Here is a 55,732-nt window from a genome sequence, read left to right on the forward strand (position 1 = left end):
AAACGCCGGGCGGACAAAGGAGTCACCACCATGACCCTGGGAGTATTCGAACGAGGAACGGGCCACGAGCAGGTCGTGTTCTGCCACGACCCGGACAGCGGGCTCGAGGCGATCGTCGGGCTCTACTCGACGGCGCTGGGCCCCGGCCTCGGCGGCACGCGCTTCTACCCCTACGGCACCGAGGACGCGGCGATCACCGACGTGCTCAACCTGTCCAAGGGGATGGCTTACAAGAACGCGCTCGCCGGCATCCCGCACGGCGGCGGGAAGGCCGTGATCATCGGCGACCCGAGCACCGACAAGTCCGATGCGCTGCTGCGCGCGTACGGGCACTTCGTCGACTCGCTCGGTGGTCGCTACATCACCGCGTGCGACATGGGCACCGCCGTGCCGGACATGGACATCATCGCCGGTGTCACCCGGCACGTGACCAGCAAGTCGCCCGCGCTCGGCGGTGGGGGTGACCCGTCGGTGTTGACCGCGTACGGCGTGTTCCGTGGCATGCTTGCCTGTGCCGAGCACCGCTGGGGCAGTGCCTCGTTGGCCGGTAAGCGGGTCGGGATCGCCGGTGTCGGCAAGGTCGGCCACCTGCTGCTGGAACACGTCCTGGACAGCGGCGGTTCGGTGGTGGTGACGGATGTGCGGCAGGAGGCGATCGACAAGGTCCGCACGGCGCACCCCGAGGTCGACGTCGTCGCCGACACCGATGCCCTGATCGGTGCGGACCTCGACGTGTTCGCGCCGTGCGCGCTGGGTGGGGTGCTCAACGACGTCACCGTGCCGGTGCTGCGCGCGCCGGTGGTGTGTGGCGCGGCGAACAACCAGCTCGACCACGACGGGCTGGACGCCGAGCTGGCCGCCCGCGGCATCCTTTACGCGCCGGATTACCTCGTCAACGCCGGTGGGGTCATCAACGTCGCCGACGAGCTGCACGGATACAGCTTCGAACGTGCCAGGGCTCGCGCCGACCGGATCTTCGGCACCACCAAGCAGGTACTCGAACACGCCGCGAGCGAGGGGATCCCGCCTGCCTCAGCAGCCGACCGCATCGCCGAGCAGCGCATGCGCGATGCCGCGAGCCGGAAGGGCTCCGCAGCCGAGCCGGCAGGCTGACCCAGCCGGCTGACCCGGCGCGCGGGTGCGGTGACGGGCTGCTGCCCCCTACCCCGCGTGAGGGCGAGCCGAGGGAACCCCTCGATACAGATTGTGTACCCAAGGGGCCCTTCGGCTCGCCCCTGCCGACTCTGTCGGTGCCCGCTGGTAGAGCTTCCGGGTATGGCGACATGGGCAGAGATCGAGAGGGAGGTACCCGAGTTCGCGTCGCGGGTGCGGCAGCGGTTCGACTCGGGTACGCACAAGACCCTGGCCACCGTGCGTCCGGACGGGTCGCCGCGCATCAGCGCGATCGAGGCGGCGTTCGTCGACGGCGAGCTGACCCTGGGCATGATGCCGGGCTCGGTGAAGCTCCGGGACGTGCAGCGCGATCCACGGATCGCGCTGCACTGCCCCACGGTGGACGCTCCGGACGAGGAGAACCCGGGCGAGTGGTCGGGGGACGCCAAGCTCGCAGGGGTGCTCGTCGAGAACGGCGAGTCATCCGGTGCCGAGCCGTCCGAGGGCAGCCACTTCGCGATCGACATCCGCGAGCTGGTCCTGATCTATATCGGCGGCGACCCCGCCGACCGCATGGTGATCGAGAGCTGGCACGCGGGAACCGGCTGGCGCAGGCGCGAGCGGAAGTGAGTGGAGTGGTTCGCCCTGGTGCGGCGCGGTACTGCAGACTGGTCGAGTGACTCGGTTGCGGCCTGCGGGCGTACGCGCGGTGACGCTGGTGGCAGGCGTCGCGCTCGCGGCCGGATGCTCGGGTAGCGCGTTGTCCGGTCAGCAGGAGGCGGGGCAGGCGCGAGATGCCATGTCGAGCGCTCCGGCCGGTGCGCAGGCGCCACCGCGACGCGATGCCGGACCTGCCCCGTCAACCGGTGCGGACACGCAACCGCCGAACAGCTACTCCGACTGGCAGGTCGGTGAGAAGCCGTTGCCGGTGCGCTCCGACGGGTTCGGCGAGGTACTCCCGACCCCGCCCGAGCTGCGGCAACGCAGGCTGCCGACACCCGAGTCGCTAGCCACGCAGCCCGATGACCGGTTCCGGTCGTCCGTGCATCGCATCGGCCCCGAGGTTCGGGAGCGGATGGGCGAGTCCTGGCGGCCCGGGTGTCCCATGGACCTCGACGACCTTCGCTACGTGCGACTGAGCTTCTGGGGATTCGACGACCGGGCGCATGTCGGCGAACTCATCGTTCATCACCGGGCAGCGCAGGACATCACCCGGGTGTTCGAGAAGCTGTTCCGCGCGGAGTTCCCCATCGAGCGGATGCGCATCGTCACGTCGCCGGAGCTGCCCGCCGAGCCCACCGGAGACGGGAACAACACGGCCGCGTTCGTGTGCCGCCAGGCACGGCAGCAGGCCGACTGGTCGGCCCACGCGTACGGCCTCGCGGTCGACATCAACCCGTTCCAGAATCCCTACCATCGCGATGACCTCGTGTTGCCCGAACGCGCGAGCGCGTACCTCGACCGGAGCCGGGAGCGGCCGGGGATGATCCATCCCGACGGCGTCGTGACCCGCGCGTTCGCCGAAGTCGACTGGACGTGGGGTGGGTCGTGGCACGAGCCACGCGACTACATGCACTTCTCGGCTACCGGTCACTGACTGTCCGGGGCGTGTCGAACGCGGGACTTCGGCGCGCATCGGGGTGCGAGCACCGCTTTGTGCGCGGGTGATCGAGTGCCCCTCGACAGCGCAATGCTGCCCTGAACCCGGCTAGTTTGCGCGATCCGGGCAAGTAGGTCTCGCAACGTAGTGGGTAGAGGACGCCGGCGTCATAGAGGACGATGAACCCCACCGGCTACGACAACCCCATTTCCTGATTGAGCGTGGTGCCGAGTTGGGCGGCTGGTCGTCCCCGGGAGCCGGACCGGGAGCCGGCCCAGGGTGCGACACTCCTGATCCATCACTTACGGGTGCGATGACGAGCCCGGACACGAGGGAAGCCAATTCGTCCGGCGGCAGGGCCAGCTCGGCCCCGTTATGGTTGGCAGGGCGGATCGCGCAGTATGGCCGTGTGTTGTTCGATGACGATCCGCGCGCCCGTGTGGCGTGGCAGGCCGATGCACGGGTGCGCTACCTCGACGAGATGCCCGTGGTCCGCGCACGCTACGCCGAACGTCTCAGCCGGCCGGCCCACTGGGCAGACCGGTAGTCACACCTCGGGGCAGCGCTGGCATCTCGTCCCACGTGTGCCCGTCCAGGACGCGCCCACCCGCATTGCGTGTCCTTCCTCCCCACTGCTTGAACAGGAACGGGACACCCGCCGTTCGGCAACGGTCCCGCACGTCGCGCGCCCAGTCCGCGTGCATCGGGCGGGCCCGGTTGCCCGACTCGCCGCCGACGTAGACCCAGTCCAGCCCGGTGACGTCGAGACTGGGCACCGGCCCCAGCAGCGGTTGCAGCGACAGGAATCGCACGGCCGCGGGTGCCTCGCGTAACCTGCGGGCGCGCCACACGTACTGGTCGCTTTCCACCGTGACTCCCCACCACACGTTTTCAAGGGGTTCGGGCTGGACCCGTCGTAGCAGCCCGGTCATTCTGGCCGGTCGTTTGGTGAGCACGAAGAAGACGTGCCAGTGGGCGCGACGCATGGTGTGGACGATCTCGCGCACGAATGAGTCCGGAACCTGCGGATGGAAGATGTCGCTCATCGACCCGACGAAGATCAGCCGCGGTCTGCGCCAGTGCAGCGGGGTGTCGAGCTTGTCGGGGTGCAGGGTCAGCGCGAAGCCGGGACCGCTGGTGCGCGCATCGCCGTCGCGCTGGTAACGGACGTTGCCCATCGCCTTGAGACGCGCCGCGAAGGAGAGCGCGTAGCAGTGGTCGCAGCCCGGGCTGACGGTGTCACATCCCGTGGTCGGGTTCCAGGTCGCCGACTCGATCTGACCGTTGCGGGTGCGCTCGTTCTCGGCTCGAGTGGGCACGAGATCACCGTCCTGGACGTCCACGTCAGGTCGTGGGTGTTACCAGGACCGTGGCGCCACCCGTGCCCGCTGTCAACCGCGGCGGAACAGCCAGTCCAGGCGCGGCTCGACGAGCGGCCGGAAGAGGGAACGCACCGGTCCGCTCGCGAGCACGACGGTGAGCACCAGCCCGAGCAGGACCGTCACGGCGACTCCCGACGGCGTGTGGAGCCACTCCACGCGGTCGTACAGGCCGGTGTACTCGGGGCCCTTGATCACGTAGCGGTGCAGGAGGTACACGTACAGGCTGCCCGCCCCGAGCGAGGTGAACCACACGCTGCGGCGGGGTACGAGCGCGAAGAAGGCGGTGAGCAGGCCGAACGCCCCCACGAGGATGACCGACCGGGCCAGCATGCCTTTCACGTCGCCGACGCCCAGCGACGCGTAGCCGTAGGTGAAGTACAGCCAGTCCAGCGAGTAGGAACGCAGGAGCAGGTACGCCACAGCGACCGCACCCGCGAACGCCAGCACCGCCGCGGCCCGGACGGCGACCGTGTGCAGGAGCGCGACATACCGTTCGACCGGCAGCACCAAGCCGATCACGAAGAACGGCAGGAACCCGAGGGTGCGGTACATGTCCAGCGTCTCGGGCAGCGCCAAGACCCCGGACGACACGGAGATCGCGACAGCGACGACGACCGCGGTCGCGGGCTTCATCGCGCGCCACAGCGGCGCGGACAGCCGCCAGATGAACAGGGTACAGAGGAACCACATCGCGTAGCTCGGGTCGGCCACGTTGATCTCGTTCGACGCGCCGTCCAGGAAGTACGCCTTGAACAGCTCGAAGGTCACCTCGAAGACGAGGTACGGGACGACGATCGTGGTGATGACGCGCCGCGACTGTCGTGGTGTGGCGGTGAAGCCGCGGGACAGGTACCCGGCCATGAGGACGAACGCAGGCATGTGGAACGCGTAGATGCTGATGAACAGCACTGTCGCCATGGACGAGCCCTCGGTGAGCGGCTCGACCGCGTGCCCGATCACCACCAGCGCGATGGCCAGGAATTTCGCATTGTCGACGAAACTGTCACGAGAACGACTTTCCCGAGAAATTTCCCCCTGTTCGTTCCGTCGTTCCGGGACGGCGATACCTGCTCCCGTGCGAGATCGTTCCGCCATGCGACCGAGTGTCGCAGGTCGATAATTCTTCTGGTCGGGCAGACCGCTGTCTCGGCACCCGGATTCGGGCATTCGGAAATCAATGAACATGCTCTCCGCGTGGTGCTCGATACGCGCATTCTGCTTATCGGACGATGTCGGCGGACCGTCGGGACGTTCCGCTCCCCGGGCCCGTTTGCTGCTGTGGCCGCGTCGTTGACCAGTAAAGGGGAGCTCCGGCGACCTTCTTCCTGCGATTCCGGAACGGCCTGGCCGGAGAGAGGGGTGCTGCCCGTGACATATTCGAAGCTGCGGAAATGCGGATATGAACAGATATGGATCAATCGAACCGGTGGGGAGTGCGGAATCTCTCGAGGAATCGGGGAGTCGCGCGATGGTTTTTCGTCGAGTTAATGTACTCGTCGGCCTCGTGTGTGGATTGTTCGCCGCGGTGATCGCTGTTCACATCGTGCTTTTCGTTGCGGAAACGAACCTCGGCAACCCGTTCGCGCATCTCGTTTCGCACTGGGCCGATGGTGTGTCTTTCGGCCTCGGTGACCTGTTCCTGACCGGCAACGAGAAGCTGCAGCTCGCGCTCAACCAGGGGGCGGCCGCCGCCTGCCGGCCCCTGGCGGCGGCCGCCCACACAGTGCTGAAGCCGGGTAGGTGCGCCACGGATCCGGGTGGATCATCCCTTCCCCGCCCGCCCCGAGTTCGTTAGCGTTGCGAACCATGACGACAGCGATTACTGGTGGATACGTGGTCCCGGTCGACGGTGACCCCATCGACGGCGGGACGGTGCTGATCGACGGCAACACGATCGTCGCGGTCGGCACGGCGACCGATGTGCACATCCCGGACGGTGCCGAGCGTGTGGACGCCTGCGGGCAGTGGGTACTGCCCGGCTTCCTGGACGTGCACGCTCACCTCGGGGTGCACGAGGACGGTGAGGGCTGGTCGGGCGAGGACACCAACGAGGCGACAGACCCGAACGGCGCGCGGTTCCGCGCGGTCGACGGCATCGACCCGCACGAGGTCGGTTTCGACGACGCGCTGGCAGGCGGGGTCACCAGTGCGGTGATCAAGCCTGGCTCGGCCAACCCCATCGGCGGCCAGACGGTGGCGGTCAAGACCTGGGGTCGTACCGCGTTCGACATGGTCTTCCGCGACCGGGTCAGCGTGAAGAGCGCGCTCGGGGAGAACCCGAAGCGCGTGTACGGGGAGAAGGACAAGACCCCTGCGACCCGTCTCGGGGTGGCCGCGACCATCCGGGAGGCCTTCACCTCGGCTCGCAACTACATGGCCCAGCGTGAGCACGCGCGCAACGAGGGAAAGCCGTTCGACACCGACCTGACCAACGAGACACTGTGCGCCGTGCTGGACGGGACACTGCCCTGGGACCAGCACACCCACCGGGCCGACGACATCGTCACCGCCATCCGGCTGGCCGAGGAGTTCGGCTACCGCCTCATCGTCAACCACGGCACGGAAGGGCACCGCATCGCCGACCTGCTCGCCGAACGGGACGTCCCGGTCATCCTCGGGCCGATCTTCACGACCCGGGCCAAGGTCGAGCTGCGCAACCGCTCGCTGCGCGCACCGGGCATTCTGGACCGTGCAGGGGTACGGCTCGCGATCACGACCGACCATCCCGTCGTGCCGATCGACTTCCTCGTCTACCAGGCCATCGTCGCCGTCAAGGAGGGCCTCGACCCGGCGTCGGCGCTGCGCGCGCTGACCGTCAACCCGGCGAGCATGCTCGGGCTGGCTGACAGGGTCGGCGCGCTCGCACCGGGCATGGACGCGGATGTGGTGATCTGGTCCGGCGACCCGCTGGAGATCACCAGCCGCGCGCTGCGGGTTTACGTATCCGGCCGCGACGTGTACCGATTCGACCATGACACCGGTGAGGGTGTCGTGGCCGATCGCGTCTACAGGGAGCGCTGACTCGCGAGTCCACTACGGCCGGTCCGCGGACGGTGCGCGCGGCTTCGGTTTGGCCATGTCCACGGCCTTGGCGAAGTCGTCGCGCACCGTCTGCGACGGCGTCGGCCCTGCGAAGTTGACGATCGCGGCCAGCAGGAACGATACGATCACCGCGGGAACCATCTCGTAGAGTCCGATGTCGAACAGGCCCCCCTCGGTGTCGATGCGCGGCCAGATCAGCACGGTCAGCGCACCGCCGAGCAGGCCGGCGAGCGCGCCCGCCCAGTTGAACCTGCGCCAGTACAGTGCCAGCAGGATGACCGGACCGAACGACGCGCCGAATCCCGCCCAGGCGTTGGCGACCAGTTCGAGTACCGTGCCGCCCTGCAGCGCGAGCAGGTAGGCCACCACGGCCACGCCGATGACCGTCACGCGCCCGATCCACACCAGACGCATCGGTGGCGCGTCCTTGTCGATCCGCGCGCGGTAGATGTCCTCGGTCAGCGACGAGGATGCCACCAGCAGCTGCGAGTCCGCGGTACTCATGATCGCCGCCAGGATCGCGGCCAGCAGGATCCCGGCGAGCCAGGAGGGCAGCAGGTCCTGGACGAGCGCGATGAATACCGTCTCCTGCTCGCCGTCCCCGCCGAGCGGGGAATCGGCATAGTAGGCGATACCCACAAGGCCGACCGCCACGGCGAAGGCCATCGCGGTCGCCGACCAGGTCACGCTGATGCGGCGTGCCAACGGCACGGCCGCAGCCGAGCGGATGCCCATGAACCGGGCGAGGATGTGCGGCTGGCCGAAGTAGCCGAAGCCCCACGCCAGGCTGGAAATGATGGCGACGGCGCCCAGCGTGCCGACCGAGCTCCAGCTCCCGTCCGAGAAGGACACCTCGGTGGCCGCGCCGAGCAGGCCTGCTGCCTGGTCGCTGATCTGCTCGATCGTCGAGCCCGCCCCTCCGAGGCTGACCATGGCTGTCACCGGGACGACGAGCAGCGCGAACCACATCAGGATGCCCTGCAGCACATCGGTGTAGCTGACGGCGAGGAAACCTCCGAGGAAGGTGTAGCTGACGATGGCGAGCACGCCGATGGTCATGGCCGTCGGCGCGGCGATCCCGAAGAGCTGGTCGAACAGCACCCCGGTGGCCACAAGCATCGACGAGACGTAGACGCAGTAGAAGACGATGATGACCGCGGCCGATGCGGTGCGCAGCACGGCCGTGCGGTCCTCGAAGCGGTGCTCGAAGAATGCCGAGATGGTCAGCGCGTCCGCGGGCCTGCCGGTACCGACGTCCGTGGTGATCTCCGTGTAGGTGCGCAACCGCGCCGCCACGATCAGCCAGCTCAGGTACAGGCCCACCGCGAGGCCCACGCCGATCCATCCGGCTGCCAGCCCGCTGAGGTAGGCGGCGCCGGGCAACCCCATCAGCAGCCACGAGCTCATGTCGGAGGCGTTCGCCGACAGCGCAGCGGTCGGGCTGTTCAGCTTGCGCCCGCCGAGCACGAAGTCGGACAGCGTGGCGGTATGCCGGTAGACCCATACGCCGATCGCGAGCATGATCGCGAGATAGACGATGAAGGTGACTACGGTGCCTGTCTGGTCTTCCATCGGAACCACCTCGTGGGTGAGCTCGGGAGCAGGGGGCACGGTCGGTGCGCCGCCACTCTGCCAGGCGGGTGTAACCCACGAAAGTCCCAGTAGGACACGGATCCGTTGCGATACGCCTCAGCCGCGGCGCAGCTCCCGGGCGATGACCATGCGCTGGATCTGGTTGGTGCCCTCGAAGATCTGCGGCACCTTGGCCTCGCGCATGTAGCGTTCCACCGGGAAGTCTCGCGTGTAGCCTGCGCCGCCGAGCACCTGCACCGCGTCGGTGGTGACCTTCATCGCGGAGTCGGTGGCGACCAGCTTGGCGATCGAGGCCTGCCTGCCGAACGGCAACCCCCGGTCCTTGCGGCGCGCGGCCTCCAGGTACGTCGCCCGGGACGACTCGACCGCGGCTGCCATGTCGGCCAGCAGGAACTCGATGCCCTGGAAGTCGATGATCGGGGTGCCGAACTGCGTGCGCTGGGTGGCGTAGGCGACCGCCTCGTCCAGCGCGGCCTGTGCCAGCCCGACCGAGCAGGCCGCGATGCCGAGCCTGCCGGATGCCAGCGAGTCGAGTGCGATGCGCAGGCCGCTGCCCTCGTCGCCGATCAGCCGCTCCCGCTCCACGCGGGCATCGCTGAAGACCAGCTGCGCCGTCGTGGAGGCGGTCATGCCCATCTTCTGCTCGGGCGGGGCCGCGGACAGGCCGTCGGTTCCTGCGTCGACAAGCAGGCAGCTGATGCCCTTGGAGCCGTCCGGGTCGGTGCGCACCATCGTGGTGTAGTAGTCGGCCTCGCCGCCGTGCGTGATCCAGGCCTTGGTGCCGTTGACGACGTAGTGCTCGCCGTCGGGCTCGGCGCGGGTGGTCAGCGCGGCCGCGTCGGACCCGGCGTGCGGCTCGGACAGCGCGTAGGCGCCGAGCAGCTGCCCGGAGAGCATGTCCGGCAGCCACCGGTCACGCTGCTGCTCGGTGCCGTAGTAGGCCAGTGCGAAACAGGACATGGTGTGTACGGACATGCCGACGCCCACCGACATCCACGCGCTCGCGATCTCCTCGAGCGCCTGCAGGTACACCTCGTAGGGAACATCCCCGCCACCCCAGCGCTCGGGGTAGGGCAGCCCGAGCAGGCCGCTCTTGCCGAGCAGGCGGAACTGCTCGCGCGGGAAGCGATGGGCCTGTTCGAACTCGCCTGCGACGGGGGCCAGCTCCTCACGCGCGATCTCCCTCGCCAGCGCGATCAGGTCCTCGGCTTCCGTGTTTGGCAGCGTGCGTTCGGCAGGCATGGCTCCTCCAGGGCGCGTTGTCACACCGGATGATACCGAAAGCGGTACTATAGATCCATTGTTAGTACTATTCTACCGTGGAGGCATGGCCGGCTACGGATCCGCGGGCGCGGAGTCAGCTCCGGGGACGCGCGTCGCAGCACGCGCCCCCGCGCAACGGGCGCTGACCAGGCGTCAACAAGCCCTGCTCGGTGACCTGGAGGAGCTGTTCCTGGCCAAGGGCTTCCTTCAGTTCACGCTCGACGATCTGACCGCCCAGCTGAGCTGTTCGAAATCGACGCTGTACGCGCTGGCAGCCAGCAAGGAACAGCTCGCCGTGCGGGTAGTGCGGCGGTTCTTCGCCGGAGCGGCCGAGGAGATCGAGCGGCGCGTCGCCGGTATCGACGACGCGCGCGTGGTGATCGACACCTACCTTGCCGGTGTCTCCGAGCACCTGGGCAGGGCCTCGGACGTCTTCATGCGGGATGTGGCCGCGTTCGAGCCCGCGCGAGCGGAGTACGAGCGCAACAGCCGCGCGGCCGCTGCGCGCATCCGCACGTTCATCGCCTCCGGCGTCGCCGAGGGGGTGTTCCGCGAGGTCCACGCCGACCTGCTCGCCGAGATGGTGGGAGTGCTCATCGAGGCCATCCAGACCGGCGTGATCGGTGAGCGCACGCGGGTCAGCGACGCCGAGTCGTTCGAGGCCCTCGCCGAGCTGCTGCTCGGTGGCCTGCAGATGCCACGCCGGTGAGCGTTGCGCGCGCCACAAGGGTGACCTCGTTCAACTGTGAGTATCGTCCCACCGGTTTATCGAGGTCAGGTGTAGTGCTGCGCGGAGCCCCTCTGGTCGACTAGCGTAGAGCTGAACTGACACCCCAGCGGGGCGGTGCGTGGTGCGGGTCCGCGTCAGGCGCGCCGGCGCAACTCGTCGGCGGCCTTGGCGCGGCACCACCGTCTCGTACGACCTGAGAGGGACGTGCATGTCCGACGCAGCCACGCCTGCCGGTGCCAAGGGCAACGAAGCCGCAGACACCGTCGCGCTCCGATTGCCAAGCGGCGAGCACGAATTGCAGGTAGTACCCGCGGTCGAGGGGGCCCCTGGTATCCAGCTGGGGAACCTGCTCGCCAAGACGGGCTACATCACCTACGACCCCGGCTTCGTCAATACCGGCTCGGCATCTTCGGCAATCACCTACATCGACGGCGACGCGGGTGTGTTGCGTTACCGCGGCTACCCGATCGAGCAGCTGGCGCAGCGGTCGAGCTTCCTGGAGGTCAGCTACCTGCTGATCTACGGCGACCTGCCCTCCAAGGAGCAGCTGTCTGCCTTCGTCGAGCGGATCCAGCGGCACACGCTGCTGCACGAGGACCTCAAGCGCTTCTTCGACGGGTTCCCGCGCGACGCGCACCCGATGCCCGTGCTCTCCAGCGCGGTCTCCGCGCTGTCCACCTTCTACCAGGACTCGCTGAACCCCTTCGACCAGACCAGCGTCGAGCTGTCCACCATCCGGTTGCTGGCCAAGGTCCCCACGATCGCGGCGTACGCGTACAAGAAGTCCATCGGCCAGCCGTTCCTCTACCCGGACAACTCGCTCGGCCTTGTGGAGAACTACCTGCGCATGACCTTCGGCCTGCCCGCCGAGCCGTACGAGGTCGACCCGGACATCGCGCGGGCGCTCGACCAGCTGTTCATCCTGCATGCCGATCACGAGCAGAACTGCTCCACCTCCACGGTGCGCATGGTGGGGTCCTCGGAGGCGAACCTGTTCGCCAGTGTCTCCGCGGGGATCAACGCGCTGTTCGGCCCGCTGCACGGTGGGGCGAACGCAGCCGTGCTGGACATGCTCGCCGACATCAAGGCCGACGGCGGCGACGTCGGCAAGTTCGTCGAGCGGGTCAAGAACAAGGAAGCCGGTGTGCGGCTGATGGGCTTCGGGCACAGGGTGTACAAGAACTACGACCCGCGCGCGAAGATCATCAAGAAGACGGCAGACGACATCCTGAGCAAGCTCGGCAAGAACGACGAGCTGCTGGACATCGCCAAGAAGCTGGAAGAGACCGCGCTGTCCGACGACTACTTCATCCAGCGCAACCTCTACCCGAACGTCGACTTCTACACCGGCCTCATCTACCGCGCGCTCGGTTTCCCCACCGAGTACTTCACCGTGCTGTTCGCCCTCGGCAGGCTGCCGGGCTGGATCGCGCACTGGCGGGAGATGATGACCGACCCGGCCCGCAAGATCGGCAGGCCGCGCCAGGTCTACACCGGCGCCCCGCAGCGCGAGTACACGCCGCTCGACCAGCGCTGAATCCCGTGCGTGGCCGGGCAGGGAACGCCCGGCCACGCACGGGGCTCAGCCTGCCCGGCCCGTCCGGTCCCGCCCCGTTCGGGGCACCGGCTGGTGCTGCGGCAGGTCACCGCGCGCTCACACCTTCGACGGGCGCAGCGCCTCGGCGAGCTTGAGCCTGCTGCCCATGTGCAGCACGGCGTTGCGGTAGATCTTGCCGCCGAGCCAGGTCAGCACCAGGATCATGAGCACGGTCAGGCCGGCGGCCAGCGCGATCTCCCATCCCGTTACGTCGCTCGCCGCGATCCGGCCCGGCATCAGCATCGGCGCGAAGAAAGGCACCAGCGACATCACCGCTGCCGTCGTGCCGCCCGGGTCGGCCATGGTCACGTTGATGCCGACGACGAACCCGAGGACCAGGATCATCGTCACGGGAGTCACCACCGACTGCATGTCCTCCTGCCGGGAGACCAGCGAGCCGGCACCGGCGAACACGGACGCGTAGAGGAAGAAGCCGAGCACATACCACACCACGCCCCAGGCAAAGGTGGCGTAGGCGACGTCGGAGACGGTGAGCACGCCGGATGCCGTGGCCATCACGAGACCGAGGCCTGCGATGATGACCAGCTGGATCAGCCCGACCAGGCCGAGGCCTGCGACCTTGCCGAGCAGGAGCTGCCACGGTCGCACCGCGGCCAGCAGGATCTCCACGACGCGGCTGGACTTCTCCTCGACGACCCCCTGCGCGACGTAGGCGCCGTAGGTGCTGATGCCGAAGAACAGCAGGAACGCCATGATCGCGCCGACCGCCAGGCGCTGCCCCTCCTCGGGATCGGCGGGTTCCAGCGTGGTCACGTCGAGCTCGGCGGCGTTCGCCTCGCCGAGCACCGCGTCGGGATCGTCCACACCAGCCTGTGCCAGAGCGGCCCTGAGTACCTGCTGCTGGGTGATCCCGGTCAGGGCCGCGTGCAACCGCTCGTCCAACTCGGACTCGGCGACCACCTCGAGGTCGGACGCCGCGCCCGACACGGCGGCGTCGAGCTCGCCGCTGTCCACTTGGGAGCGGCCCTGCTCGGCACTCGCCAGCGTCGTGACGTCCGCCTCGAGACCGAGCTCGTTCGCCGATGCCTCCAGCTGGCTCGCGATGTGCGTGGCCTGCCCGGATACGCCGATCGCGGTCGTCTCCGAGTCGGAGAACAGCGCGTTGATGAGCAGGACGTAGATCGCGATACCGGCGACGATCGCGAGGGTGCCGAAGGCGAACGCCTTGGTGCGCAGCCGGGTGGTGATCTCGCGCCGTGCGACGAGCGCGACGATGCGTACGGGGCCCTGCCCTGCGGTGTCGGGACCGGTCGCGCTCACTGCTGGCTCCCTTCGGTGACGACGTTGCGGAACAACTCGGTCAGCGAGGGGCGCTGCTTGCTGAACTCCGTGACCCGGCCGGTCTCCAGCGCCGCCCGCAGCACCGCCTGCTCATCCGTGCTGGGTTCCAGCTGCAGCACGGTCTGGGAGTCCACCTCCTCGAGGACCCGGACTCCGGTGAGGTGACTCGCCCAGCCGGACGGGGCCTCTGGTGCCACGACCCGCAACGTGCTGGACGCGGCCGAGGTCAGCTCATCGACGGCTCCCTGGGCGACCATCTGCCCGTCGCGGATGATGCCGACGCGGTCGCAGAGGCGCTCGACGAGGTCGAGCTGGTGGCTGGAGAACACGACGGGCACCCCCGCCGCGGCCTTCTCCCGGAGCACCGCACTCATCACGTCCACGGCGACCGGGTCGAGGCCGGAGAACGGTTCGTCCAGTACCAGTACGTCGGGGTCGTGGACCAGCGCGGCAGCCAGCTGGACGCGCTGCTGGTTGCCGAGGCTGAGCTTCTGCACCTCGTCATGGCGCCGCTCCCGCAGATCCATGCGGGCCAGCCACCGCTCCGTCCTGGTGTGCGCGTCGTCGGCGGAGCACCCGTGCAGCTGAGCGAGGTACACGAGCTGGTCGAGCACCGCCATCTTCGGGTACAGGCCGCGTTCCTCCGGCATGTACCCGATCCTGGCGCGCATGCCCGGGGTGATCGGTGCGTGGCCGACACGTACCTCACCGGAGTCGGCGGCCAGTACGCCGAGGATGATCCGCATGGCGGTGGTCTTGCCGGCCCCGTTGCTGCCGACGAACCCGAACAGCTCGCCCGGCCGCACGGCGAAGCTGACGCGGTCCAGCGCGGTTACGTCCCCGTAGCGCTTGCAGAGTTCGACGACGTTCAGGGTGTTCGTGTCCACAGCCTCCCCCGTGCTCGCCCAGTGGTCCCAGTGGCATCGGCGCCGCCGATGCCACTGGGGCACATCATGACGCAAGCATCGTGGCCTCCCCCGAACGGGGGTTGTTACGGGGCCGGTTCGCCCGTCACTCCGTCCTGCTGACGTGCAGCTCCCCGGCCGCGAAAGCCGTCCGCAACCGCTTCTTGTCCGCCTTGCCGACGCTGGTCTTGGGTACCTCGTCGATCACGGCCCAGTTCTCCGGCAGCTGCCAGCGAGCGACCTTGCCGGAGAGGAAGTCCCGCAGCTGTTCCGGAGTCGCGTGCTGCTGGTCCTTGAACGACACCGCCACCAACGGCCGCTCGTCCCACTTCTCGTCCGGCACCCCGATCACGGCGGCCTCGGCGACCGACTCGTGGGCCATCACGTGGTTCTCCAGCTCCACAGAGGAGATCCACTCGCCACCGGACTTGATGACGTCCTTGGCGCGGTCGGTCAGTGTCAGGTAGCCGTCCGGGGTGATGTGCCCGACGTCGCCGGTGCGCAGCCACCCGTCGTGGAACTTCTCGTCGTCGTCCACGCCGTAGTACTTCGCGGCGATCCAGGGGCCTGTGACCTCCAGCTCGCCGACACTGCGCCCGTCCCAGGGCAGCTCGGCACCGGAGTCGTCGACCAGCCGGGCACGCACCGACGCGGGGAAGCGACCCTGTGTGTACCGGTACGCCCACGCCTGCTCGCCGGTCGCGCCCGCGGGCGAGCGTGCCACGCTGCCCAGCGGGGACGTCTCGGTCATCCCCCAGGCATGCAGCACGGGAACGCCGTAGTTCTCCTCGAAGGCATGCATCAGCGACGGCGGGGCCGCCGAGCCGCCCACCACGACCTCCCGCAGGTGGGAGATGTCTTGCGGGTTCGACTCCAGGTGCAGCAGCAGGCCCTGCCAGATGGTGGGCACCGCGCCTGCGAAGGTGGGCCGCTCCGCCGCGAGGATCTCCGCGATCGCGTCGGGCTGCAGGAACCGGTCCGGCATGATCAGCGAGGCGCCCACCATGAAGGCGGCATAGGGCAGGCCCCACGACATGGCGTGGAACTGCGGGACGATCGCCAGCGTGGAGTCGGCTTGGGACAGTGCCATGCTGTCGCTCATGCAGACCTGCATCGAGTGCAGCCAGATGGACCGGTGCGAGTAGGCCACTCCCTTGGGGTCACCCGTGGTGCCGGAGGTGTAACACATCGCGGCTGCCGCCCGCTCGTCCACCTGGGGCCACGAGAACTCGGTGGGCTGGTCGGCGAGCAGCTGCTCGTAGGAGTGCGCCTGGATCCCCTCCGGGACCTCGATGTCTCCAGCCTCGCCACCGTTGACGATCACGTGCCGCACGGTGCTCATCTGCGGTAGGTACTTGGACAGCAGCGGGGCCAGCGTGCTGTCCACGATGATGACGTGGTCCTCGGCGTGGTCGGCGATGAACGTGAGCTGCTCCGCCGAGAGCCGGATGTTGAGCGTGTGCAGGACCGCGCCCATCGCGGGGATCGCCAGGTACGCCTCGAGGTGCTCGTTGTTGTTCCACATGAACGTGGCCACACGCTGGTCGGACGTGACCCCGAGGCCACGCAACGCGTGTGCGAGCTGGGCCGCGCGCCTGCCGACCTCGGCGTAGCTGCGTCGCCTGCAGCCCTGGCCGGTCCAGGTGGCTACCTCACTGGTGCCGTGTACTTGCGATCCGTAGCGGAGCAGCTGGGCGATCGAGAGCTCTCCGTCCTGCATTGTGCTGTACATGCTGCGAGGCTAACGCGCTCCCGCCCGGTGTGACTCCCCAAGACGGAGGAGGTAACCGGTCGGTTGTGACTGGATCGGGTCAATGACCAGTGGGATATTCGCTGGTGACTGCGTGTCGGTGCTGCCGAAGTCGCCGTTGTGGCGTTTACTGGTGGCATAGCACCGCACGCGGATGCCGCGTGTGGCGTGGCAGCGAAACCGCCGGGAAGGTTCTCATTGCCCAGCGTCGTGCTGGTGACCGTGGTGCCCGGCGGGACGGAAAGCGGAACAGGAAGGATGACGTACGTTGGCTCTGCCTACGTTGACTCCGGAGCAGCGCGCGGAAGCGCTCGCCAAGGCCGCCGAGGCCCGCAAGGCTCGGTCGGAGCTGCTCGCGTCGATCAAGTCCGGCGAGCAGAGCATCGAGAAGGTGCTCGAGCGCGCCAAGGAGAACAAGACCATCGGCAAGACGAAGGTGTCTGCGCTGCTCAAGGCCGTTCCCGGTCTTGGCGCCGTCAAGGTCGCGAACCTGATGGAGCAGATCGGTATCGACCCGGACCGCCGCGCGGCCGGGCTCGGAGACCGCCAGCGCCGGGCATTGGTCGAAGCGCTGAAGTAGACCCGTGTCCGGGGTCCGTGGGTCCTGGCAGGCGCCGTACAGCTGCGCCTGCCAGGACGACGAGGCCCCCGGAGGGCGGGTTGTTCACAAGCCGACGGTCGGGGCTGCCTGTCGAGCGGCCCGCGGGCGTCGGGCGGTTACGCGTGTGCTGACCACCGGGTCCCTGGCTGCGAACGCTACCGCCGAGTAGTGCGACAATCGATCGTGTGACGATCTTTTCGGCGCACCGTGCCGCGCAGCTCGCGAGGTGGGCGCGATGACGGTCGCAGGTAGGGGTGCGGGCGCGCGTGCGGATCAGCGAGCTGATCCTGCCGAGTTGCTCGCCGCGTACCGCCGCGGGGACTTCTTCCTGTCCACCGCGGAACGGTCGATCCTCGCGCGCGGTGCCGACACCGTGCTCGACGGGGACGATATCGACGGGCTGGACACGCGGCTGTCTCAGGCACTGACCGGTGCGGCCCATCCGGTCGCGGTAGGCGTGCTCCCTTTCGCCACCGGTGCCACCGGTGCCACCGGTGCCGCCGGTGGTGAGCCGGGGGAGGAGCGGGCCGTCGCGCGGTTCGTCCTGCCTCGTGAGCTGTGGACGGCGGAGCCTGCGCACGGCGCGGCCGCGCAGCGGGCCACCCGAGGGGTTCCGGTGCCTGCCGAGGTCACACCGTTTCCGGCGCCGGAGGGGCACCGCGCTGCCGTGCAGCGCGCCCTCGCCGCCCTCGACGAGAGTGACCTGCGCAAGGTGGTGCTGGCGCGTGCCCTCGACATCTCCTTCACCGCAGAGGTCGACCCCGCCTGCCTGCTGCACAACCTGGTGCGGGACAACACTGGCGGCTACACCTACGCCGTCGAGCTGCCGCGAGCGGCAGCGGGGTCGCCGGGACCGCCGGGACAGCGCAGCCTGGTGGGCGCGAGCCCCGAGTTGCTCGTCCGGCGCAGTGGCACGCTGGTCAGCGCGCACCCGCATGCCGGCTCGGCGCCCCGGTCGTCCGACGCCGACGTCGACCGGCGCAACGCGGAGGCGCTGCTGGGCTCGGCCAAGGACCACGCCGAGCACGCCATGGTCACCGAGGCCGTTGTGGCCGCGCTGCGCCCGTTGTGCCGCCGTATCGACGTGCCGCCCGAGCCGTCGCTGATGTCGACATCGACGATGTGGCACCTGGGTACCGCGATCACCGGCGAGCTCCGCGACGAGGGCATCAGCGCGCTGCGTCTGGCCGCGGCGTTGCATCCGACCCCCGCGGTGTGCGGTACACCGACCCCGGCCGCCCGGTTGCTGGTCGGCGAGCTCGAACCGTTCGAGCGGGACTACTACGCAGGCGCCGTCGGATGGGTGGACACCACAGGCGACGGGGAGTGGGCCGTGGCGATCCGGTGCGCGCAGGTCGCCGAGCGTTCGCTGCGCCTGTACTCCGGTGGGGGGATCGTGGCCGGATCCGACCCGGATGCCGAGCTGGCCGAGACCTCGGCGAAGTTCCAGACCTTGCTGCGTGCCATGGGACTCGACCTAAATTTGTGACCTTGACCACAGTGCCGGTGGCGCGAGAACGTGGACGTGCCCGGCATGCGAGTCCGGGTGGCACGGCACCGGCGCCGCCGCGGGTGCGGCGGCGCAGCGGGAGGAGGGATGGGCCGCAGTGAACCGCGCGCCGTTGGGATCCGTACTGACCGCGATGGTCACGCCCTTCGACTCCGACATGCGCGCGGACGAGTCCGCGTTCGTCTCGTTGTTCCATCACCTCGTGCGGCACGGCTCTGACGGCATCGTGGCCTGCGCGACCACCGGGGAGGCTGCCACGCTGACCGATGAGGAGCACCTGCGGCTCATCGGGCTGGCCTGCTCCGAGCGGCCGTCCGGCGCCACCGTGGTCGCCTCCACCGGGTCGAACAACACCGCCCAGGCCTGCGCGATGACCGAACGGGCGACCGAGCTCGGTGCCGACGCCATCCTGTCGGTCACGCCGTACTACAACCGCCCGAACCGGCGCGGGCTGCTGCGGCACTACTCGGAGATCTCGCGGGCGACGGACAAGCCCATCTTCCTGTACAACATCCCCTCCCGCACCGGCATCGACATTCCCAACGACCTGCTCGCCGAGCTGGCCACGATCGAGCGGGTCGACTACGTCAAGCAGGCCAACAGCGCCAACCTGGCGCCGGTGGAGGGCCTCGGCGTCTACGCGGGCAACGACGACATATTCGCGCGCACGCTCGACCTCGGCGAGTGCGGTGGTGTGCTGGTCATCAGCCACATCGCCGGGGAACGGATCCGCAGGATGGTCGACGAACCCGAGCGGCGGGCGGAGATCGATGCCTCGCTCAAGCCGCTGTACCAGGCGCTCGGGGTGACGACCAATCCGATCCCGATCAAGGCCGCGCTGAACATGCTGGGCATCCGGGTGGGTCCGCCGCGCCTGCCACTGGTGGAGGTCGACGAGGCGGAGAGCGAGGTCGTCCGCAAGGCGCTGGTGGAGTGCGGGCTGCTGGAGTAGTCGCGCTCACGCCGACGCGCGCACGACGAGGTGGGTGTGCCCGCCCATCTCGCTCAACTCGCGGCTGACCCGTGCCGGTTACCCGGTTTCCAGTGCCGCTCGGTGACGAGCGGCTGCCCTGCGGTGAGCAGTGCCAGGCTGGCCGGGTAATCCCCGCTGCCCGCCAGGTCCGTCAGGAAGGTGCGCTGCGGGGTCATCGCCTGCTCGGGCGCGGCGTGCAGCCGCGCGGGCTCCCAGGGCGCTGAGACGATCATGTCCTGCAGGCCGAGCCGTAGCCCCTGGCCGGTCGCCTTCATGAGCGCCTCCTTGCGCGCCCAGTAGCGCAGGAACGCTCGTTCCCTCTCGGCCGGGTCGAGCGTGGCGATGGTGGCGCGCTCGCTGTCGGCGAGCGTGTAGCCGACCAGTCCGTCGACTGACTCGGCCGAGCGTCCGGCGGGCGACTCCACGTCCAGCCCGACCGGGACCCCCTGGGCCAGCGCGACGCCGACCCAGTCGCCGGAATGCGTGATGGACAGCTCGAGCGGCTCGCCGGGCGAGGTAGCCGCGGGCACGGTGGGCTTGCCGTGCGGCTTGCCGCAGCTGGAACAGGTGGCGTCCAGAGTGATCGTTTCCGGTGGCACGCCCAGCCGTTCGCCCACCGCGTGCTTGGCGAGTACCCGGCCGGTCAGGAAGCGGCGCCGGTCCGCGTCGAGCCGGTAGGAGTGGTACCTCCCGAGCTCGATCTCGTCGAGGTGCCGGAGCAGCTCGCCGCCTGGCGTGAGCGGCCCGGACCACAGCACCGCGCATTCCACGGTGGCAGCCTACGCGAAGTCGGCAGAGCCGACGGCTCCCCACGTCGTCAGCACGATCTCCCTGCAGACGTCCACATCGGGAGCCGCCGGCTCGGTAGCGCCGAGCGCCCGCAGCGCCAGCAGGGCGTACTCGCGGGCGAGCTCGTCGAGTGGCATCGGGCCGGTCGACGAGTACCAGCGCGCGACGCCGCTGCACATCTCGAGCAGGCCGCGCCTGGCTACGCCGTCTGGGTCGGCACGGAACGCGCCGGAGTGCTGACCGTCGGCGATGGCATCCGCCCACAGCCGCTCGTAGCTGTCCCGCGCGGCCACGACGGACCGGCGCAGCGCTGGGGACAGCGAGTTGACCTCGTTGTCCACGACCGCGGTCTCCTGGGCCCGCTCGGCGTGCGCGAGCACGTGCAACGCGACGAGCCTGCCGAGCCGTTCGGCGGGGTCGTCGACCGATGCGACCGCCTCGCGCCCCGCGGACACCAGGCGCCGCAGGCAGTCGTGCATGATCTCGGCGAGCAGTGCCTCCTTGGTGCCCATGTAGTGATAGAGGCTGGCCGAGGACAGCTGCGCGTGCTGTGCCAGCTCACGGATGCCGACCCCGTGAAACCCCTTGCTCGCGAACAGCTCCACCGCCACCCGGTGGATGCGCTCACCGGTGGTGTTCACCACCATCGTTGTCGCCCCCTGTCGTAAGAGCCTACCCACGGTTCGTCGCCTCCGGCGAGCTGTCCCTTGGCGACCCGCTCGGACGGCGTCATGGGTAGCTTATCGGCAAAACGCCAATAGCGTGGCACCTTGAAGTAAGCGAGCTTCTCCGCGCAGAACCGGGCGAGGGCCTCGGGGTCCGGGCCCGCGGCTCCCTCGGCGAGCACGATGTGGGCCTGGATCTCCTCGCCGCGCAAGTCGTCGGGCACCGCCGTCACCGCGGCGATGTCCACGTCCGCGTGCAGCGTCAGCGCGTGCTCCACCTCGTCCGCGGAGATGTTCTCGCCGCTGCGGCGGATCATGTCCTTGGTGCGGCCCACGTAGTACACGCGCCCCGCCTCGTCCATTCGCGCCAGATCTCCGGTGTGGAACCAGCCGTCGCGGAAGGCGTGCGCGGTGGCCTCGGGTCGGTCGTGGTAGCCGAGCATCAGGCCGGTGCCGCGGATGGCGAGCTCCCCGGTCCGGCCGCGGGGTGCCGCACCACCGTGCGAGCCGAGGATCATCACCTCGCGGTCCCGGATCGGTGTGCCCACGCAACCGGTGCCGACCAGCTCGTCGTGGTCGTGCTCGCGTACCCGCAGGTCCGCGCCGGTCTCGGTCATGCCGAACGCCTCGAACCACTGGACGCCCCAGCGACGCTCCAGCTCGGCGTGCAGCTCGGGGGGAATGGCCGAGGCGTGGATGGCGCGGACCGAGTGGTCGCGGTCGTTCTCGGCGACCGGCTGGCGTAGCAGCGCGGTCGGCATCAAGCCCAGGCAGTAGAACCACGTCACGCCGTGCTGCCGGACCTTCTGCCAGAACGTCGACGGGTGGAACCGATCCAGCACCACGAGCCGTGCGCCGGACGCGAGCCCTGTCACGACATTCCATTGTGGATCGACGTAGTGGAACGGCTGGGCGGTGAGGGTGATGTCGGCCGGTGCGATGTGCGGCGACTCCTCGACCATGCTCCTGGCGATCGTCGTCCAGTACCGGTGTGGCAGCACGCAGCCCTTCGGCGATCCCGTCGTGCCGGAGGTGTACTGGATGTTGACCGGCTGCTCGGGTGTGGGACCGGCGGGCAGCCCGTCCTGTCTGGTGGTGCGGAGGTCTCGCGGGGAGATCACCCCGGGTGCGTGGCGCAGGCCGGTGATCCCGCGGAGCAGCCCGGCGAACTCGTCGGCTGCCACCGCCAGGCGTGCCCCCGAGTCGTCAAGCACGTGCGCCGCGTCCAGCTCGCGGTAGTTGGTGTTCACCGGAACCAGCACGGCGCCGAGCCTCGCCAGCGCGAGCCACAGCAGCGGGAAGTCCGGCTCGTTGCGCAGCATCGCGGCGACCCGGTCACCCGGCGCGACCCCGTACGCGGTCAGCCCGGCCGCGAGCTCGGTGCTGCGCCGGTGGATGTCGGCGAAGCTGTACCGCTGCCCGGTGCCGTCGAAGACCCACGCGGTGCGGTCCGGCCACCGTTCGGCAGCGCGGGAGGTCAGGGTGGCGAGGTCCTCGACGTGCTCGATCGCGACGCTCACGGCTGGTGCCCTCCCTTGTCGTGGTTCGACGCGGCCGGCAGCGCCGCCTCACCGGAGGCCTCGGTGATCATCGCGTGGCTCACCTCCAGCTCGAGAGCGGCGTCCACGGTACCGTCCGTGCCCGCGTCAAGGGCGCGCTTCGCCAGCGCGGCGGCGACGGGGTTGCGGGCGATCTCGCTCGCGTGCCGCAGGGCCGTAGGCAGCAGCTCCGCTTCCTCGACCACGGTGCTGACCATGCCGAGCCGTGCCGCGGCCGGTGCGTCCAGGTCGCCACCGAGCAGCACGAGCTCCTTGGCCTTGAGCGGGCCGAGGAGCGCGGGCAGCAGCCGGGATGCCGCTCCCGTGACGCTGAGCCCGAGCCCGACCTCGGGGAAGCGGAACACCGCGTCGCGGGCGGCGAGCAGGAGGTCGCAGCCGATCGCGAACTCGGCCCCAGCACCGATCGCGTAGCCGTGCACCGCGGCCAGCACCGGCTGGCGCAGGTTCCGGATGCGCCGCGTGACGGCCTGCAGCCGCTCCAGCCGCGCGCGCGAGTCACCCTCCGGCAGCGGCTCCTTGAGGTCGTGCCCGGCACAGAACGCGCGCCCGCGGCCGGCGAGGACCACCGCACCCGGTGTGGGGTCGGCGGCATCGACGGCGTCGAGCGCGGCGAGGAGGTCGTCGACCAGTTCGGGGACGACGGCGTTCCGGCGATCCGGCCGGTTCAGCCGGATCGTGGCCACCCCGTCGGATATGTCGACATCCACGGTGCGCGGTCGTTGCGGTTGCGGCATGAGTGCCAGTCTAGACGAACCGATCGACCGATCGATAGGCTTCCGGTATGTGCGAGCGGGTACGAGTGATGGGCGAGCGCTCCGGATGACACGCACCGGCACACGCCGGTGCGCCCCTGGGGCGACGAGGCACAGGAAGCGGAGGACGGCGATGCCCGTTCGGGACGCGTGGCCGTCGGATCTCGACGAGATCTGCGCGATGATCGAGGAGCATGCCGAGTACGAGGGCAACGCGAGCCTGCGGCTGGACCGTGCGGCGATGGAGGGGTACCTGTTCGGTGCGCATCCCAAGGCCTGGGTGGTGCTGGCGCATCCCGGGGGCGCGCCGGAGTCCGTGGCGGGGTTCGCGTTCTGCTGCTGGAACTTCTCCACATGGGAGGGCAGGCCCGGGATCTGGATGGACGACCTGTTCGTCCGGCCCCGTTACCGCCGCGACGGGTTCGGCTCCCAACTGCTCACCGAGCTGCGATCCCGTACCGACGGCCGCGTCGAGTGGGAGATGCAGGACGGCAACAGCAAGGCGGCGGCCTTCTACGAACGGCTCGGCGCCTACCCGGTGACCGGCTGGACCCGGTACCGCTGGAAACCCCGGTAGCGGGCCGGGTCGTATCGTGGGGACATGGCTGAGGAGTTGGACCGGCGGTCCTCGTCGATAGAGGACTACGTCAGGGTCATCTACGGGCTCGCGGAGCGCGGCGAGGAGGTCACCAACACCTCCCTGGCCGCACGGCTGCAGGTCAGCCCGTCCTCGGCGTCCGGAATGGTGACGAAGCTGTCCCAGCAGGGGCTGGTCGCGCACGTGCCGTACCGAGGGATCGGGCTGACCTCGCAGGGGTACGCGCTGGCCCGCTCCGTGCTGCGCAGGCACCGCCTCATCGAGACGTTCCTGGTCTCGGAGCTGGGCTACACCTGGGACGAGGTGCACGCCGAGGCCGACGCGCTCGAGCACGCCGTGTCCGACCTGCTGGTCAACCGCATCTCGGCCAAGCTCGGCAACCCCCAGCGGGACCCGCACGGCGACCCGATCCCTGCGCACGACGGCACGGTCGAGGAGCTGGAGACCCGCCAGCTGCACGAGCTCGAGCCGGGCGTGGTCGGTGAGATCGTGCGGGTCTGGGACACCGACCCCGAGCTGCTGCGGTTCCTCGCCGACCGGGCGATCGGGCTGGGCGCGCGCATCGAGGTGCTCGAGCGGCAACCCTTCGGTGGACCCCTTGTCGTCAAGGTCGGCGCACCCCCTTCGGAGGCCACCCACGCCCTCGGCACCGAGGCCGCCCAGGCCCTCTCGGTAGCCGTGCTCTAGCACCCCGCCGTGCCTGCCGGCCCGGCATGCCGTGTCGAGTACTCCGGCACCCTGTGCCGGCCGGTCGGACACGCCATACCGGCGTGCACGGAGCGGTCACCTGCCGTTCGTGCACGTCCCGGATGTCCGGAGAGTGTCTTTACGCGAGGATGATCCGGCCGGTGGCATCGTGAAGTTCGGTACCGCCGAGGACACGGGAGGTCGGCATGCGAACGATCGGGCTGCTGGGTGGCATGAGCTGGGTGAGCAGCGCCGAGTACTACCGTCTGCTGAACGAGCGCACGAGCGACGTGCTCGGCACGCCCCATTCTGCACGGTGCGTGCTGTACTCAGTGGACTTCGCCGACATCGAACGGATGCAGGCCGACGGGCGGTGGGACGAGGCAGCCGCCGTCCTCGGCGACGCCGCCCGTGCGGTCCAGTCGGCAGGCGCGGAGCTGCTGGTGCTGTGCACCAACACCATGCACAAGGTCGCGGACGAGATCCAGGCGGCGATCGACATCCCGCTGCTGCATCTCGCCGACGTGACGGCCCGTGCCGTGCTCGACGCCGGTATCACCAGGGTGGGGCTGCTCGGGACCGCCTACACCATGGAACAGGACTACTACCGCACCCGCGTCGAGCGGCACGGCCTGGACGTGCTCGTGCCCGGCGCGGATGATCGGGCAACCGTGCACCGGAGCATTTTCGACGAGTTGGTGAACGGCACCATCTCGGATGCCTCCCGGCGGAGCTACCAGCAGATCATCGCCGGGCTCGCCGAAGCCGGCGCGGAAGGAGTGATCCTCGGCTGCACCGAGATCGAGCTGTTGATCGGCCGTTCAGACAGCCCGCTGCCGACCTTCCCCACCACCCGGTTGCACGTCGACGCCGCGGTCGCGGCCGCACTCGACGAGCACGTGGGTACCGGGCAGTCCTGAGCCCTACGGAGCACCGCGAGCCGCTGGCGCGAACCCGGTAGCTCGGCGCCGGGTGTGCGGACGACGAGTTCCACCGGTTTCCGACCCAGATTGTGCAACAACTAGGTTGCACATCATTCGTCGATGTGCAACTGTATAGTTGCACATATTGCGCCGAGTGAAGGAGTAGCTGTGAACGCAGATCGGATCGAACGCGACATACTGATCGCGGCCCCGGTGGAGCGGGTCTGGTCGCTGGTGGCCGAACCCGGGTTCTGGGCGGCCGACGAGGCGAACCTGTCCGGCGCGATCGCCGAGGAAGGCGAATTGACGGTCGTCAAGCACGCCCAGCACGGCGAATTTCCGGTGCGTGTGGAGAAGGTGGAGCCGCCGACATACGTGGCGTATCGCTGGGTGAGTGCGTTCCCCGGGGAAGCGCTGCGCGAGGACAACAGCACCCTTGTGGAGTTCACGTTGACCGCGGAGGGCGACAAGATCCGGCTACGCGTGGTGGAGAGCGGGTTCGCGGCACTGAACACGTCGGAGGACAACCGCCAGAACGTGATCAAGGATCACTCCAACGGCTGGCCACAGTGTCTCGATGCGTTGAAGGCGCGCGCCGAGCAATCCCGGGTGTGATGGACGAACGTGACGACACTGTGGAAACCGTCGACAGCGTGCTCGCTGCGCTGTCGGACCCGAGACGGCGGCAGTTGCTCGACTTGCTCGCCGAACAGGGGGAGGCCACCGCGACGACCCTCGCCGAGCGACTCCCCGTCTCCCGGCAGGCGGTGGTCAAGCACCTCGCGACTCTCGACGCTGCTGGACTGGTCTCGGTAACCCGGGTCGGACGCGAGGTGCGGTACGCGATCCGGACGGCAGGTGTGAACGCTACAGCCCAGTGGATGGCCGCGCTCGCGGACGACTGGGACCGGCGACTGGCGAAGATCAAGCGTGTCGCCGAGGCGGCCGAACGGGATTCACGCTCGCCACGACACGACTGACAAGGACGATGCACGCGATGGATACGACAGCACTTCGCAGTTCCTATGACAGGTTGCTCGATGTGGCCGCGATCCCGGATCTCGGCAATGCCGCCGACGGAGGATGGAACGCCGATCAGATCCTGGCCCACATCCTCAGTGTCGATGCCGGGATCGCCTCGGTCGCACTCGGCGTCGTCTCGGGCGCACGCCCCGCCTTCGACAACCGGATCTCCCTCGACACGTGGAATCTTGACCGGATCATCGCCGAGCACTCCGGCAGGGTGGAACTCATCGATCACGTACGGAGCCAGGCCACCGTCCTGTGTGACATCGCCGACCAACTCAACGACACAGCCGCCGCTGTTCTGGTGCCTTCATTCCTTCTGTCCAACGATGCGCTCGTGCTGGACCAGCCGATCCCGCTCGCCGACCTCATCGATGGTCTCGCCGAGAACCACGTACCCGCGCACACCCGACAACTCCTCGACCTTCGAGTTCCCGGCAACACCTGAGGCCGGCGAAACGAGTCATCCTGTCCGACGAGGAGGGCGTTGTTCGTCCTACCGGATCCGGAGTACGTGCGGTGGTGCGGTCCGGTGACGGATAGTGTCAAGCCCGCGACGCGAATGCTGTGTAGCTGCTCCCTGAGCCCTCTGGTCTTCCGCGAGCCGCAGGCGCGGCCCTCGTCAGCCCGAAGGGGAGAGCACAACGACGGGTATCTCGCGGTCGGTCTTGCGCTGGTAGGCGCGGTAGCGGTCGTTGTTGACCTCGTTGACGATCTCCCACAGCCGCGCGTGGCCCTCGTCGGCGGGGTACACCGGCCGGGCGGTGACGGGGATCCGGTCCCGCCCGACCTGGATCTCGCACTGCGGGTTGGCGGTGACGTTGTGCAGCCACGCCGGTGCCTTGCGCGCACCGCCGTTGGAGGCGGTGATCAGGTAACGGTCTCCATCGCTGGCGTAGGTCAGCGCCGACGTGCGCGGCTGGCCCGTGCGGCGTCCGGTGCAACGCAGCAGCAGCGAGGGCGGCATGCGCGGCACGCGGTGTCCGAGCCGACCGCCGCTGCGCTCGTAGATGAGCTGGTGCAGGGCCAGCGTCTTGACGAAGGTCTTGGTCAGCAGCTTGTCCATCGCCGCCGAGTTTACGCGCCAGTAGGTAAGCGCCGTGCGGCTAGCTCGACGTGCCGTTGATCAGGAGGCGCACCGAGAGCTCGAGACGCTGGTGCACGTCGGAGGCCGAGGCGCGCCTGCTGACCCACGCGATGAGGTTGGCCATCCACACGTCGGCGATCAGGTGGAAGATCGCCCGATCGTGTTCGGTGGGCTCCTGCTTGCCCATGGCGGTGGCGAACATGTCCTCCATCAGCCCGCCGACCAGCTCGACCTCCGCGGCGGCCGTGGTGTCGGCGAACATGAACGCGCGCACCATCGCCTCGGTCAGATGCGGGTCCCGTTGCAAGGCACGCGTGGTCTTGCCGAGCACGAACACCAGCCGGTCCGCCGGCGTCTCCCCGGGGATGGTGGTGCGTTCGAGCTTGTCCCTCGTCTGCTGGAACTCGCGCGCGAGCCCGGCGACGAGCAGGTGCACCTTGGACGGGAAGTACCGGTAGAGGGTGCCCAGTGCGACCTCGGCCTTGTCGGCGACCGCGCGCATCTGCACTGCGTTGTAGCCACCGCTGGCAGCCAGTGCGAGCGTCGCGTCGATGATGCGCTTGCGCCGGTCGCGCTGCGCAGGTGAACCCGGTTCCTCACCCTTCGGGGTGGGGATCTCGGAGGATCGTGGATTGGCCTTGGGCGGCACGGGATGTTCCCCCTTGCGCGGCGTCAGGAGCGTTCCGTGCTCAGGATACAACCACGGAACCTGTTTCAGTGCCAGTGGTCGGCGGCGGTTCGTTGGTCGTCGGTGATGGCTCGATGGGATATCGACCATGCACTATAACATGTTCTAGTATTGTGTGGCGGGAACGACGTATGTGGAGGAACTGTGCCGCTCGCCATCACGGATACCCAGCAGGCCTTGGCCTCATCGGTGCGCGACTGGACCGCGCGTACCGGCCCGATAGCCGCGGTACGTGCCGCTGAGGGGCACGGAGTCACCCCGGACTCGTCCGGCAGCGGTTGGCACGACCTCGCCGCGATCGGTGTGCTCGGCATCGCCGTGCGCTCCGACCTCGGCGGTGCGGGCGGCACGGTCACCGACGCCGCCGCTGCCCTGGAGGAGGCCGCGGCGGGGCTGGCACCCGGCCCGGTGCTGCCCACTGCGCTCGCGGCGCTCGTGCTCGACCGCGCCAGGGGGCCCGCGGCGACCAAGGAGGTCACCCCGCAGCTGGCCGCGGGAGAGGCCCACGCGGGCGTCGCGCTCGAACCGTTCGGTGTCACCGCACGCCGTGCGGACGGGGGTGGGTTGGTCGTCTCCGGCGAGGCAGGCATCGTGTTCGGGGCCGACGCGGGCGCCCACCTGGTGCTTTCCGCGGACGTGGGCGGCGTGCCGACCTGGTTCGTGCTCGCGCCCGGCCGGGATGGGGTGGCAGTGCGGCCGTGCACGCCGGTGGACTTCTCCCGGACGGCCGCGCGGGTGCGGCTCGACGAGGTCGAGGTGCCCGCGGACGCGGTCCTGGACACCCTGTCCACCGAGCACGTCCGCGACATCGCGGCCACCCTGGTGAGCGCGGAGGCCTCCGGCATCGCCCGATGGTGCGTGCGCACCGCGAGCGAGTACGCGACCACCCGTGAGCAGTTCGGCCGCCCCATCGGGGCGTTCCAGGCCGTCAAGCACCTGTGCGCGACCGCGTTGTGCCGCGCGGAGCAGGCGACGGCACTGGCCTGGGACGCGGCACGGGCCGCGGAGGCGGCCACGGATCAGGCCGGCGAGCAGTCCGTCGCCGACCAGCACGCCTTCGCCACGGCCGCGGCCGCCGCCTACGCCCCGGACGCGGCTGTCGACAACGCCAAGGACTGTATCCAGGTGCTCGGCGGTATCGGCTTCACCTGGGAGCACGACGCGCACCTGTACCTCCGACGCGCGCTGGCACTGCGCCGGATGCTCGGCGGCACCGCGAGCTGGCGCGGCAGGCTGGCCGGGCTGGCCGGGGACGGCCACCGGCGCGGCGTGACGCTGGAGGAGGCCGAATGGGACGCCGGGGCCGAGGAGATGGCCGAGCAGCGTGCCCGGGTGCGCGAGGTGGTCTCCGGCATCGCCGCGTTACCGCCGGACCGGCGCAGGGACGAGCTGGTCGACTCCGGTTACCTGGTGCCGCACTGGCCGAGGCCGTACGGTCTGGACGCCTCGCCCGCGCTGCAGCTGGTGATCGACGAGGAGCTGGAGCGGGCGGGCGTCGCGCGGCCCGAGCTGGTGATCGGGGCATGGGCGGCCCCGACGATCCTGGCGCACGGCACCGAACGGCAGGCGGAACGGTTCGTCGGCCCGACGTTGCGTGGCGAGATCACCTGGTGCCAGCTGTTCAGCGAGCCGGGTGCCGGCTCGGACCTGGCGTCACTGCGCACCACGGCAACCAGGGTCGCAGGCGGCTGGGTCCTGAACGGCCAGAAGGTGTGGACCTCGGTGGCACACGAGGCGGACTGGGCGATCTGCCTTGCCCGCACGGATCCCGAAGCCCCGAAACACAAGGGCATCACGTATTTCCTGGTGGACATGCGTTCGGACGGGATCGAGACGCGGCCGCTCCGGGAGATCACCGGCGACTCGAGGTTCAACGAGGTCTTCCTCACCGAGGTGTCCGTGCCCGACGACGCGGTGGTCGGCGAGCCCGGCCAGGGATGGAAGCTCGCGCGCACCACGCTTGCCAACGAGCGTGTCGCGATGTCCGGCGGGCCGTCCCTCGGCGACGGGCTCGAGCAGCTGGTGGCGCGGCGGGACGGCATGTCGGATGACGAGCTCGGTGGGCTGGTCGCGCAGGGGCATGCGTGTTCTGTGCTGGACGCGCGTGCCACGCTGCGTAGCCTCGGTGGGCACGGCGGCGGCGCCGAGTCCAGCGTGCGCAAGCTGGTCGGCGTGTGGCACCGGCAGGCGGTAGCCGAGGCCGCGCTCGGCGAGTTGGGCACCGAGGGCGCCGTCGTGACCGAGGACGGCGAGGAGGTCGTGCACGAGTTCCTGCTGAGCCGGTGCCTGAGCATCGCGGGCGGGACGACGCAGGTGCTGCTCAACGTGGCGGCGGAACGCCTGCTGGGTCTACCGCGCGACTGACTGCCCGGTGCGCTCGGCGACCGGCGGCTGGTCGGCGCGCTGGGTCGCGTACGTCCACTCCAGGAAGCGTTGCACCCCGCGCACCACGTGCGCGCTGCGGATCGACGGGAAGATGTCGAAGGCGTGCTGGGCGCCCGGCACCTCGGCGTAGGCCACCGGCCGGCGCGAGGTCGCGCGGAGCTTGTCCACGAACACCCGCGCGTCGGAGACGGGGATCAGCGAGTCGTGCTCGCCGTGCAGCACGAAGAACGGCGGTGCGTCCGGGTTGATGCGGTGCAGCGGTGAGGCGGCAAGGTAGGTGTCCAACTCGGTCTCGGCGTCCTTGCCGACCACGTAGCGTTCCAGCACGGACCGGCGCATCGCCTTCGCTGCCCGGGAGCCGGACTGCGCCGCGAAGTCGTAGGCCCCGTAGTGCGGCACGCAGGCCTGCACGCTGGTGTCCGCGTCATCGAACCCTGGCTGCCATGCGGGGTCGTTCGGTGTCAGCGCCAGCAACGAGGCCAGGTGGCCGCCTGCCGAGCCGCCGGTGACGGCCACGAACGACGGGTCGCCGCCGTACTCGGCGATGGTCTGCTTGACCCAGGCGAGGGCCTGCTTGATCGCGACGATGTGCGAGGGCCACCGCGCGCGGGGAGACAGCGGGTAGTTGACGGAGACGCACACCCACCCGCGCTTGGCCATGTGCAACATCAGGGGTAGGCCTTGCTGGTCCTTGTTGCCCACCATCCAGGCGCCGCCGTGGATCTGCAGCAGGACGGGGCGGTTCCGGTGCGGTGCGCGCGGCCGGTAGACGTCCAGCAGGTAGCGCTTGCCCCCGTCCGCGTAGGCGATGTCGCGAGTCCGCCGCACTTCCGGCGAGCGCATGCGAAACGGCATCACCAGCTGGTCGAGGGGCAGGCTCAGGTCGGACGGGTGACTGGGTGGGCTGAGCTGGTCCTTGTACTCCGGGCCGAGCGCGCTCACCAGCGCGTCCTCGACGGTGTCCCGGGCCCGGTGCGCAGAGGACATCAGCGCGACCAGACCCGCGGCGGAGGCCGCGGACAGTGCGAGGCCGATCCGGTCCCGCCTGCCCCGGCGGGCGAGGTGTAGCGCGGTGTCGGCGACGTTCACGGCGAGCAGGTGCGGGGCCAGCTCGGAGGTGAGCCAGCCTGCGAAGAAGCCGGGGATCGCCGTCGCCTGGCCGCGCAGCGGGCGGAGGGCATTCGCGGTGAGCGCGAGCTGTGCCGCGCGCCGGGTGCGGAAGGAAGGACCCATGCGACGAGGATAGCGTGAGACGTCCCGCTCACTCCGACGCGGGATAGAACATGTTTCAATTTTGGCTTAGGGTTCCGTCATGCAGCGACTCACCGGGCTCGACGCGAGCTTCCTCTACCTTGAGACCTCCTCGCAGTTGCTCCATGTGTGTGCTCTGATCACGCTGGATACCTCGACGATCCCCGGTGGGTACTCCTACGAGCGATTCACCGGCATGCTCGTCGAGCGCATCGCGCGCCTGCCGGTGTTCCGGCGCAAGCTGTACTCCTCCTGGCTCAATGTGGACCATCCCGTCTGGGTCGAGGACGAGGAGTTCGACGCCGAGCGGCACGTGCACCGGATCGCGGTGCCACCGCCGGGCGGTGAGGCCGAGCTCGCGGAGCTGTGCGCGCACATCGCGGGGCAGCCGATGGACCGTGCCCGTCCGTTGTGGGAGGTCCATGTGGTCGAGGGCATTCAGGACGGCTCGGTCGCGGTCGTGATGAAGATGCATCACGCCAGCGTGGACGGGGTGAGCGGGGCGAACCTGCTGTCCTACCTGGCGGGGCTCGAGCCGGACGCGCCGTTGCCGGAGGCGCCGGAAGACCAGCCGGGCAACCCGCCCCGGCCCGGCACGGTCGAGCTGGTCGGTGACGGCCTGCGATCCGTGGCGCGCCGTCCGCTCGATGCGTTGCGGATGGTTCCGGAGCTGGCCGGGCTCGCACCCGGCTTCGTGGTGCGCTCGCTGCGCGGCAAGGGCATGCGCCTGCCGTTCACGGCACCACGGACCCCGTTCAACGCGACGATCACCGGGCACCGGAGCGTCTCGTACACCCAGCTGGACCTGGACGAGGTGAAACGGGTCAAGAACGCCTTCGGCGTCACCGTCAACGACGTGGTGCTCGCGGTGTGCGCGGGCGCGTTTCGGCGGTACCTCCTCGAACACGACGCGCTGCCCGGCAAGCCGCTACTGGCATCCGTGCCCGTGTCGGTGCGCGGCAGGAGCCGGGGCGAGGCGGGCATGAACAAGGTCTCGGCGTTCTTCGCCTCGCTGCCGACGGATCTCGACGACCCCGGGCAGCGGTTGCGCGCGCTGAGCGAGACCACCGTGCTCGCCAAGGATCACCATTACACGGTTCCCGCCGACCTGCTGCAGGACTGGGCGCAGTTCGCGGGCCCGGCGACGTTCGGGTCCGCGGTGCGCACGTACTCCGCGCTGCGGCTCGCGGAGAGGCACCCTGTGGTGCACAACCTGGTGATATCGAACGTCCCCGGGCCGCCGATGCCGATCTACCTGCTCGGCGCGCGGGTCACCGGGATGTACCCGCTCGGCCCCGTCTTCCACGGGTGCGGGCTCAACGTGACCGCGTTGTCGGTGTCGGGCACGGTCAATATCGGGTTGCTCGCGGCGCGGGAACTGGTGCCGGACGTCTCGTCGCTGTCCAGCGCGATGCGCGAGGAGCTGGACACGCTGCTCGACCTCGCGGCCTGCTGACGAGGCTGCCCGGATACGCACGGTTCTGGTGGGCGGGTGAACGACGCGCCCGCGGTGCTCGCGATGCGCCCGACTGTCACGGTCCGTCTCACATTATTGGAACGATCTCCCAGAATGTGGCACGATCAGTGCGTGGCGCGTCGGGAGGGAGCGGGTTCGTGACGGAGCGGGCGGAAACCGTGTACACGCACGGGCACCACGAGTCGGTGCTGCGTACGCACCGGTGGCGCACGGCGGAGAACTCCGCCGGTTACCTCCTCGGGTACCTCGAGCCCGGGATGTCGTTGCTCGATGTGGGCTGCGGTCCCGGGACCATCACAGCCGACCTGGCCGCTGTCGTCGCGCCGGGGCGTGTGACCGCGCTGGAGCGGACCGAGGATGCGCTCCGATTGGGGCGGGACGAGGCCGCGCGCAGGGGGTGGAGCACCATCGACTTCGTCCTCGGCGATGTGCACGATCTCGAGTTCGCCGACGGGAGCTTCGACGTCGTCCACGCGCACCAGGTGCTGCAGCACGTCGGGGATCCGGTTCGCGCGCTGCGCGAGATGCGACGGGTGTGCAGGCCGGGCGGGCTCGTGGCGGCCCGCGAGAGTGACTACGCCGCATTCGCCTGGTACCCGGAGCTCGCGGAGCTGGATGAGTGGCTGACGCTGTACCGCGGGCTGGCGCGTGCGAACGGTGGGGAGCCGGACGCCGGTAGGCGGCTGCGCTCCTGGGCGCTGCGCTCGGGGCTGGACCGGGTCACCGCGACGACCTCGACCTGGTGTTTCGCCACGCCTCAGGACCGCAGATGGTGGGCGGACGCGTGGTCGGAACGGATCCTGCGCTCGGCGCTGGCCGAGCAGGCACTGGAGTCCGGCCTGGCCACGGTCGACGGTTTGCGCCGGATCTCGGATGGCTGGCAGCGGTGGGCCGCCTCCGAGGACGGCTGGATGTCCCTGCTGCACGCGGAGATCGTGGCCCGGGTGCCCCGGGGCGGGAGTGGATGCGCTGCCGGCCGATCCGGCTGAACGATTTCCCCGCACGCTGGTGATGCTCGGTACCGGGGCCTCGACGCGTGCCGTCGAGCTCGGACGCGGCGGGGACGGCATGTCCCGGCTGGCCGCCCGGCGACGAGCCGCCGCCCGGCCCCGCGGTGTGACCGAGCGCACCGTGGTTGCGTACATCCGGCCTTGGGGATAAAACTAGAACAAGTTATAGTTATTGCCGATCCGGATGCGAGCAGGCGGCATTCGCCCCACGACTACGCGCGAGGAGTCATGGACTTCAGTCTCGACGAGAACCAGCGAGCCATCGCCGACCTCGCGGCCGACGTGCTGGCCAAGGAGGGCGCGGGTGAGCCGCTCGCGCACGATGCCCGGCAGGACCCCGAGACGCGGTACCAGGAGCACGTGTGGGCGGCGATGGCCAAGGTCGGCCTGCTCGGCCTGGCGCTGCCCACCGAGCTGGACGGGGACGGCCTCGGTGTCGCCGAGATCGCCGTCGTGCTCACCGAGGTAGGCAAGGCAGGCGCGCGCGTGCCCGCGCTTGCGACCCTGGCGCTCGGGGTGCTGCCGGTCGCCTCGCACGGCACCGCGAAGCAGCGTGAGGCTCTGCTGCCGGACGTCGCAGCCGGGAACGCGCTGCTGACCGCCGCGGTGTCCGAAGTCGGTGCACCCCTTGCCACACTGCCCGGAACGGTGGCCCGTCCCGGCGGTTCCGGGTGGCGGCTCAGCGGGCGCAAGGTCGCCGTGCCGTACGCCGGGCACGCGAGCCGGATCCTGGTACCGGCCAGCCTCGAGGACGGCGCCGGGGTGTTCCTCGTCGACCCGCACGCCGGTGGCGTGACCGTGACACCGACACCCACCGCGTCGGGGACGCCGGAGTGCACCGTCGACCTCGACGACGTGGAAGTATCCGCCGCGGATCTGCTCGGCGGGGACACCTCCGGCGCGGCGGCCCGGGCGCTGCGGGAGTTCGCCGTGGTCGGGGCGGTAGCCTCCGGGGACGGCGCGCTGGCAGGGGTGCTGGACCTGACCACCGAACACGTACGAACCCGCCACCAGTTCGGCAAGCCGCTCGCCACGTTCCAGGCGGTCGCGCAGCAGATGGCCGATGTCTACATCGCGGCGCGCACGGTGCACCTCGCCTCGGTCTCGGCCGCGTGGCGGCTCGGGGCGGGGCGGAATGCCGAGGCCGATCTCGACCTCGCGGCGTACTGGCTCACCGCGGAGGCGCTGCCCTCTGTACGTACCTGCCATCACCTGCACGGCGGCGTCGGGGTGGACGTCACCTACCCGCTGCACCGGCACTACTCCGAACTCAAGGACCTCACCCGCCTGCTCGGCGGGCACCGCAACCAACTGCACGCGTTCGGCGCGGGCGCGGGGAGCTGACGCGAATGCGGATCGAACTGACTGACGAGCAGCGCAAGCTGCAACAACGGCTGCGCGAGTACTTCAACGGGCTGATGACCGATGAGGAGCGCGCCGCGATGCTCACCGAGCGGCACGGGCCGGTGTTCCGTGAGCTGGTGCGCAGGATGGGACGCGACGGCTGGCTCGGTGTCGGGTGGCCGAAGGAGTACGGCGGGCACGGTTTCGGCCCGGTCGAGCAGCAGATCTTCGTCAACGAGGCGGCACGGGCCGACGTGCAGCTGCCCTCGGTGACCCTGCAGACCGTCGGCCCGACCCTGCAGACCTACGGCACGGCCGAGCAGAAGGAGCGGTTCCTGCCTGCCATCCTCGCCGGCGAGGTGCACTTCGCCATCGGCTACTCCGAGCCGGAGGCAGGCACCGACCTCGCCGCGCTGCGCACCACCGCGGTACGCGACGGCGACTCCGACGACGCCGACTACATCGTCAACGGGCAGAAGATCTTCACGACCGGGGCGCACGACGCCGACTACATCTGGCTCGCCGTGCGTACCGACCCGCAGGCACCCAAGCACAAGGGCATCTCGATCCTCATCGTCGACACCCGCGACCCCGGCTACAGCTGGACGCCGATCATCACCTGCGACGGGGCGCATCACGTCAACGCGACCTACTTCTCGGATGTGCGGGTTCCGGCGAGCATGCGCGTCGGCGAGGAGAACCGGGGCTGGCAGCTGATCACGACCCAGCTCAACCACGAGCGGGTCATGCTCGGCCCGGCCGGACGGGTCGCCGCGCTGTACGACCGGGTGCATGCCTGGGCGGCCCAGCGTTCCAGCCCGATGGGGACACCGCTGCTGGAGTGCTCCGACGTCGCCGACGCGCTCGCCGAGACGCGTGCCGCGCTACGCATCAACGAGCTGCTGAACTGGCAGGTCGCCTCGGCTGATGCGGACAAGCCTGTCGACGTCGCCGACGCCTCGGCGACGAAGGTCTTCGGCTCCGACCGCATCCAGCGGCTGGGCGGCCTTCTCGAGGAGGTCGTCGCGCGGCACGGTGACCCGTCCGACCCGGAGACGGCCGAGCTGGCGACCTGGCTCGATGTGCAGGCCAAACGGAACCTGGTGCTGACGTTCGGAGGTGGCGTGAACGAGATCCAGCGGGAGCTGATCGCGATGACCGGACTCGGCCTGCCGAGGGTGCCGCGATGACGGGAACGGCGGGCAGCGACATCGCGGCGACCGTCCACGAGAAGGCCGAACGGATCGCGGCGGGCGGCGGGTCGAAGCCGCGGCCGGCCAGGGACCCCGTCAACACGGCCATGATCAACAACTGGGTCGAGGCGATGGGTGACGACAACCCCGTCTACACCGACCCGGAGTTCGCGGCGAGCTCGGTGCACGGCGGCCTGGTCGCCCCGCCTGCCATGGCGCAGGTGTGGACGATGAACGGCCTGCACGGCCGGCGAGCCGAGGACGACCCGCTCGGCGCGATGATGACGGCGCTGGACGAGGCGGGGTTCACCTCTGTGGTGGCCACCAACTCCGAGCAGACCTATCACCGTTACCTCGGCCCCGGCGAGCACGTCTCGGCGAGTACCGAGCTGGACGGCGTGGTCGGTCCGAAGCGGACCGCGCTCGGCGAGGGCTTCTTCGTCACCACGCGCACCAGCTGGCTCGTCGGCGACGAGGTCGTGGCGGAGATGACGTTCAAGGTGCTGAAGTTCCGGCCGGCGGGCAGCGACGACGGGACGGCAGGCGATGCCGGTGCGGCACCGTGGCAGGGACCCTCCGGGCGCGTGGTCGACGCCTCGGAACGCGCGGCGGGCGTGCTGCGCCCGGTGATCTCGGCCGACACGGAGTTCTTCTGGACAGGCACGCGGGTCGGTGAGCTGCGCATCCAGCGATGGGGTGACACCCTCCGGCACCCGCCTGGGCCGGTGGATCCCGGAGGGTCGATGGAGGCCACGCCCGACTACGTCGTCGCGGCCGGGCACGGCACCGTGTACAGCTACGTCGTGCACCACAACCCGCCGGTGCCCGGTAAGCAACTGCCGTTCGCCGTCGCGCTCGTCGAGCTCGACGAAGGGGTCCGGGTGCTCGGCGAGCTGGTCGACGCCGATCCGGCAGAGGTGTCGATCGGTATGTCGGTCCGTGCCGTGTTCCTGCGTGTGGACGAGGAACTGACCCTGCCCGCGTGGGAGGTGGCTCGATGACGGGGACGAGTCCGAGTACGGTGCCCGCCTCGCAGGTGTCCATCGGTACCGAACTGCCGCAGCTGAGTATCGAGGTGACCCCGACGTTCGTGATCAGTACCGCGCTGGCCACACGCGACTTCCAGGACGTGCACCACGACCGCGATCTCGCGCAGCAGCGCGGCTCGAAGGACATCTTCCTGAACATCCTCACCGACACCGGACTCGTGCAGCGGTTCGTCACCGACTGGGCCGGGCCGGAGGCGCTGGTGCGGTCGGTGAACATCAGGCTCGGGGTGCCCTGCTACGCCCACGACACGCTGACGTTCTCCGGCCGGGTCGCCGACCGGGTCGAGGTGGACGGCGAGCACCGGTTCGTCATCGAGGTCAGCGGGCAGTCCAGCCTCGGCGAGCACGTCGCCGGCACGGTACAGATCGCGCTGCCGGAGGTGACAGCGTGACACTGGCGGGTAAGGCGGCGATCGCCGGGATCGGGGCGACGGAGTTCTCCAAGGACTCCGGGCGTAGCGAGCTGCGGCTGGCCTCCGAGGCCGTGCGCGGGGCGCTCGACGACGCCGGACTGGCACCATCCGATGTGGATGGCATGGTGACGTTCACCATGGATGCCAACGCCGAGATCGCGGTGGCACGGGAGCTGGGGGTCGGAGAGCTGAGCTTCTTCAGCCGGGTGCACTACGGGGGAGGCGCGGCGGCTGCGACGGTGCAGCAGGCCGCGATGGCGGTGGCCACGGGTGCGGCCGACGTCGTGGTGGCCTACCGGGCGTTCAACGAACGCTCCGGGCAACGGTTCGGCCAGGTGTCCAGCGCGGCAGCCCACCAGGTCAACTCCTCCGGTGTGGACAACAGCTTCCACTACCCGGCAGGTATCGCCACCCCGGCGGCGACCGTGGCGATGGCCGCGCAACGGTACCTGTACGAGTACGGCGCGACCACCGAGGACTTCGGCCGGGTCGCGGTGGTCGACCGCAAGCACGCGGCCACCAACCCGAACGCCTGGTTCCACGGCAAGCCCATCAGCCTGGACGAACACCAGGCGTCCCGCTGGATCGCGGAGCCGCTCCGGTTGCTGGACTGCTGCCAGGAGACCGACGGTGGCATAGCCCTGGTGATCACCAGCGCGGCGCGGGCGAAGGACCTGCCGCACACGCCCGTGCGGGTCGCGGCGGCCGCGCAGGGCAGCGGCACCGGCCAGTACGTGATGACCAGCTACTATCGCGACGAGCTGGCGGCACTGCCGGAGATGGGCGTGGTCGGCAGGCAGCTGTGGGAACAGTCCGGCCTCGGCCACTCCGATGTGGACGTCGCGGTGCTCTACGACCACTTCACCCCGTACGTGCTGCTGCAGCTGGAGGAGCTGGGTTTCTGCGGCCGGGGAGAGGCGAAGGACTTCATCACCGGCGACACCCTGGAGCTGCACGGCAAGCTCCCCCTCAACCCGCACGGCGGCCAGCTCGGCGAGGCCTACCTGCACGGGATGAACGGTATCGCCGAAGGTGTCCGCCAGATCAGGGGCAGCGCGGCCAACCAGGTCACCGGTGCGCGCAACGTGCTCGTCACCGCGGGCACCGGGGTGCCGACCAGCGGGCTGGTGCTCGGCGCCTACGAATGGTAACCACCCGATTGCCGGGTGTGCGCGAGGGTGCGCTCCTGGGAGCCTGTCAGGTGCTGATGGAGCTACCCGGAGGGCACCCGCCTCATGGACGCACCGGATCCCGTCCTGTGGGTGTTGAGCGCGTATTTCCTGGTGATCGCGGTACCGAGCGCGTACCGGCTGGTGGCGGCGCATCCGGGGTCACCCCTGTGGCAGCAGGTCCACCGCGGCGACGAGGTCGCCGAGGTGCTCATGGCGCTCGGGATGCTCGCGATGGTCTCGCCTGTCGGCGGTCCGATCCCGCGCGCGGGCTGGGAAGCGGTGTTCGCCGTCGCGGCCGTATGGCTGGCAGCGCGATGGCTGCGCCTACCGCGTGCGCGCGCGGGGCCCGGGTACGGCAACGGGTGCGTGCGGTCCCAGTGCGGTCATCACGCCGTCGGCGCCGCCGTGATGTTCTACATGTTCGGCGGAATGGCAGGCGACGGGCATGCCGGGCATGATACGCAACCGTGGCTCGTGCTCGCAGGGCACGAGGGTTCTCTCGTGCTGGCGCCGCTGGCCATCGCGGCGACGACCTATTTCCTTGTCGACATCGTGCTGTGCGGGGTGCGCTGCGTGCGCGGGCGCAGCGGGACCGGCTCGCGCCGGCCACCTGCGCCCGCGCTGTTCAGCGGCGGGATGCGGGAGACCTCCCGGGCAGCGATGAACGTCGCGATGGCCGCGATGCTGCTGGCGATGGTCTGACGGTCACGCCCCCTGGCCCGCACGGCGATGCGATCCCGCGACCAGCCGGAAGGTCACGCCGAAGCGGTTCCACGCGTTGATGGTCGCGATCGCGGTCACCAGGGCGACCAGCGTCTCCTCGTCGTAGTATGCCGTGGCCTCGGACCAGGTGGCGTCGGACACGCCTGACGCCTTCGCGTCGTGGCTGTGCATGTCCACACAGATGCCGCAGCCGGCTTGCCGTGTGATCTGTCTGCCGGCTCGCATCGGTAGAGGTTAGCAACTGTGAGCAGAGTTGCTAACATGGTGTCATGCCGGAAATAACGCCCAGCGAGTTGCGCAACGACAGCTCCCGGATACTGAATCGTGTCGAACACGGGGAACGGTTCACTGTCGTGCGCGGCAGTACGCCCACCGCTGAGGTTATCCCTGCCCAGCGGCGGGCGTACCAGACAAAAACCGAGATCGCTGACGCGGTTGCGACATTGCCCGCTGTCGATTCGGGGCAGTTGCGTGCGGAGCTGGATGCCGAGGTCGACAACGATGTCGTGATCGATGACTGACGCCCCCGCACCCGTCCTGATGGACACCAACGTCGTGATCGATCTTGGAGTGGACCTCGATCCGGCCATGCTGCCGGACGGCGCGCTGCATCTGTCCGCGATCACGCTGGCGGAACTTACCGCCGGGGTAGCGGCCGCAAAGACGACCGATGACCAGGCAGCGCGCTTGCGCAGGCTGCAATGGGTCGAGACCAGCTTCACCCCGGTGCCGTTCGACGCCGAGGCGGCGCGGTTCTACGGCCACGTGTTCGCTCGCGTGCGGGCCGAGGGCCGGCAAGCTCGTCGCAGGCTGGCGGATCTGCAGATCGCCTCGATCGCTGGTGCCCACGGTTGGCCTCTCCTGACCCGGAACCCGGTGGACTTTTACGGCCTCGACACGTTGGTTACTGTCACGGCGATCTGAGAGCGGTAGGGCCGTCGGTCTTCCGCCGCGATCACCACCTCACCGCTCGCTGAGCACCCCGTCGGCGAGGACCGGTGCGTCCCGCTCCACGGCCACGGTGTTGACCAGGTAGCGCCGGCCGGTGTCCCAGATCCTGGTGCGCAGCGTCTCCCCGGGCAGCACGATGCCCGCGAACCGGGCCGACCAGGAGGCCACCCGGTCCGGGTCGCCGCCGAGTACCGCGCCGGTGACGGCCTTGGCGACCATGCCGTAGGTGCACAGCCCGTGCAGGATCGGCGCATCGAACCCGGCGGCTTTCGCGAACTCCGGGTCGATGTGCAGCGGGTTGCGGTCGCCGCACAGCCGGTACAGCAGGGCCTGCTGGCCGAGCGTGGGGGTGTCGATGACCTCGTCGGGTGCGCGGTCCGGCAGCTCCACCGACTCCGACGGCCCTCGCTCGCCGCCGAAGCCGCCCTCACCCTTGGCGAAGATGCTGGAACGAGCGGTCCAGAGCGGCTCGCCCGCCTCGTCGGTCACCTCGGTCTCCTGCACGATCACCGCGGCCTTGCCCTTGTCCTGCACGTCCGCGATGCGCCCGCGCGCCCGTGCCTTGCCGTCCGCGGGCAGCGGGCGGTGCGCGACGATCTCCTGCTTGCCGTGCACCACCTTGGCGAGGTCGATCTCCACACCGGGAAACGAGACCTGCGGCGGCTCGGTCTCGTGCATGGTCGCCGCTACCGTCGCGAAGGTCGGCAGCACCCGGAGGTCCCGCTCGTACGTGTAGCGCAGCTCGGCAGGGTCGTCCGGGCGTGCCCCGGCACCGATGCCGAGGTGGTACAGCAGCACATCGGAGGAGCCCCAGGAGAAGCTCGTCTCGCCGAGGTCGGCTCCGATCGCGGTAGCGGGGTCGATGGGCATGGGCCCCTCCTCACTCGTAGCTGACCGATACCGAGTCGGTCACCGGGAGGGACTGGCAGGCCAGCACGATTCCCTCGTCCAGGTCGACCGGCTCGAGCACGTCGTTGTTGAGCATCTTGACCTCGCCGGAGGTCACCCGGCACGCGCACGCACTGCAGGCGCCCTCGCGGCAGGAGTACGGCGCGTCGACGCCGTTCTCCAGCAGGAAGTCCAGCAGCTTCTTGGATCGCGGCCACGCGAAGGTGTTGCGCTGGCCGTCCAGCTCGACCTCGAGCGCGGCAGGCGCTGCGTCGCCTTCGGCTCCTGCGTCGCCTGCCGCCTCGGCCTCGCCGGTCGCGGACTCCTCGAACGGGTTGCGGGACAGCGAGACGAACCGTTCGATGTGGACACGGTTGGACGGGACGTCCAGGTCGCGCAACGCCTGCGCGGTGACCTCCTTGAAGGCACCGGGCCCGCAGATGAAGGCCTCCCTGCCTGCCCACGGCCGTGCCAGTGCCCGCAGGCCCGCCGCTGTCGGCAGCCCCTGCACCGACTCCAGCCAGTGCACGACGGTGAGCCGGTCCGGGTAGGCGGCAGCCAGCTCGGCCAGCTCGCCCGCGAAGATGACCGAACGCTCGTCCCGGTTGGCGTAGACGAGCGAGACGGTGCCCGTGCCGCGCTCGAGCACGGACAGCACAATGGACATCACGGGAGTGATCCCGCTGCCACCGGCGAACATCAGCAGGTCCGAGTCGAGCGATTTCGGGGTGAACACCCCGGCGGGCTCGAGCACGTCGAGTTCCATGCCCTCGGTCACGTTGTCGCACAGCCAGTTCGAGGCGTACCCGTCCTCGACGCGCTTGACGGTGACCTTGAGGTCGCCGCCCCTGTGGGGTGCGCTGGACAGCGAGTAGCAGCGGGCGACCGAGCCGGTGCGCTCGCTCGGCACGCGCAGGGTGAGGAACTGGCCCGGCCGGTAGGTGAGCCGTTCGGCCTCACCTACCGGTACCTCGAACACGATCGACCGCGCGTCGTGGGTCTCGGCGACGGTGCCGCTGACCCGCAGCCGGTGCACCCGCTCGCCCGCCAGCGCGGGCTCGGCGGTGGCACCGGCTGCGGCCGGAAGCTGCTCGCTCACGACGCACCCTCCTCCGGTGAGCCGACGCGGATCCGCCCGGCCTCGACCGCGCGCGCGATGCTCTCGGTCAGGCGCTCACAGGTGTCCAGCAGCGCGGTGTTCTCGCCCCGGGAGACCTGCTCGGCGTAGATCGGGCAGCTGCGAGCCGGGTCGGTCGTCCACTGGATACTGGTGTGCTTGGTGCTGTTCTTGCGTACCAGTACCTCGGTCCCGCACGTCTCGCAGGACACAGGGGCGAGCCCGTCGACGAGGTACGACCGGCGGTCGGCGAGCGTGTCGGCGCGCGTGGTCGCCCGGCCGAACGTGGTCGCCGCGCCGGGGGTGTCGATCTCCGAGGGCTTCGTGGTCAACGCCGTCAGACTCCTGCTTCCTGCTGCTGGTTCGCCAGGTTCTCGGCGACCTCCGCCTCCCACACCTCGTTGGCGCGGGTGGTGTCCACCTCGAACTCGAAGCGCTTGGTCATGTCCTCCGTGACCTCGTCGGCGTTGACGTAGAACTGCTCGTACCAGCGCCGCAGCTGGTAGACGGCACCGTCCTCCTCGCAGAGCAAGGGGTTGTCGATACGCGCCTTGTTCTGCCAGATCTCCACGTCCTGCATGAAGCCCTCACCGATGCTCTTGGCGAACTTGCCTGCGATGTCGTCGGCCTGTTTGTCGTCCACACCGGGCAGCTTCTTGACCATCACGCCCCACTGCAGCACGAACGAGTTCGCCGTGACCGGGTAGTGGCAGTTGATCAGCACGTTCTCGATCTCGAGGCCCTTATAGGTGTTGTGCAGGTAGTTGATCATGTACGAGGGGCCGTAGTAGTGCGCCTCGGAACGCAGCAGGTTCTCCTCGCCGCCGTAGTTGGACGCCATGCCCTTGTCCGGCCTGCCCTTGGTGTTGAGGTACTGCGAGGCGATGTGGCCCTCGAACACGTTCTTGAAGTAGGTGGGGAACGCGTGGTGGATGTAGAAGAAGTGCGCCATGTCCACGACGTTGTCCACGATCTCGCGGCAGTTGGATCCTTCGATGTACACCGAGTTCCAGGTCCAGTTGCTCCACTCCTCGCTGCCCACGCCCTCGATCTGCGGGATCGTGACGTGCTCGGGCGGCGGGTTGCCCTCAGGGTCGTTCCACACGAACAGCTGCTTGTTCCGCTCCAGCGTCGGCCACGACCGGGTGCGGGCGCGCAGCGGGACGCGGCGCGCGTACGGGATGGACTTGCACTTGCCGTCGCCGCCCCAGCGCCAGTCGTGGAAGGGGCAGGCGATCTCGTCGCCCTTGACCTCGCCCTGGGTGAGGTCGCCACCCATGTGCCTGCAGTACCCGTCGAGGACGTTGATGGTGCCATCGCTGCTCGCGAAGACCACGAGCTTCGTGCCGAAGGCGTTGATGGCGTGTGGCTTGCCGTCGGCGAAATGCTCGGTCAGCCCGAGGCAGTGCCAGCCGCGGGCGAACCGGTCCGGTAGCTCGCCACTGTCGATGGTGCGGAACGGGGTCTCGGCGGTGTTCGACTGGGAGCTCATTCCATCCCTCCGTTGCGTTGCTCGCTGAGCGCGGCGGAGCCCGTGCTCGCGATGTCGTGTACTGCGAGGTACCCGAAAACCATGGCGGGCCCGATCGTCGCTCCCGGGCCAGCATAGGTGTGCCCCATCACCGGAGCGCTGGCGTTGCCCGCGGCGTAGAGCCCGCCGATGGGCGTGCCGTCGGAGCGCAACACCCGCGCCCGCGCGTCCGTGCGGAGGCCACCCTTGGTGCCGAGGTCACCCGGCACCATCTTCACCGCGTAGAACGGGGCGACCTCGAGCGGGGCGAGGCTGGGGTTGGGCCGGTTGCGGGGGTCGCCGTAGTAGTGGTCGTAGGCGCTGCGCCCGCGGCCGAAGTCGGCGTCCTCGCCCGCTGCCGCGAAGCCGTTGAACCGCTCGATGGTGGCTTGCAGCGCATCAGCGGGCACGCCGATGCGCTCGGCCAGCTCGGCGACGGTGGGGGCGCTCTGCACGACCCCTGCCTTGTACCAGCGTCCGGGCAGCTTCTGCCTGGGCCCGACACCGGCGAAGACGTACCGGTTGCGGTACCGCTGGTCGAAGACGATCCACGTCGGGATGTTCTCTGCGGGGCCCTCGCCCTGCCCGCGCGGCCCGCCGTACATGGCGTGCACGGCCTCGACGTAGGGCGCCGACTCGTTGACGAAGCGCGCGCCGCGGTCATTGATCATGAGGCTGCCGGGCAGCGAGCGCTCGGCGAGGCAGAACCAGGGGCCGCCGGTCAGCGGGATCGACGGCCCCCACCAGGCGTCGGACATGAACTCGACGGCGGCACCGACGTCCTGCCCTGCGCGGATGCCGTCCCCGGTGTTGGACTTGGCACCCACGGACCACTCGGTGCCGATCGGCTCACGCTGGTGCTGCTTGCGCATGGCCTCGTTGTGCTCGAACCCGCCTGTGGTGAGCACCACACCGTGCCGGGCGCGCAGGGTCAGCTCGTTGCCCTCGCTGTTGACGACGACTCCGGTGACCTCGCCGTCCTGCTGGGTCAGCTCGACGAGCGGGGTGTTCAGCCACACGGGCACACCGGCATCGCGCAGGCCCTGCCGCAGTGCGGCCGCCAGCGCCTGACCCCTGCCGAGCAGCCTCTTGCGCAGTAGCTTCGCGCCGAACCAGCGCATACCGACGCGCAGTGCGCGCAGCGGGCCACGGGGATGCCTGGAGATGAGGTTGAGCCAGCGGAAGTCGGCCTGGGTGATCACGACGTTCAGCGGTGCCTTGCCGTAGTCCGGTTCCAGGTTGGCCAGCTCGGTACCGAGCCGCTTGCCGTCGAACGGCCGTGGCTCGACCGAGCGCCCGTGCGACCGGCCCCCGGGCGCCTCCGGGTAGTAGTCCGAGTAGTACGGCACCCACCGCATCCGCAGCGGGGTGCTGCGCAGCAGGAACGACAGCACCTCCGGGCCGCGCTCCAGGTAGGTGTCGATGCGTTCCGGGTCGACGTCGGCGCCGATGATGTGTTCGAGGTAGGCCTTCGCGTCGTCCGGGTTGTCGGTGATCCCGGCCTCGCGCAGTACCTCGTTGTCCGGGATCCAGACACCGCCGCCCGAGCGGGCGGTCGACCCGCCGAACGTGCCTGACTTCTCGACGACGAGCACCGACAGCCCGCTGTGCGCCGCCGCGAGCGCCGCAGCCATCCCGGCTGCGCCGCTGCCGACGACGATGACGTCGAACTCTTGCATGCCGCTCCTTAAGCCTGCCCGGGCCGTACGCCCGCGCTGCCTACCCGCGTGCCCTCACCGTGCTTTCTGAAACAGGTTACAATATTGAACCCGGTGCACTCCATCCCTCACTGCTAGGGCCGCAGTGGTTCCAGGGTCACCATAAACGAGAACTTGTTTCAGTTCTAGATGGTGTCCCACTGGCAGAAACGGGGGCGCACCGCGCGGCGGGTCCGGGCGTCCAGGGCTCGCGATGACCCGCGGCGCTCGGGTCCCGTGTCGCGCCGAGGGGTCCACCGGGGTCCGCTATCGACAAAAACGAGAACATGTTCTAGTCTAGGTGCAGAGCGACGCGAGGTCGGGAACTCCTCGCCGCGAAGGCTGCAACGGTTGACGAACAGGGGCATTCATGGCTGACAACACTGCCGGCGAGGTGCTGGCCAGCATCGACGACGTGCTTCCGGTGCTGCGCGAAAGGGCCCAGGACACAGAGGATGCCCGGCGGATTCCGGACGAGTCGATCAAGGCGCTGCAGGAGACGGGCTTCTTCAAGCTGCTCCAGCCGAAGCTCCACGGGGGCTACGAGGCCGACCCGGTCAGCTTCTTCACCGCGGTAAAACGTGTTGCAAGTGCGTGCGGCTCGACCGGATGGGTCGCATCCATCCTCGGCGTGCACCCGTGGCACGTGGGGTTGTTCGACGGCAGGGCACAGGAGGAGGTGTGGAGCGCGGACACCGACACGCGGATCTCTTCCTCCTACGCGCCGATGGGCAAGGCCCAGCTGGTCGACGGCGGGTACCGGCTGTCCGGACGCTGGAACTTCTCCTCGGGATGCGACCACGCCACCTGGGTGCTGCTCGGGGGGCCCGCGTTCGACTCCGAGGGCAACGCCGTCGACTTCTGCACGTACCTGCTGCCGAACAGTGACTACACGATCGACGACGTGTGGGACACCGTCGGCCTGCGCGGGACGGGCAGCAACGACATCATCGTCGACGACGTGTTCGTCCCCGAACACCGCGTGCTGAGCTTCATCCCCATGTCCAAGTGCGAGGTGCCGGGGCAGGACGTCAACCCGGGCCCGCTGTACCGGCTCCCGTTCGGCTCCGTGCATCCCAGCACGATCACCGCGCCGATCATCGGTATGGCCCAGGGCGCGTACGACGCCCACGTGGAACACCAGCGCAGCAGGGTGCGCGCGGCTTACGCGGGTGAGGAGTCCAAGGACGACCCGTTCGCCAAGGTGCGCATCGCCGAGGCCGCCAGCGAGATCGACGCCGCGTGGCTGCAGCTGACCCACAACATCGATGAGCTGTACCAGCACGCCTGCGCCGGTGAGAAGATCCCGTTCTCCTCGCGCGTGCGGGTGCGCCGCGACCAGGTGCGCGGCAGCGAGCGCGCGATCGCGGCCATCGACCGGCTCTTCGAGAACTCCGGGGGTCGGGCACTGAAGTCCGGCACACCGATCCAGCGGTTCTGGCGGGACGCGCACGCCGGGCGGGTGCACGCGGCCAACGACCCGGAGCGGGCGTACACCATGTTCGGCACCGCCGAGTTCGGTCAGCGCGTCAAGGACTCGATGGTCTAGGAGGGCCGGTTCATGACCGAAGGCAGCTACGCCGAGGCACGCGAGGGCCTGCGGCTGCACTACCACGAGGCAGGCACCGAGCACGACGAGACGGTCGTGCTGCTGCACGGTGGCGGACCCGGAGCCTCCGCGTGGAGCAACTTCGCGCGCAACATCCCGGAACTGGCCAAGAAGTTCCACGTGCTGGCCGTGGACCAGCCCGGGTTCGGGCGCTCGGACAAGCCGACAGAGCACCCGCAGTACTTCACGCACAGCGCGAGCGCGCTCGCAGGCCTGCTCGACACGCTCGGTATCGGCAGGGCACACCTGATCGGCAACTCCCTCGGCGGTGGCGCCGCCGTGCGGTTCGCGCTGGACTACCCGGACCGGGCAGGCAGGCTGGTGCTGATGGGGCCCGGCGGCCTGAGCGTGAACGTGTTCTCGGCCGACCCGACGGAGGGCGTGCAGAAGCTCGCCGACTTCGCTGCGCCTCCGGGACCGAGCAAGGACAAGCTCGAGCAGTTCCTGCGCGTCATGGTCTACGACCAGTCGCTGATCACCCCGGAACTGCTCGAGGAGCGGTACGCGGCAGCGAGCACGCCGGAGTCGATGGCCGCCATGAAGGCCATGGGCGAGTCGTTCATGCGTGCCGACGAGGCCGAGCGCGGCATGCTGTGGCGCGAGGCCTACCGGCTGCGGCAACGCGTGCTGCTCGTCTGGGGCCGGGAGGACCGTGTCAACCCGCTGGACGGCGCGCTGATGGCGCTGAAGACGATCCCCAGGGCACAGCTGCACGTGTTCGGGCGCTGCGGGCACTGGGCGCAGCTGGAGAAGTTCGAGGAGTTCAACCGGCTCGCCACGGACTTCCTGGCCGACCCGTGAAGGGCTTCCCCCTGAACGACCCGGTGAACGACCCGGTGAACGACTCTGCGTGAGCCACACAAGACATGAGGAGTGGTGTGTGATGGGCATTCGATCGCTCGGTTACCTGCGGATCGAGGCCACCGACATGGCGGCGTGGCGCGAGTACGCGCTGGATGTGCTCGGTCTCGTGGAGGGGTCCGGGTCCGACCCGGACGCGCTGTACCTGCGGATGGACGAGTTCCCCGCGCGGCTGGTGATCGTGCCGGGGGAGACCGACCGGCTCGCGCAGGCCGGCTGGGAGGTCGCCAATGCCGGGGAGCTGCAAGAGGTCCGGGAACGGCTGGAGGCGGCCGGTGTCGCCTACAAGGAGGGGACGGCGGACCAGCTCGCCGAACGCCGCGTAGACGAGCTGATCAGCTTCACCGACCCGACGGGCAACACCCTCGAGGCCTTCCACGGCATCGCGCTGCGCCACGACCGGGTCGTCAGCCCGCACGGCCACCGGTTCGTCACGGGCGAGCAGGGGCTCGGGCACATCGTGTTGTCCACTCACGACGACGAGTCCTCGCTGCGCTTCTACCGCGACGTGCTCGGGTTCCGGCTGCGCGACTCCATGCGGTTCCCGCCCGAGGTGGTTGGCCGGTCCAAAGGCGACGCCCCCGCGTGGTTGCGGTTCTTCGGGTGCAACCCGCGGCACCACAGCCTCGCGTTCCTGCCGATGCCGACCCCGAGCGGGATCGTGCACATCATGATCGAGGTGGAGAACACCGATGACGTGGGGTTGTGCCTGGATCGTGCGGAGAAGCACAAGGTGCCCATGTCGGCCACGCTGGGCAGGCACGTGAACGACCTGATGCTGTCGTTCTACATGAAGACCCCCGGCGGGTTCGACGTCGAGTTCGGCTGCGAGGGCAGGCAGGTCGCGGACGAGACCTGGATCGCGCGGGAGAGCACCGCGGTCAGCCTCTGGGGACACGACTTCAGCGTCGGCTGGCGCAACCAGTAGGGCCGTGGCGATGCGCGGCAACGAGCAGCGAGGGCAGGGGATATGACGGCACAGGCAGCGACCGGGCAAGACGCGGCCGTGGACGCCGCGCGGTTCCGTACGGTACTCGGCCACTTCTGTACCGGTGTGACGGTCGTCACCGGCTACGGGCCGGACGGTCCCGTCGGGTTCGCGTGCCAGTCGTTCGCCGCGCTCTCGCTGGACCCGCCCTACGTACTCTTCTGCCCCGGCAAGACCTCGCGCGCGTGGCCGGTCATCGAAGCCGCCGGGTACTTCGCGGTGAACGTGCTCGGCGAGTCCCAGCGGGACGTGAGTACGGTGTTCGGCTCCCCGGGCGACGACAGGTTCTCCCGGGTCGGCTGGACGCGCGCGGAGTCCGGCGCCCCCCTCCTCGACGGCGCGCTGACCTGGATCGACTGTGCCGTGGAGACGGTACACGACGCGGGAGACCACTTCATCGTCGTCGGCAGGGTGCGCGAGCTCGGCGACCTTGCCGACGACCGCCCGCTGCTGTTCTACCGCGGCCGGTACGCCGCGATCGGGTTGGAGCGTGGCGAGGCCGCACCGGCGCCCGAGCACCTGACAGCGTTTCTGACCTGGCCCGGTCCGGACGACTGGGTCTAGGCCGGTCCGGTGTAGCCGTCGTCACAGTCGCCTACTGTGGTAGAGAACATGTTCTAAACTCGCCGGTAGGTTACGCTGATCGGTGGTACTCGCCGACTGCGGGTGTGTCAACGACGATGAGAAGCGGCCCGTGGCAGCATGCGGTGCGCGGCTGCGTGGGTGGGAGGTGAACCGTGCGTGTCGCACTGCTGTCCTACCGGAGTAAACCGCACTGTGGGGGTCAGGGAGTCTACGTCCGGTACCTGAGCAGGGGCCTGGCCGAGCTGGGGCACGAGGTGGAGGTCTTCTCGGGGCAGCCGTACCCGGAGCTCGACCCGGGCGTCGAGCTCACCAAGGTGCCGAGCCTCGACCTCTACCGCGAGTCGGACCCGTTCCGCACGCCGCGCCCGAGTGAGATCCGCGACGGCATCGACCTGCTCGAGCTCGGGTTGATGTGGACGGCAGGCTTTCCCGAGCCACTGACGTTCAGCATGCGGGTGGCCAGGATACTGCGCGCCCGGGCGGACGAGTTCGACGTGGTGCACGACAACCAGAGCCTCGGCTCCGGCTTGCTGCCGCTGCGCGAGTCGGGTATCCCGCTGCTGGCCACCGTGCACCACCCCATCACCCAGGACCGCACGGCGGACCTGGCGGCGGCGCCACTGCGGCGCAAGCTGGCCGTCCGGCGCTGGTACGGCTTCGTCCGGATGCAGGCACGCGTCGCACGCAGGCTCGACGACGTGATCACGGTCTCGCGTAGCTCGGCAGAGGACATCGCGAACGACTTCGGGGTGCCTGCCGAGCAGATCCGTACGGTCCCGCTCGGCGTGGACACGTCGCTGTTCCGGCCGTCCCGTACCCAGCGGGTTCCCGGCCGGATCGTGGCGGTGGCCAGCGCGGACGTCCCGCTCAAGGGGGTGCGCCATCTCCTCGAGGCCGTGGCCAAGCTGCGTACCGAGCGGGCGGTCGAGCTGACCGTGGTGACGCAGCTGACCAAGGGCGGCCCGACGGAACGGCTGATCGAGGACCTCGCCATCGGGGACATCGTGCACACCGTCAGCGGAATCGACGACTCCGAGCTCGCCACGCTGCTCGGCTCCGCCGAGGTGGCGTGCGTGCCCTCGCTGTACGAGGGGTTCTCGCTGCCGACCGTGGAGGCCATGTCCTGCGCCACCCCGCTCGTGGTCAGCGACGCGGGCGCGCTGCCCGAGGTGGTCGGCGGCGACGGGGAGTGCGCTCTGCTGGCGCCGCCGGGCGACACCGAGGCCCTCGCGCAGCAGCTGGCGAGCCTGCTGGAGGATCCGGAACGGGCGCGGCAGCTCGGCGAGGCCGGCAGGCGCCGTGCGGTGGACCGGTACAGCTGGACGTCGGTGGCCGCGGCGACCGCGGAATGCTATGCGGAGGCGATCGACAGAGCCCGGAGCGGAAAGGGAGCGAGCACGTGCTGACTGTGGACTTCGACCAGCTGCGGATGCGGCCGGGCGACCGGGTGCTGGACCTCGGATGCGGGGCGGGCAGGCACGCCTTCGAGGCGTACCGGTGCGGTGCCGAGGTGGTCGCGTTCGACCAGGACCGCACGGAGCTGGACGCCGTCGAGGAGATGTTCGCCGCGATGTCCGAGGCCGGTGAGGTGCCCGATACGGCATCGGCCAGCACCGTGGCAGGGGACGCGCTGGAACTGCCGTTCCCGGACGCCTCGTTCGACCGCGTGATCGCCTCCGAGATCCTCGAGCACATACCCGAGGACGACAAGGCCATCTGGGAGCTGGCCAGGGTCCTGCGGCCGGGCGGGACGGCAGCGGTGACGGTGCCGAAGTGGTTGCCCGAGCGGGTGTGCTGGGCCCTGTCGGACGCCTACCACCAAGTCGAAGGCGGGCACGTGCGCATCTACCGCGCGACTCAGCTGACCGAACGGTTGCGCTCGGCCGGACTGAGCCCGGTGCACCGGCACCACGCGCACGCGCTGCACTCGCCGTACTGGTGGCTCAAGTGCGCGGTCGGCGTGGACAACGAGGACAACCCGCTGGTCAAGGCGTATCACCGCCTGCTGGTGTGGGACATGATGAGCCGGCCGTGGCTGACCCGCGGCGCCGAGCGCGTACTCGACCCTGTGCTCGGCAAGAGCGTGGCCGTCTACATGGTCAAGCAGGAGGTTCCGGTTGGCCCCCGGTAACGTCCCGTCCGTACCGGGCATCCTCACCCCGTCCGCGGTACTGGCCACCGTCCGGTCCATTGCCGCGACCCAGGAACCCTCCGGAGCGATCCCGTGGTTCCCCGGCGGGCACGTCGATCCCTGGGACCACGTCGAGTCCGCGATGGCGCTGAGCGCGGGCGGGTTGCGTGCCGAGGCCGAAGCCGCCTACGAGTGGTCGCGGCGCACCCAGCGTGCGGACGGGTCGTGGCCCATGCAGGTACGTGAGGGCGTCGTGGAGGACGCGGGCGCGGACACGAACTTCTGCGCCTACATCGCCGTCGGCGTATGGCACCACCTGCTGGTCACCGGCGACGCGGTCTTCGCGCGCCGGATGTGGCCCGTGGTGCGGCAGGCCATCGACTTCGTGCTCGGGCTGCAGGCCGAGCGGGGGGAGATCTACTGGGCAGGCGACCAGAACGGCGGGATCCTGCCGGAGGCGTTGCTGTCCGGGTGTTCGAGTATCCACCACAGCCTGCGGTGCGCCCTCGCGCTCGCCACGTTCGTGGACGAGCCGCAGCCGGAGTGGGAGGTCGCGCTCGGCAGGCTCGCGCACGCCTTGCGCCACCACCCGGACTCCTTCGTGGACAAACGCAGGTACTCGATGGACTGGTACTATCCTGTGCTCGGTGGCGTCCTGCGCGGCCAGGCCGGGCGGGACCGGCTGTGGGAACGGTGGCGGCACTTCGTGCTCGACGAGCTCGGCGCGCGCTGCGTGGACGACCACCCGTGGGTCACCGGTGCCGAGACGTGCGAGCTGGCGCTGAGCCTCGACGCGGTGGGCGAGGCGGCTCTTGCCAGGGACCTGCTCGCCGCGATGCAACACCTGCGGGACCCGGACGGCTCGTACTGGACCGGCCTGGTGTACGCCGACGGCAAGCGGTGGCCGGAGGAGCGCACCACTTGGACGGGAGCCGCGGTGGTGCTGGCCGCGGACGCGCTGTCGGGGACCACGCCCGCGAGCGGCATCTTTCGGGCGGACGAGCTGCCGACCGGGCTCGCCATCGACGGCGCCCGCTGTGGCTGCCGCAGCCTCTACGCCACCGGAGCGCCCGGCTGACCGCCTAGCCTGCGCAACACCCGTAGCGAGCCGGTAGCGGAGATCTCGGTGAACGTGCCGCTGTCGATGGCACGCCGGTAGACGTGGTACGGCGGGCGGCCCCCGTCGCGGGGGTCCGGGAAGACGTCGTGGATGGCAAGGACACCGTCCGGTGAGACCCAGGGTGCCCAGCCCGTGTAGTCGGCCTGTGCGGCCTCCTCGCTGTGGCCGCCGTCGACGAACAGGAACGTGATGGGCGAGCGCCAGAACGCAGCCACCGCGTCCGACCGGCCGACCACCGCCACGACGTGGTCCTCCAGCTCGGCGTCGGTGATCGTGCGGCGGAACGCGGCGAGCGTGTCCAGCCTGCCGGAGCGCGCGTCCACCAGCTCCGGGTCGTGGTACTCCCAGCCCGGCTGGTGCTCCTCCGAGCCGCGGTGATGGTCCACGGTGACGACGGTGCCGCCCGCCTCGCGCGCGGCCGCGGCGAGGAAGACGGTGGACTTGCCGCAGTAGCTGCCGATCTCCACGGCGAGCCCGCCCGCGAGGTGCTCGCGTGCCGCCTCGTAGAGCGCGATCCCTTCCTCGCTCGGCATGAAGCCGGGCGCGCGCACGGCGTGGTCGATCAGCTCGTCGGGCATCGGCACGAGGGGTCGCCTTTCGTCGCTGGCATCGCGGGACCGGCAGCGCAGCACCGGCATCATGGGACCGGCAGCGCGGCACCGGCAGCGCGGCACCGGGGAACCCGCCGCCGCGGACCCGCTTCATCGTAGTGTGCCGCGACGCCGCGGGCAGGTGGGAGCCGAATGTGACACTCGGCTCCTTCTATGGAGCCAAGGTCACCTTGGGCTCCCCGCTCCGCGCCCGTTGTATGGGCACGGGGTGGTACGCGCGCCTAGGATGATCGGCATGACTCGCTGCGCAGGCTGCGGATTCGTGATCTCGGCTGACGCCGAGCCCGCGGTGACCGATGACCAGCAGGTGGCCGACTACGACGAGACGGCGTTCGCCGAGGCAGGCGAACGCATCGTGGCGACGGTGGCCGAGGTCGTGTCGCTGCTGGAGGGCACGGACGCGGCGGCGCTACGCGTGCGGCCCGACCCTGGTACGTGGTCGCGGTTGGAGTACGCGTGTCACATGCGCGATGTCCTCGTCGTGCAGCGGGAGCGGGCGTTGCGTGCCCGCGCGGTGGACTGCCCCGACGTCGAGCGGATGGGCCGCGAGGAACGGGTCGAGCACGACGGCTACGCCGAGCAGGACCCGGTCGACGTGGCACGCCAGCTCACCGAGTTCGCCCGCCTGTTCACGGGCGTGCTCGCCAGGCTCGGGCCACAGGACTGGCTACGCACCCTGAACTACAACTGGCCGGACAGCCGCCCGCGGACGCTGCGGTGGCTGGCCATGCACACCCTGCACGAGATGGTCCACCACCGCGAGGACATCCGCAGCCAGGCGGGATGACCCACAGCCCGGGGTGGGAGCCGAAGGTGACATCGGGTTCTTAGAAGGAGCCGGATGTCACCTTCGGCTCCCACCTGCCGGCCCGGCATGGCGCGTTACGGCGCGGATGTACGGCGGAATACCCGCCCATCGTGGTGCCATGTGCCGACCTTCGACGGTAGTTGATACCCACTCGAACGAGTGAAGCTTGCTCGGTACCTTGTCTGCCGATCGTGGCGCAACGCCACAGGAGCGAGTGATACCGATGAGAAAAATCTGGCCGGCTCTCGTCGCTACCGCGGCGAGCCTCGCCCTTCTCGCCGCGGGCCCCATAACGGCCGCGGCCTCGGCATCGGCCCCGGAGACAGCACCCGCCGGGGCGGAACCGTTGATCATCGATGGTGGTTATGCCGACGAGGCGCCGTGGGCCGCACGAATGTTCGTCGACGGCGACGAGCGGTGCAGCGCGTCGATCATCGCGCCGACCTGGATCCTGACCGCCGACCACTGCGTCGTCCGGGGCGAGCACACCTTCCGTATCGGCAGCACGGACCAGCATTCCGGCGGCACGATGGCCACGGGCGTCGACATCCACACGCATTACTTTGCGGACCTGGCGCTCGTCGAGCTGGATCGGCCGGTCGACACGGCGTACGCCGAGCTGGCCGAGTCGTCCGGTGATGTGCGTGTCGGCGACACGGCACAGGTCTACGGCTGGGGCGCGACCTGCACCGACCGGCCCGAGC

General features: G+C 69.6%; 57 protein-coding genes (1 of these 57 only partly in view). 36 read left to right on the plus strand and 21 right to left on the minus strand.

From position 1 onward, the window contains the following. Positions 1-30 precede the first annotated feature (30 nt). From CHB84_RS11415 to CHB84_RS11425, 3 genes are all read left to right on the plus strand, one after another. A complete protein-coding gene (locus tag CHB84_RS11415) occupies positions 31-1,113 on the plus strand; it encodes a Glu/Leu/Phe/Val dehydrogenase dimerization domain-containing protein (RefSeq protein WP_089301538.1) in 1,083 nt (360 codons plus the stop codon). A gap of 162 nt (positions 1,114-1,275) precedes the next feature. Then, the gene (locus CHB84_RS11420; protein WP_089301539.1) at positions 1,276-1,743 is read left to right on the plus strand and encodes a pyridoxamine 5'-phosphate oxidase family protein; all 468 of its coding nucleotides are present in this window, start codon (positions 1,276-1,278) and stop codon (positions 1,741-1,743) included. A gap of 46 nt (positions 1,744-1,789) precedes the next feature. Beyond that, positions 1,790-2,710, plus strand: coding sequence for a M15 family metallopeptidase (locus CHB84_RS11425; RefSeq protein ID WP_245818686.1), 921 nt, complete (start codon positions 1,790-1,792; stop codon positions 2,708-2,710). 518 nt (positions 2,711-3,228) lie between these two features. Here CHB84_RS11425 and CHB84_RS11435 read toward each other — a convergent pair. Further along, the gene (locus CHB84_RS11435; protein WP_089301630.1) at positions 3,229-4,032 is read right to left on the minus strand and encodes a DUF5131 family protein; all 804 of its coding nucleotides are present in this window, start codon (positions 4,030-4,032) and stop codon (positions 3,229-3,231) included. 72 nt (positions 4,033-4,104) lie between these two features. Next, positions 4,105-5,190, minus strand: a complete 1,086-nt coding sequence (locus CHB84_RS11440) for an acyltransferase family protein (protein WP_176439911.1) — start codon at positions 5,188-5,190, stop codon at positions 4,105-4,107. Positions 5,191-5,563: 373 nt separating this feature from the next. On the opposite strand from CHB84_RS11440, the gene CHB84_RS11445 reads away from it, so the two are divergent. Further along, positions 5,564-5,890: a hypothetical protein gene (locus CHB84_RS11445; RefSeq protein ID WP_141134648.1), complete on the plus strand. Its 327-nt coding sequence runs from the start codon at positions 5,564-5,566 to the stop codon at positions 5,888-5,890. A gap of 11 nt (positions 5,891-5,901) precedes the next feature. After that, the gene (locus CHB84_RS11450; RefSeq protein ID WP_089301542.1) at positions 5,902-7,116 is read left to right on the plus strand and encodes an amidohydrolase; all 1,215 of its coding nucleotides are present in this window, start codon (positions 5,902-5,904) and stop codon (positions 7,114-7,116) included. A gap of 12 nt (positions 7,117-7,128) precedes the next feature. Here CHB84_RS11450 and putP read toward each other — a convergent pair whose 3' ends face one another. Together putP and CHB84_RS11460 are read right to left on the minus strand one after the other, a co-directional pair. Next, on the minus strand, positions 7,129-8,709 hold the full coding sequence (gene putP, locus CHB84_RS11455) for a sodium/proline symporter PutP (RefSeq protein ID WP_089301543.1): 1,581 nt from the start codon (positions 8,707-8,709) through the stop codon (positions 7,129-7,131). Positions 8,710-8,826: 117 nt separating this feature from the next. Next, positions 8,827-9,972 (minus strand): acyl-CoA dehydrogenase family protein, encoded by a 1,146-nt coding sequence (locus tag CHB84_RS11460; protein WP_089301544.1) that lies wholly within the window; start codon positions 9,970-9,972, stop codon positions 8,827-8,829. Positions 9,973-10,057: 85 nt separating this feature from the next. On the opposite strand from CHB84_RS11460, the gene CHB84_RS11465 reads away from it, so the two are divergent. Both CHB84_RS11465 and CHB84_RS11470 read left to right on the plus strand, forming a co-directional pair. After that, on the plus strand, positions 10,058-10,702 hold the full coding sequence (locus CHB84_RS11465; protein WP_141134649.1) for a TetR/AcrR family transcriptional regulator: 645 nt from the start codon (positions 10,058-10,060) through the stop codon (positions 10,700-10,702). A 229-nt stretch (positions 10,703-10,931) separates the two neighbouring features. After that, the gene (locus CHB84_RS11470) at positions 10,932-12,260 is read left to right on the plus strand and encodes a citrate synthase (RefSeq protein ID WP_089301545.1); all 1,329 of its coding nucleotides are present in this window, start codon (positions 10,932-10,934) and stop codon (positions 12,258-12,260) included. A 117-nt stretch (positions 12,261-12,377) separates the two neighbouring features. Here the strand turns inward: CHB84_RS11470 and CHB84_RS11475 are convergent, their stop codons facing one another. The 3 genes from CHB84_RS11475 to CHB84_RS11485 all read right to left on the minus strand — a co-directional run bounded on the left by CHB84_RS11475 (position 12,378) and on the right by CHB84_RS11485 (position 16,259). Further along, on the minus strand, positions 12,378-13,601 hold the full coding sequence (locus CHB84_RS11475; RefSeq protein WP_089301546.1) for an ABC transporter permease: 1,224 nt from the start codon (positions 13,599-13,601) through the stop codon (positions 12,378-12,380). Continuing rightward, on the minus strand, positions 13,598-14,509 hold the full coding sequence (locus tag CHB84_RS11480; RefSeq protein ID WP_089301547.1) for an ABC transporter ATP-binding protein: 912 nt from the start codon (positions 14,507-14,509) through the stop codon (positions 13,598-13,600). The genes CHB84_RS11475 and CHB84_RS11480 overlap by 4 nt, the downstream gene beginning before the upstream one ends. 124 nt (positions 14,510-14,633) lie before the next feature. Beyond that, positions 14,634-16,259: a long-chain fatty acid--CoA ligase gene (locus tag CHB84_RS11485; protein ID WP_089301548.1), complete on the minus strand. Its 1,626-nt coding sequence runs from the start codon at positions 16,257-16,259 to the stop codon at positions 14,634-14,636. A 286-nt stretch (positions 16,260-16,545) separates the two neighbouring features. On the opposite strand from CHB84_RS11485, the gene mihF reads away from it, so the two are divergent. From mihF to dapA, 3 genes are all read left to right on the plus strand, one after another. After that, the gene (gene mihF, locus CHB84_RS11490; protein WP_089301549.1) at positions 16,546-16,857 is read left to right on the plus strand and encodes an integration host factor, actinobacterial type; all 312 of its coding nucleotides are present in this window, start codon (positions 16,546-16,548) and stop codon (positions 16,855-16,857) included. A gap of 256 nt (positions 16,858-17,113) precedes the next feature. Further along, a complete protein-coding gene (locus CHB84_RS11495; RefSeq protein ID WP_089301550.1) occupies positions 17,114-18,367 on the plus strand; it encodes an isochorismate synthase in 1,254 nt (417 codons plus the stop codon). Between the two features lie 118 nt (positions 18,368-18,485). Then, positions 18,486-19,340, plus strand: a complete 855-nt coding sequence (dapA, locus tag CHB84_RS11500) for a 4-hydroxy-tetrahydrodipicolinate synthase (protein ID WP_089301551.1) — start codon at positions 18,486-18,488, stop codon at positions 19,338-19,340. Between the two features lie 53 nt (positions 19,341-19,393). Here the strand turns inward: dapA and CHB84_RS11505 are convergent, their stop codons facing one another. The 4 genes from CHB84_RS11505 to CHB84_RS11520 are packed head-to-tail and all read right to left on the minus strand — an operon-like array spanning position 19,394 to position 23,108. Beyond that, positions 19,394-20,131 (minus strand): 4'-phosphopantetheinyl transferase family protein, encoded by a 738-nt coding sequence (locus tag CHB84_RS11505; protein WP_089301552.1) that lies wholly within the window; start codon positions 20,129-20,131, stop codon positions 19,394-19,396. Between the two features lie 9 nt (positions 20,132-20,140). Continuing rightward, on the minus strand, positions 20,141-20,797 hold the full coding sequence (locus CHB84_RS11510) for a TetR/AcrR family transcriptional regulator (protein WP_089301553.1): 657 nt from the start codon (positions 20,795-20,797) through the stop codon (positions 20,141-20,143). Continuing rightward, a complete protein-coding gene (locus tag CHB84_RS11515; protein ID WP_089301554.1) occupies positions 20,788-22,335 on the minus strand; it encodes an AMP-binding protein in 1,548 nt (515 codons plus the stop codon). The genes CHB84_RS11510 and CHB84_RS11515 overlap by 10 nt, the downstream gene beginning before the upstream one ends. After that, on the minus strand, positions 22,332-23,108 hold the full coding sequence (locus CHB84_RS11520; protein WP_089301555.1) for an enoyl-CoA hydratase/isomerase family protein: 777 nt from the start codon (positions 23,106-23,108) through the stop codon (positions 22,332-22,334). Before CHB84_RS11520 ends, CHB84_RS11515 begins: the two co-directional genes overlap by 4 nt. A 151-nt stretch (positions 23,109-23,259) precedes the next feature. Between CHB84_RS11520 and CHB84_RS11525 the strand changes: the two genes are divergently transcribed. The 6 genes from CHB84_RS11525 to CHB84_RS11550 all read left to right on the plus strand — a co-directional run bounded on the left by CHB84_RS11525 (position 23,260) and on the right by CHB84_RS11550 (position 26,808). Beyond that, positions 23,260-23,703: a GNAT family N-acetyltransferase gene (locus CHB84_RS11525; protein ID WP_089301556.1), complete on the plus strand. Its 444-nt coding sequence runs from the start codon at positions 23,260-23,262 to the stop codon at positions 23,701-23,703. 24 nt (positions 23,704-23,727) lie between these two features. Next, a complete protein-coding gene (locus CHB84_RS11530) occupies positions 23,728-24,411 on the plus strand; it encodes a metal-dependent transcriptional regulator (protein WP_089301557.1) in 684 nt (227 codons plus the stop codon). Positions 24,412-24,617: 206 nt separating this feature from the next. Beyond that, positions 24,618-25,331 carry an aspartate/glutamate racemase family protein gene (locus CHB84_RS11535; RefSeq protein WP_089301558.1) on the plus strand — a complete coding sequence of 238 codons (714 nt, stop codon included), beginning with the start codon at positions 24,618-24,620 and terminating at the stop codon, positions 25,329-25,331. A gap of 171 nt (positions 25,332-25,502) precedes the next feature. Beyond that, positions 25,503-25,949, plus strand: coding sequence for an SRPBCC domain-containing protein (locus CHB84_RS11540; RefSeq protein ID WP_089301559.1), 447 nt, complete (start codon positions 25,503-25,505; stop codon positions 25,947-25,949). Further along, positions 25,949-26,314, plus strand: coding sequence for an ArsR/SmtB family transcription factor (locus CHB84_RS11545; RefSeq protein ID WP_089301560.1), 366 nt, complete (start codon positions 25,949-25,951; stop codon positions 26,312-26,314). Before CHB84_RS11540 ends, CHB84_RS11545 begins: the two co-directional genes overlap by 1 nt. Before the next feature lie 17 nt (positions 26,315-26,331). Beyond that, a complete protein-coding gene (locus tag CHB84_RS11550) occupies positions 26,332-26,808 on the plus strand; it encodes a hypothetical protein (RefSeq protein WP_089301561.1) in 477 nt (158 codons plus the stop codon). A 174-nt stretch (positions 26,809-26,982) separates the two neighbouring features. On the opposite strand, the gene CHB84_RS11555 is transcribed toward CHB84_RS11550, so the two are convergent. Both CHB84_RS11555 and kstR read right to left on the minus strand, forming a co-directional pair. Next, on the minus strand, positions 26,983-27,426 hold the full coding sequence (locus tag CHB84_RS11555) for a nitroreductase family deazaflavin-dependent oxidoreductase (RefSeq protein ID WP_089301562.1): 444 nt from the start codon (positions 27,424-27,426) through the stop codon (positions 26,983-26,985). 40 nt (positions 27,427-27,466) lie between these two features. After that, on the minus strand, positions 27,467-28,096 hold the full coding sequence (kstR, locus tag CHB84_RS11560) for a cholesterol catabolism transcriptional regulator KstR (RefSeq protein WP_245818693.1): 630 nt from the start codon (positions 28,094-28,096) through the stop codon (positions 27,467-27,469). A gap of 183 nt (positions 28,097-28,279) precedes the next feature. On the opposite strand from kstR, the gene CHB84_RS11565 reads away from it, so the two are divergent. Beyond that, positions 28,280-30,499, plus strand: a complete 2,220-nt coding sequence (locus CHB84_RS11565; protein WP_089301564.1) for an acyl-CoA dehydrogenase family protein — start codon at positions 28,280-28,282, stop codon at positions 30,497-30,499. Here CHB84_RS11565 and CHB84_RS11570 read toward each other — a convergent pair. After that, a complete protein-coding gene (locus CHB84_RS11570; protein WP_089301565.1) occupies positions 30,485-31,753 on the minus strand; it encodes an alpha/beta hydrolase in 1,269 nt (422 codons plus the stop codon). The genes CHB84_RS11565 and CHB84_RS11570 overlap by 15 nt on opposite strands. 79 nt (positions 31,754-31,832) lie before the next feature. On the opposite strand from CHB84_RS11570, the gene CHB84_RS11575 reads away from it, so the two are divergent. From CHB84_RS11575 to CHB84_RS11615, 8 genes are all read left to right on the plus strand, one after another. After that, on the plus strand, positions 31,833-33,227 hold the full coding sequence (locus tag CHB84_RS11575; RefSeq protein ID WP_089301566.1) for a WS/DGAT/MGAT family O-acyltransferase: 1,395 nt from the start codon (positions 31,833-31,835) through the stop codon (positions 33,225-33,227). A gap of 158 nt (positions 33,228-33,385) precedes the next feature. After that, positions 33,386-34,237 carry a class I SAM-dependent methyltransferase gene (locus tag CHB84_RS11580; RefSeq protein ID WP_089301567.1) on the plus strand — a complete coding sequence of 284 codons (852 nt, stop codon included), beginning with the start codon at positions 33,386-33,388 and terminating at the stop codon, positions 34,235-34,237. A 249-nt stretch (positions 34,238-34,486) separates the two neighbouring features. Continuing rightward, positions 34,487-35,602, plus strand: coding sequence for an acyl-CoA dehydrogenase family protein (locus tag CHB84_RS11590; protein ID WP_089301569.1), 1,116 nt, complete (start codon positions 34,487-34,489; stop codon positions 35,600-35,602). 5 nt (positions 35,603-35,607) lie between these two features. Further along, positions 35,608-36,792, plus strand: coding sequence for an acyl-CoA dehydrogenase family protein (locus CHB84_RS11595; protein ID WP_176439912.1), 1,185 nt, complete (start codon positions 35,608-35,610; stop codon positions 36,790-36,792). Beyond that, positions 36,789-37,796 (plus strand): bifunctional MaoC family dehydratase N-terminal/OB-fold nucleic acid binding domain-containing protein, encoded by a 1,008-nt coding sequence (locus tag CHB84_RS11600; protein ID WP_089301570.1) that lies wholly within the window; start codon positions 36,789-36,791, stop codon positions 37,794-37,796. Before CHB84_RS11595 ends, CHB84_RS11600 begins: the two co-directional genes overlap by 4 nt. Next, the gene (locus CHB84_RS11605) at positions 37,793-38,236 is read left to right on the plus strand and encodes a MaoC family dehydratase (protein ID WP_089301571.1); all 444 of its coding nucleotides are present in this window, start codon (positions 37,793-37,795) and stop codon (positions 38,234-38,236) included. The genes CHB84_RS11600 and CHB84_RS11605 overlap by 4 nt, the downstream gene beginning before the upstream one ends. After that, positions 38,233-39,408 (plus strand): lipid-transfer protein, encoded by a 1,176-nt coding sequence (locus CHB84_RS11610; RefSeq protein WP_089301572.1) that lies wholly within the window; start codon positions 38,233-38,235, stop codon positions 39,406-39,408. Before CHB84_RS11605 ends, CHB84_RS11610 begins: the two co-directional genes overlap by 4 nt. An 84-nt stretch (positions 39,409-39,492) precedes the next feature. Continuing rightward, the gene (locus CHB84_RS11615; protein ID WP_089301573.1) at positions 39,493-40,131 is read left to right on the plus strand and encodes a DUF5134 domain-containing protein; all 639 of its coding nucleotides are present in this window, start codon (positions 39,493-39,495) and stop codon (positions 40,129-40,131) included. 3 nt (positions 40,132-40,134) lie between these two features. On the opposite strand, the gene CHB84_RS11620 is transcribed toward CHB84_RS11615, so the two are convergent. Further along, positions 40,135-40,377: a carboxymuconolactone decarboxylase family protein gene (locus CHB84_RS11620; protein WP_176439913.1), complete on the minus strand. Its 243-nt coding sequence runs from the start codon at positions 40,375-40,377 to the stop codon at positions 40,135-40,137. 44 nt (positions 40,378-40,421) lie between these two features. Between CHB84_RS11620 and CHB84_RS11625 the strand changes: the two genes are divergently transcribed. Both CHB84_RS11625 and CHB84_RS11630 read left to right on the plus strand, forming a co-directional pair. Further along, a complete protein-coding gene (locus CHB84_RS11625; protein ID WP_089301574.1) occupies positions 40,422-40,673 on the plus strand; it encodes a type II toxin-antitoxin system Phd/YefM family antitoxin in 252 nt (83 codons plus the stop codon). A gap of 19 nt (positions 40,674-40,692) precedes the next feature. Beyond that, positions 40,693-41,076, plus strand: a complete 384-nt coding sequence (locus CHB84_RS11630) for a type II toxin-antitoxin system VapC family toxin (RefSeq protein ID WP_245818687.1) — start codon at positions 40,693-40,695, stop codon at positions 41,074-41,076. A gap of 39 nt (positions 41,077-41,115) precedes the next feature. Here CHB84_RS11630 and CHB84_RS11635 read toward each other — a convergent pair whose 3' ends face one another. From CHB84_RS11635 to kstD, 5 genes are read right to left on the minus strand one after another with little or no spacing between them, the layout of a single operon-like run. Next, positions 41,116-41,973, minus strand: a complete 858-nt coding sequence (locus CHB84_RS11635) for a MaoC/PaaZ C-terminal domain-containing protein (protein WP_089301576.1) — start codon at positions 41,971-41,973, stop codon at positions 41,116-41,118. Between the two features lie 10 nt (positions 41,974-41,983). Continuing rightward, positions 41,984-43,042: a ferredoxin--NADP reductase gene (locus CHB84_RS11640; RefSeq protein WP_089301633.1), complete on the minus strand. Its 1,059-nt coding sequence runs from the start codon at positions 43,040-43,042 to the stop codon at positions 41,984-41,986. A 44-nt stretch (positions 43,043-43,086) separates the two neighbouring features. Beyond that, a complete protein-coding gene (locus CHB84_RS11645) occupies positions 43,087-43,440 on the minus strand; it encodes a hypothetical protein (RefSeq protein WP_342743953.1) in 354 nt (117 codons plus the stop codon). A gap of 5 nt (positions 43,441-43,445) precedes the next feature. Continuing rightward, the gene (locus tag CHB84_RS11650; RefSeq protein WP_089301577.1) at positions 43,446-44,600 is read right to left on the minus strand and encodes a 3-ketosteroid-9-alpha-monooxygenase, oxygenase component; all 1,155 of its coding nucleotides are present in this window, start codon (positions 44,598-44,600) and stop codon (positions 43,446-43,448) included. Next, positions 44,597-46,297 carry a 3-oxosteroid 1-dehydrogenase gene (gene kstD / locus CHB84_RS11655; RefSeq protein ID WP_089301578.1) on the minus strand — a complete coding sequence of 567 codons (1,701 nt, stop codon included), beginning with the start codon at positions 46,295-46,297 and terminating at the stop codon, positions 44,597-44,599. Before kstD ends, CHB84_RS11650 begins: the two co-directional genes overlap by 4 nt. Before the next feature lie 388 nt (positions 46,298-46,685). Here kstD and hsaA point away from each other — a divergent pair, with 388 nt between their 5' ends. From hsaA to CHB84_RS11690, 7 genes are all read left to right on the plus strand, one after another. Next, the gene (gene hsaA, locus CHB84_RS11660; RefSeq protein ID WP_089301579.1) at positions 46,686-47,864 is read left to right on the plus strand and encodes a 3-hydroxy-9,10-secoandrosta-1,3,5(10)-triene-9,17-dione monooxygenase oxygenase subunit; all 1,179 of its coding nucleotides are present in this window, start codon (positions 46,686-46,688) and stop codon (positions 47,862-47,864) included. Positions 47,865-47,876: 12 nt separating this feature from the next. Next, positions 47,877-48,725, plus strand: a complete 849-nt coding sequence (gene hsaD, locus CHB84_RS11665; RefSeq protein ID WP_089301580.1) for a 4,5:9,10-diseco-3-hydroxy-5,9,17-trioxoandrosta-1(10),2-diene-4-oate hydrolase — start codon at positions 47,877-47,879, stop codon at positions 48,723-48,725. Between the two features lie 82 nt (positions 48,726-48,807). Next, positions 48,808-49,713, plus strand: coding sequence for an iron-dependent extradiol dioxygenase HsaC (gene hsaC, locus CHB84_RS11670; RefSeq protein ID WP_089301581.1), 906 nt, complete (start codon positions 48,808-48,810; stop codon positions 49,711-49,713). A gap of 42 nt (positions 49,714-49,755) precedes the next feature. Then, entirely contained in the window at positions 49,756-50,337 is a 582-nt protein-coding gene (hsaB, locus tag CHB84_RS11675) for a 3-hydroxy-9,10-secoandrosta-1,3,5(10)-triene-9,17-dione monooxygenase reductase subunit (protein ID WP_089301582.1), read from the plus strand. A gap of 173 nt (positions 50,338-50,510) precedes the next feature. Then, positions 50,511-51,764 (plus strand): glycosyltransferase family 4 protein, encoded by a 1,254-nt coding sequence (locus CHB84_RS11680; RefSeq protein ID WP_089301583.1) that lies wholly within the window; start codon positions 50,511-50,513, stop codon positions 51,762-51,764. Further along, the gene (locus CHB84_RS11685) at positions 51,758-52,489 is read left to right on the plus strand and encodes a class I SAM-dependent methyltransferase (protein ID WP_089301584.1); all 732 of its coding nucleotides are present in this window, start codon (positions 51,758-51,760) and stop codon (positions 52,487-52,489) included. The genes CHB84_RS11680 and CHB84_RS11685 overlap by 7 nt, the downstream gene beginning before the upstream one ends. Next, complete coding sequence (locus CHB84_RS11690; RefSeq protein WP_089301585.1) at positions 52,476-53,567, plus strand: prenyltransferase; 1,092 nt, start codon at positions 52,476-52,478, stop codon at positions 53,565-53,567. Before CHB84_RS11685 ends, CHB84_RS11690 begins: the two co-directional genes overlap by 14 nt. Here CHB84_RS11690 and CHB84_RS11695 read toward each other — a convergent pair. Beyond that, positions 53,543-54,187, minus strand: a complete 645-nt coding sequence (locus CHB84_RS11695) for a class I SAM-dependent methyltransferase (RefSeq protein WP_217898522.1) — start codon at positions 54,185-54,187, stop codon at positions 53,543-53,545. The two genes, CHB84_RS11690 and CHB84_RS11695, sit on opposite strands and share 25 nt — an antisense overlap. A gap of 268 nt (positions 54,188-54,455) precedes the next feature. On the opposite strand from CHB84_RS11695, the gene CHB84_RS11700 reads away from it, so the two are divergent. Together CHB84_RS11700 and CHB84_RS11705 are read left to right on the plus strand one after the other, a co-directional pair. Continuing rightward, positions 54,456-55,007 carry a DinB family protein gene (locus tag CHB84_RS11700; RefSeq protein WP_089301635.1) on the plus strand — a complete coding sequence of 184 codons (552 nt, stop codon included), beginning with the start codon at positions 54,456-54,458 and terminating at the stop codon, positions 55,005-55,007. Between the two features lie 244 nt (positions 55,008-55,251). Then, positions 55,252-55,732: the 5' portion of a S1 family peptidase gene (locus CHB84_RS11705; protein ID WP_089301587.1), read on the plus strand. Its footprint extends 254 nt past the window's final position; only the first 481 of its 735 coding nucleotides appear in the window; the start codon lies at positions 55,252-55,254; its stop codon lies off the right edge, out of view.

The organism is Haloechinothrix alba (genome assembly GCF_900188115.1).
Taxonomy (GTDB): domain Bacteria; phylum Actinomycetota; class Actinomycetes; order Mycobacteriales; family Pseudonocardiaceae; genus Haloechinothrix; species Haloechinothrix alba.

Coding starts and splice junctions, on each gene's coding strand:
- CHB84_RS11695 (WP_217898522.1), bottom strand. CDS start 54,187: ATGCCCGACGAGCTGATCGACCACGCCGTGCGCGCGCCCGGCTTCATG.
- CHB84_RS11630 (WP_245818687.1), top strand. CDS start 40,693: ATGGACACCAACGTCGTGATCGATCTTGGAGTGGACCTCGATCCGGCC.
- CHB84_RS11465 (WP_141134649.1), top strand. CDS start 10,058: ATGGCCGGCTACGGATCCGCGGGCGCGGAGTCAGCTCCGGGGACGCGC.
- CHB84_RS11530 (WP_089301557.1), top strand. CDS start 23,728: ATGGCTGAGGAGTTGGACCGGCGGTCCTCGTCGATAGAGGACTACGTC.
- CHB84_RS11445 (WP_141134648.1), top strand. CDS start 5,564: ATGGTTTTTCGTCGAGTTAATGTACTCGTCGGCCTCGTGTGTGGATTG.
- CHB84_RS11600 (WP_089301570.1), top strand. CDS start 36,789: ATGACGGGAACGGCGGGCAGCGACATCGCGGCGACCGTCCACGAGAAG.
- CHB84_RS11485 (WP_089301548.1), bottom strand. CDS start 16,259: ATGTACAGCACAATGCAGGACGGAGAGCTCTCGATCGCCCAGCTGCTC.
- CHB84_RS11415 (WP_089301538.1), top strand. CDS start 31: ATGACCCTGGGAGTATTCGAACGAGGAACGGGCCACGAGCAGGTCGTG.
- CHB84_RS11570 (WP_089301565.1), bottom strand. CDS start 31,753: ATGGGTCCTTCCTTCCGCACCCGGCGCGCGGCACAGCTCGCGCTCACC.
- CHB84_RS11595 (WP_176439912.1), top strand. CDS start 35,608: ATGCGGATCGAACTGACTGACGAGCAGCGCAAGCTGCAACAACGGCTG.
- CHB84_RS11575 (WP_089301566.1), top strand. CDS start 31,833: ATGCAGCGACTCACCGGGCTCGACGCGAGCTTCCTCTACCTTGAGACC.
- CHB84_RS11545 (WP_089301560.1), top strand. CDS start 25,949: ATGGACGAACGTGACGACACTGTGGAAACCGTCGACAGCGTGCTCGCT.
- hsaD (WP_089301580.1), top strand. CDS start 47,877: ATGACCGAAGGCAGCTACGCCGAGGCACGCGAGGGCCTGCGGCTGCAC.
- CHB84_RS11635 (WP_089301576.1), bottom strand. CDS start 41,973: ATGCCCATCGACCCCGCTACCGCGATCGGAGCCGACCTCGGCGAGACG.
- CHB84_RS11555 (WP_089301562.1), bottom strand. CDS start 27,426: ATGGACAAGCTGCTGACCAAGACCTTCGTCAAGACGCTGGCCCTGCAC.
- CHB84_RS11620 (WP_176439913.1), bottom strand. CDS start 40,377: ATGCGAGCCGGCAGACAGATCACACGGCAAGCCGGCTGCGGCATCTGT.
- CHB84_RS11535 (WP_089301558.1), top strand. CDS start 24,618: ATGCGAACGATCGGGCTGCTGGGTGGCATGAGCTGGGTGAGCAGCGCC.
- CHB84_RS11525 (WP_089301556.1), top strand. CDS start 23,260: ATGCCCGTTCGGGACGCGTGGCCGTCGGATCTCGACGAGATCTGCGCG.
- hsaB (WP_089301582.1), top strand. CDS start 49,756: ATGACGGCACAGGCAGCGACCGGGCAAGACGCGGCCGTGGACGCCGCG.
- CHB84_RS11605 (WP_089301571.1), top strand. CDS start 37,793: ATGACGGGGACGAGTCCGAGTACGGTGCCCGCCTCGCAGGTGTCCATC.
- CHB84_RS11420 (WP_089301539.1), top strand. CDS start 1,276: ATGGCGACATGGGCAGAGATCGAGAGGGAGGTACCCGAGTTCGCGTCG.
- CHB84_RS11520 (WP_089301555.1), bottom strand. CDS start 23,108: ATGCCGCAACCGCAACGACCGCGCACCGTGGATGTCGACATATCCGAC.
- CHB84_RS11450 (WP_089301542.1), top strand. CDS start 5,902: ATGACGACAGCGATTACTGGTGGATACGTGGTCCCGGTCGACGGTGAC.
- CHB84_RS11550 (WP_089301561.1), top strand. CDS start 26,332: ATGGATACGACAGCACTTCGCAGTTCCTATGACAGGTTGCTCGATGTG.
- CHB84_RS11495 (WP_089301550.1), top strand. CDS start 17,114: ATGACGGTCGCAGGTAGGGGTGCGGGCGCGCGTGCGGATCAGCGAGCT.
- hsaA (WP_089301579.1), top strand. CDS start 46,686: ATGGCTGACAACACTGCCGGCGAGGTGCTGGCCAGCATCGACGACGTG.
- CHB84_RS11650 (WP_089301577.1), bottom strand. CDS start 44,600: ATGAGCTCCCAGTCGAACACCGCCGAGACCCCGTTCCGCACCATCGAC.
- putP (WP_089301543.1), bottom strand. CDS start 8,709: ATGGAAGACCAGACAGGCACCGTAGTCACCTTCATCGTCTATCTCGCG.
- CHB84_RS11510 (WP_089301553.1), bottom strand. CDS start 20,797: ATGGTGGTGAACACCACCGGTGAGCGCATCCACCGGGTGGCGGTGGAG.
- CHB84_RS11470 (WP_089301545.1), top strand. CDS start 10,932: ATGTCCGACGCAGCCACGCCTGCCGGTGCCAAGGGCAACGAAGCCGCA.
- kstD (WP_089301578.1), bottom strand. CDS start 46,297: ATGCAAGAGTTCGACGTCATCGTCGTCGGCAGCGGCGCAGCCGGGATG.
- hsaC (WP_089301581.1), top strand. CDS start 48,808: ATGGGCATTCGATCGCTCGGTTACCTGCGGATCGAGGCCACCGACATG.
- CHB84_RS11615 (WP_089301573.1), top strand. CDS start 39,493: ATGGACGCACCGGATCCCGTCCTGTGGGTGTTGAGCGCGTATTTCCTG.
- CHB84_RS11460 (WP_089301544.1), bottom strand. CDS start 9,972: ATGCCTGCCGAACGCACGCTGCCAAACACGGAAGCCGAGGACCTGATC.
- CHB84_RS11590 (WP_089301569.1), top strand. CDS start 34,487: ATGGACTTCAGTCTCGACGAGAACCAGCGAGCCATCGCCGACCTCGCG.
- CHB84_RS11625 (WP_089301574.1), top strand. CDS start 40,422: ATGCCGGAAATAACGCCCAGCGAGTTGCGCAACGACAGCTCCCGGATA.
- CHB84_RS11440 (WP_176439911.1), bottom strand. CDS start 5,190: ATGGCGGAACGATCTCGCACGGGAGCAGGTATCGCCGTCCCGGAACGA.
- CHB84_RS11700 (WP_089301635.1), top strand. CDS start 54,456: ATGACTCGCTGCGCAGGCTGCGGATTCGTGATCTCGGCTGACGCCGAG.